At 56.5% G+C, this 57671-nt stretch carries 46 protein-coding genes, 1 tRNA gene and 2 pseudogenes (1 of these 49 running past the window's edge); 13 read left to right on the top strand and 36 right to left on the bottom strand.

Annotated features, from left to right (window positions below; all coding sequences use genetic code 11):
- Nucleotides 1-745: 745 nt before the first annotated feature.
- Complete coding sequence (locus N4Q37_RS27870; RefSeq protein WP_390897926.1) at nt 746-931, bottom strand: DUF6388 family protein; 186 nt, start codon at nt 929-931, stop codon at nt 746-748.
- Nucleotides 932-1165: 234 nt separating this feature from the next.
- Here N4Q37_RS27870 and N4Q37_RS13340 point away from each other — a divergent pair, with 234 nt between their 5' ends.
- Complete coding sequence (locus N4Q37_RS13340) at nt 1166-1462, top strand: hypothetical protein (RefSeq protein ID WP_260958471.1); 297 nt, start codon at nt 1166-1168, stop codon at nt 1460-1462.
- A gap of 138 nt (nt 1463-1600) precedes the next feature.
- On the opposite strand, the pseudogene N4Q37_RS13345 reads toward N4Q37_RS13340, so the two are convergent.
- Together N4Q37_RS13345 and N4Q37_RS13350 are read right to left on the bottom strand one after the other, a co-directional pair.
- Nucleotides 1601-1803, bottom strand: a pseudogene (locus tag N4Q37_RS13345) (hypothetical protein).
- A 43-nt stretch (nt 1804-1846) separates the two neighbouring features.
- Complete coding sequence (locus N4Q37_RS13350; protein ID WP_260958473.1) at nt 1847-2164, bottom strand: DUF7693 family protein; 318 nt, start codon at nt 2162-2164, stop codon at nt 1847-1849.
- 209 nt (nt 2165-2373) lie between these two features.
- Between N4Q37_RS13350 and N4Q37_RS13355 the strand changes: the two genes are divergently transcribed.
- A complete protein-coding gene (locus N4Q37_RS13355; protein WP_260958474.1) occupies nt 2374-2859 on the top strand; it encodes an antitoxin Xre/MbcA/ParS toxin-binding domain-containing protein in 486 nt (161 codons plus the stop codon).
- 111 nt (nt 2860-2970) lie between these two features.
- On the opposite strand, the gene N4Q37_RS13360 is transcribed toward N4Q37_RS13355, so the two are convergent.
- The 3 genes from N4Q37_RS13360 to N4Q37_RS13370 form a co-directional block, all read right to left on the bottom strand.
- The gene (locus N4Q37_RS13360; RefSeq protein WP_260958475.1) at nt 2971-3447 is read right to left on the bottom strand and encodes a hypothetical protein; all 477 of its coding nucleotides are present in this window, start codon (nt 3445-3447) and stop codon (nt 2971-2973) included.
- A gap of 153 nt (nt 3448-3600) precedes the next feature.
- Nucleotides 3601-3792 carry an MbcA/ParS/Xre antitoxin family protein gene (locus tag N4Q37_RS13365; protein ID WP_260958476.1) on the bottom strand — a complete coding sequence of 64 codons (192 nt, stop codon included), beginning with the start codon at nt 3790-3792 and terminating at the stop codon, nt 3601-3603.
- A 39-nt stretch (nt 3793-3831) separates the two neighbouring features.
- On the bottom strand, nt 3832-4350 hold the full coding sequence (locus N4Q37_RS13370) for a hypothetical protein (RefSeq protein WP_260958477.1): 519 nt from the start codon (nt 4348-4350) through the stop codon (nt 3832-3834).
- 122 nt (nt 4351-4472) lie between these two features.
- On the opposite strand from N4Q37_RS13370, the gene N4Q37_RS13375 reads away from it, so the two are divergent.
- A complete protein-coding gene (locus tag N4Q37_RS13375; protein ID WP_260958478.1) occupies nt 4473-4781 on the top strand; it encodes a helix-turn-helix domain-containing protein in 309 nt (102 codons plus the stop codon).
- 208 nt (nt 4782-4989) lie between these two features.
- Here the strand turns inward: N4Q37_RS13375 and N4Q37_RS13380 are convergent, their stop codons facing one another.
- From N4Q37_RS13380 to N4Q37_RS13405, 6 genes are all read right to left on the bottom strand, one after another.
- A complete protein-coding gene (locus N4Q37_RS13380) occupies nt 4990-5772 on the bottom strand; it encodes a PP2C family serine/threonine-protein phosphatase (protein WP_260958479.1) in 783 nt (260 codons plus the stop codon).
- Nucleotides 5773-5775: 3 nt separating this feature from the next.
- Nucleotides 5776-6450, bottom strand: a complete 675-nt coding sequence (locus tag N4Q37_RS13385) for a vWA domain-containing protein (protein ID WP_260958480.1) — start codon at nt 6448-6450, stop codon at nt 5776-5778.
- 20 nt (nt 6451-6470) lie between these two features.
- Nucleotides 6471-8519 (bottom strand): hypothetical protein, encoded by a 2049-nt coding sequence (locus tag N4Q37_RS13390; RefSeq protein WP_260958481.1) that lies wholly within the window; start codon nt 8517-8519, stop codon nt 6471-6473.
- A gap of 487 nt (nt 8520-9006) precedes the next feature.
- A complete protein-coding gene (locus tag N4Q37_RS13395) occupies nt 9007-9183 on the bottom strand; it encodes a DUF3606 domain-containing protein (protein WP_260958482.1) in 177 nt (58 codons plus the stop codon).
- 435 nt (nt 9184-9618) lie between these two features.
- Nucleotides 9619-11490 (bottom strand): UvrD-helicase domain-containing protein, encoded by a 1872-nt coding sequence (locus N4Q37_RS13400; protein ID WP_260958483.1) that lies wholly within the window; start codon nt 11488-11490, stop codon nt 9619-9621.
- On the bottom strand, nt 11487-13787 hold the full coding sequence (locus N4Q37_RS13405) for an AAA family ATPase (protein WP_260958484.1): 2301 nt from the start codon (nt 13785-13787) through the stop codon (nt 11487-11489). Before N4Q37_RS13405 ends, N4Q37_RS13400 begins: the two co-directional genes overlap by 4 nt.
- 257 nt (nt 13788-14044) lie before the next feature.
- Here N4Q37_RS13405 and N4Q37_RS13410 point away from each other — a divergent pair, with 257 nt between their 5' ends.
- Genes N4Q37_RS13410 through N4Q37_RS13420 form a run of 3 tightly spaced genes read left to right on the top strand, consistent with a single transcriptional unit; the run spans nt 14045 to nt 20623 of the window.
- Nucleotides 14045-14650, top strand: coding sequence for a hypothetical protein (locus N4Q37_RS13410; protein ID WP_260958485.1), 606 nt, complete (start codon nt 14045-14047; stop codon nt 14648-14650).
- Nucleotides 14631-18548, top strand: coding sequence for a hypothetical protein (locus N4Q37_RS13415; protein ID WP_260958486.1), 3918 nt, complete (start codon nt 14631-14633; stop codon nt 18546-18548). The genes N4Q37_RS13410 and N4Q37_RS13415 overlap by 20 nt, the downstream gene beginning before the upstream one ends.
- Nucleotides 18545-20623, top strand: a complete 2079-nt coding sequence (locus N4Q37_RS13420; RefSeq protein ID WP_260958487.1) for a hypothetical protein — start codon at nt 18545-18547, stop codon at nt 20621-20623. Before N4Q37_RS13415 ends, N4Q37_RS13420 begins: the two co-directional genes overlap by 4 nt.
- Nucleotides 20624-20881: 258 nt before the next feature.
- Here N4Q37_RS13420 and N4Q37_RS13425 read toward each other — a convergent pair whose 3' ends face one another.
- The 3 genes from N4Q37_RS13425 to N4Q37_RS13440 all read right to left on the bottom strand — a co-directional run bounded on the left by N4Q37_RS13425 (nt 20882) and on the right by N4Q37_RS13440 (nt 24590).
- Nucleotides 20882-21406: a hypothetical protein gene (locus N4Q37_RS13425; RefSeq protein WP_260958488.1), complete on the bottom strand. Its 525-nt coding sequence runs from the start codon at nt 21404-21406 to the stop codon at nt 20882-20884.
- 699 nt (nt 21407-22105) lie between these two features.
- The gene (locus N4Q37_RS13435) at nt 22106-23629 is read right to left on the bottom strand and encodes a phosphorylase family protein (RefSeq protein WP_260958489.1); all 1524 of its coding nucleotides are present in this window, start codon (nt 23627-23629) and stop codon (nt 22106-22108) included.
- Between the two features lie 52 nt (nt 23630-23681).
- Nucleotides 23682-24590, bottom strand: coding sequence for a helix-turn-helix transcriptional regulator (locus tag N4Q37_RS13440; protein WP_260958490.1), 909 nt, complete (start codon nt 24588-24590; stop codon nt 23682-23684).
- 239 nt (nt 24591-24829) lie between these two features.
- On the opposite strand from N4Q37_RS13440, the gene N4Q37_RS13445 reads away from it, so the two are divergent.
- The 4 genes from N4Q37_RS13445 (at nt 24830) to N4Q37_RS13460 (ending at nt 27814) form a co-directional block, all read left to right on the top strand.
- Nucleotides 24830-25777 (top strand): CBASS oligonucleotide cyclase, encoded by a 948-nt coding sequence (locus N4Q37_RS13445; RefSeq protein WP_260958491.1) that lies wholly within the window; start codon nt 24830-24832, stop codon nt 25775-25777.
- On the top strand, nt 25774-26268 hold the full coding sequence (locus N4Q37_RS13450; RefSeq protein ID WP_204123437.1) for an HORMA-1 domain-containing protein: 495 nt from the start codon (nt 25774-25776) through the stop codon (nt 26266-26268). The genes N4Q37_RS13445 and N4Q37_RS13450 overlap by 4 nt, the downstream gene beginning before the upstream one ends.
- Nucleotides 26265-27161 (top strand): AAA family ATPase, encoded by an 897-nt coding sequence (locus N4Q37_RS13455; protein WP_260958492.1) that lies wholly within the window; start codon nt 26265-26267, stop codon nt 27159-27161. Before N4Q37_RS13450 ends, N4Q37_RS13455 begins: the two co-directional genes overlap by 4 nt.
- Before the next feature lie 101 nt (nt 27162-27262).
- A complete protein-coding gene (locus tag N4Q37_RS13460; protein WP_260958493.1) occupies nt 27263-27814 on the top strand; it encodes a 3'-5' exonuclease in 552 nt (183 codons plus the stop codon).
- On the opposite strand, the gene N4Q37_RS13465 is transcribed toward N4Q37_RS13460, so the two are convergent.
- From N4Q37_RS13465 to N4Q37_RS13485, 5 genes are all read right to left on the bottom strand, one after another.
- Entirely contained in the window at nt 27811-28608 is a 798-nt protein-coding gene (locus N4Q37_RS13465; protein WP_260958494.1) for an aldo/keto reductase, read from the bottom strand. The genes N4Q37_RS13460 and N4Q37_RS13465 overlap by 4 nt on opposite strands.
- Nucleotides 28605-29186: an ATP-binding protein gene (locus N4Q37_RS13470; protein WP_260958495.1), complete on the bottom strand. Its 582-nt coding sequence runs from the start codon at nt 29184-29186 to the stop codon at nt 28605-28607. The genes N4Q37_RS13465 and N4Q37_RS13470 overlap by 4 nt, the downstream gene beginning before the upstream one ends.
- Nucleotides 29183-29797, bottom strand: coding sequence for a 3'-5' exonuclease (locus N4Q37_RS13475; protein ID WP_260958496.1), 615 nt, complete (start codon nt 29795-29797; stop codon nt 29183-29185). The genes N4Q37_RS13470 and N4Q37_RS13475 overlap by 4 nt, the downstream gene beginning before the upstream one ends.
- Nucleotides 29794-30933 carry a radical SAM protein gene (locus tag N4Q37_RS13480; RefSeq protein WP_260958497.1) on the bottom strand — a complete coding sequence of 380 codons (1140 nt, stop codon included), beginning with the start codon at nt 30931-30933 and terminating at the stop codon, nt 29794-29796. The genes N4Q37_RS13475 and N4Q37_RS13480 overlap by 4 nt, the downstream gene beginning before the upstream one ends.
- Nucleotides 30934-31134: 201 nt before the next feature.
- Nucleotides 31135-31827 carry a hypothetical protein gene (locus tag N4Q37_RS13485; RefSeq protein WP_260958498.1) on the bottom strand — a complete coding sequence of 231 codons (693 nt, stop codon included), beginning with the start codon at nt 31825-31827 and terminating at the stop codon, nt 31135-31137.
- An 83-nt stretch (nt 31828-31910) separates the two neighbouring features.
- Here N4Q37_RS13485 and N4Q37_RS13490 point away from each other — a divergent pair.
- A pseudogene (locus N4Q37_RS13490) lies at nt 31911-32087 on the top strand (transposase domain-containing protein); the annotation flags it as partial.
- Between the two features lie 98 nt (nt 32088-32185).
- Here N4Q37_RS13490 and N4Q37_RS13495 read toward each other — a convergent pair.
- The 5 genes from N4Q37_RS13495 to N4Q37_RS13520 all read right to left on the bottom strand — a co-directional run bounded on the left by N4Q37_RS13495 (nt 32186) and on the right by N4Q37_RS13520 (nt 38295).
- Nucleotides 32186-32593, bottom strand: coding sequence for a hypothetical protein (locus N4Q37_RS13495; protein WP_260958499.1), 408 nt, complete (start codon nt 32591-32593; stop codon nt 32186-32188).
- Nucleotides 32594-33514: 921 nt separating this feature from the next.
- Complete coding sequence (locus tag N4Q37_RS13500; RefSeq protein ID WP_260958500.1) at nt 33515-33994, bottom strand: hypothetical protein; 480 nt, start codon at nt 33992-33994, stop codon at nt 33515-33517.
- Nucleotides 33995-34928: 934 nt separating this feature from the next.
- Nucleotides 34929-35858, bottom strand: a complete 930-nt coding sequence (locus tag N4Q37_RS13510) for an HNH endonuclease (protein WP_260958501.1) — start codon at nt 35856-35858, stop codon at nt 34929-34931.
- Between the two features lies 1 nt (nt 35859).
- Entirely contained in the window at nt 35860-37347 is a 1488-nt protein-coding gene (locus N4Q37_RS13515) for an ATP-binding protein (protein WP_260958502.1), read from the bottom strand.
- Between the two features lie 857 nt (nt 37348-38204).
- Nucleotides 38205-38295, bottom strand: a tRNA-Ser gene (locus N4Q37_RS13520).
- Between the two features lie 255 nt (nt 38296-38550).
- On the opposite strand from N4Q37_RS13520, the gene N4Q37_RS13525 reads away from it, so the two are divergent.
- Nucleotides 38551-39222, top strand: coding sequence for a Bax inhibitor-1/YccA family protein (locus tag N4Q37_RS13525; protein ID WP_260958503.1), 672 nt, complete (start codon nt 38551-38553; stop codon nt 39220-39222).
- 107 nt (nt 39223-39329) lie between these two features.
- Here N4Q37_RS13525 and N4Q37_RS13530 read toward each other — a convergent pair whose 3' ends face one another.
- Nucleotides 39330-39767, bottom strand: a complete 438-nt coding sequence (locus tag N4Q37_RS13530) for an Lrp/AsnC family transcriptional regulator (RefSeq protein WP_260958504.1) — start codon at nt 39765-39767, stop codon at nt 39330-39332.
- A 133-nt stretch (nt 39768-39900) separates the two neighbouring features.
- On the opposite strand from N4Q37_RS13530, the gene N4Q37_RS13535 reads away from it, so the two are divergent.
- Complete coding sequence (locus N4Q37_RS13535) at nt 39901-40812, top strand: DMT family transporter (protein ID WP_260958505.1); 912 nt, start codon at nt 39901-39903, stop codon at nt 40810-40812.
- On the opposite strand, the gene N4Q37_RS13540 is transcribed toward N4Q37_RS13535, so the two are convergent.
- The 10 genes from N4Q37_RS13540 to treZ all read right to left on the bottom strand — a co-directional run.
- A complete protein-coding gene (locus N4Q37_RS13540) occupies nt 40800-42425 on the bottom strand; it encodes an NADP-dependent glyceraldehyde-3-phosphate dehydrogenase (RefSeq protein ID WP_260958506.1) in 1626 nt (541 codons plus the stop codon). The genes N4Q37_RS13535 and N4Q37_RS13540 overlap by 13 nt on opposite strands.
- A 133-nt stretch (nt 42426-42558) precedes the next feature.
- On the bottom strand, nt 42559-43473 hold the full coding sequence (locus N4Q37_RS13545; RefSeq protein WP_260958507.1) for an autotransporter domain-containing protein: 915 nt from the start codon (nt 43471-43473) through the stop codon (nt 42559-42561).
- A gap of 276 nt (nt 43474-43749) precedes the next feature.
- Nucleotides 43750-46173, bottom strand: coding sequence for an autotransporter family protein (locus tag N4Q37_RS13550; RefSeq protein ID WP_260958508.1), 2424 nt, complete (start codon nt 46171-46173; stop codon nt 43750-43752).
- 180 nt (nt 46174-46353) lie between these two features.
- The gene (locus N4Q37_RS13555; protein ID WP_390897924.1) at nt 46354-47175 is read right to left on the bottom strand and encodes an endonuclease/exonuclease/phosphatase family protein; all 822 of its coding nucleotides are present in this window, start codon (nt 47173-47175) and stop codon (nt 46354-46356) included.
- 121 nt (nt 47176-47296) lie between these two features.
- Nucleotides 47297-48061, bottom strand: a complete 765-nt coding sequence (locus N4Q37_RS13560; protein WP_260958509.1) for a PIG-L deacetylase family protein — start codon at nt 48059-48061, stop codon at nt 47297-47299.
- A gap of 254 nt (nt 48062-48315) precedes the next feature.
- Complete coding sequence (gene glgX / locus N4Q37_RS13565; RefSeq protein ID WP_260958510.1) at nt 48316-50475, bottom strand: glycogen debranching protein GlgX; 2160 nt, start codon at nt 50473-50475, stop codon at nt 48316-48318.
- Between the two features lie 183 nt (nt 50476-50658).
- On the bottom strand, nt 50659-50994 hold the full coding sequence (locus N4Q37_RS13570; RefSeq protein ID WP_260958511.1) for a DUF2934 domain-containing protein: 336 nt from the start codon (nt 50992-50994) through the stop codon (nt 50659-50661).
- A gap of 19 nt (nt 50995-51013) precedes the next feature.
- Nucleotides 51014-53800 carry a malto-oligosyltrehalose synthase gene (locus N4Q37_RS13575; protein WP_260958512.1) on the bottom strand — a complete coding sequence of 929 codons (2787 nt, stop codon included), beginning with the start codon at nt 53798-53800 and terminating at the stop codon, nt 51014-51016.
- Entirely contained in the window at nt 53797-55875 is a 2079-nt protein-coding gene (gene malQ, locus N4Q37_RS13580; RefSeq protein ID WP_260958513.1) for a 4-alpha-glucanotransferase, read from the bottom strand. Before malQ ends, N4Q37_RS13575 begins: the two co-directional genes overlap by 4 nt.
- A protein-coding gene (gene treZ / locus N4Q37_RS13585; protein WP_260958514.1) for a malto-oligosyltrehalose trehalohydrolase crosses the window boundary here: on the bottom strand, nt 55872-57671 show its 3' portion. Its footprint extends 3 nt past the window's final position; 1800 of the gene's 1803 nt are visible here — the last part of the coding sequence; its start codon lies off the right edge, out of view; its stop codon occupies nt 55872-55874. Before treZ ends, malQ begins: the two co-directional genes overlap by 4 nt.

Here is a 57671-nt window from a genome sequence, read left to right on the forward strand (position 1 = left end):
ATGATGATGGCCTCCGAAAACAAAACACCCTGCGAAAGCGTAGCCCTCGCAGGGTGTGGGGGTGACCATCTCATTAAGCCGCCTAAAGAGGCAGCAGAAAAAACAGCAGGCGTTGAATAGCCTGAGTATTGCTGTCAGCAGGTTACAAGACGATGATGTTTTTTGGTGCGACGAAGAAAGCACCTTAAGACCGCTCCAGCACCGGTCGATTGATGCTGATAGGCAAGGGGGGCGCGTTTATAGTCTTCCAGTTGGTTCACGAAGGCTTTGGCCTCTACATGGCTACGAAAGCTGACCACCATGCGTCTATCCAGACAAGCCAGCTTTCGGGTGTGCTCGCTTCTTCAATTCTGATCTGCATCACTGGAATCCCTTCGTGAGGTGGTTCAGGTCAACTAGGAGCCTAGACAAAAAAACTCGTGCTCTTCGAGATCTGAAAATCTCGCCAGCGACAACTATCATTGGGTTAGTCGGTTTCATCGGATGTTTTTTCTCTGTGACTCAATTCCCATTCGGACGGATTCGACGTGCGGCTATGGCTCCAAGAGTGCTACTGGAACCATCAGTGGATCCCCCTCTGATCTATCCACATCGTTATCGACTCAACGGCGTCGGCCAGCGCGAGCTGATTTTCGTGGGGTGTTTCAAGAATGTCCGGTAGCTGGGGAGGGGCGACATGGCGATATTTCCTCAGAGCGAACTGAAAGATTAGCAACGTCAGGGCGGGTGCGCCGGATCATCGCAGCTATCCAGGTAGGTTGTGCAACCGGCAGTAATCAGCCCATGATATATTGACCATTTCGGCTATCTCCCTGTGCGCATCAAGGACAAGTTGATGCGCCTGATCTTCGGAGGTTGCAATCGGTCGAAGCGTCAGCTCCCAGGTGCCCACACCTAGTCTTTCGACTTCGTCCTCGTACGCTTGCTCAATTAGCTCCTGCTGTTCATTCGGACTTCATAACCTCGATAATAGACACGCCAGCGTTCCATCAAGTTTTATCCATGGCGTTTCCTCATCCGCTTCGATGATTCTGAAGTCCTCAAAAAACCTCTCATTCTTAGTCTGCAGGGGCAGGGCCGAGGTAAGCTCCAATGGAGCGGGCAGGGTCTCTTTCAACCTATAACTAGGGGCGTCTGGTAGTTTGGACGCGTGGTGAGTTTTCAGATGGAAAACGGCTGGAAAAACGACGGATTAGGTACAAACTGTAAAAAAAACAAGGGGGATCCCATGAGCTGTCTTATTTGTGCAGGTATCGCAGAACGCATTCAGTGTCATGGCCCGTGGGAGGAGAGAGATTGTCCGGTCTGTGGTCGCTATCGGGTTTCAGATGCGCTCGTGTTGACGCTGATGGAACAGGGGCAGATTTTCGATGTGAGCAAAACAAGGATTTGGCTTGCCAGCAAGCGCAAGGAAGAAGTTATTCCATCCATTGAGATTCACGAGGCGCTACTGGTGCCGTGAATTGTTTTTTGTCTGAGCGAGGTGGATGCCCCCGGCGCGTATTCGCTTTTAATTGTCACAGCGAATCAAAGTGCATTTAGCCGCCGTCTACTATGAGAATCCAGCTACTCAACAGGATTCTTCGCCGTATGGGCTGGATCACTCCGGTGCCATCAATACAGAAAGCGTCATGTTGATGAACTCTTCATTTGTTCCGATCATATCCAGCACACCACGCACGTTACCTCCAACCTCACCCGATCCTCGCAGCTCGCCCCAGAGCGTCAGTTCCATGATCGCAGCCTCAAGGCCGACCTGGTTTCGTTGATCTTATAATGCAGGGAAGGGTGCAGTAGGAGAATTTGATGGGATCTTGTCGCTCGGCTATTGAGGGTTCGCACAGAATCAGAGCGCGCTCAGTAGACGCTCAAGATGCTCTCGTTCCCAGCCACTTAATAGCTCGACTGGATCCGTGCCATTGCGTTGCCAGCCTTCAACAGTCTCGACGCGACCACCATGCGCTCTGCAATCCTCGCAGTAATCCAAGGTGCCGCCGTCATTGAAAAGCGTTAGCAGCCAGCCGTCGATCTCAACACTCATGAGGCCGTTGTAAATCTCATTCCAAGTCTGCTGAGAGGCCCGATGCATGGTGCGGGTGCCGAGCGCGACGTCCTTCAGTACTTGGTAGACCTCGCGGGCGGTGAGAGCAGGTTTTGTGTTCAAATTTTTCCATCGCTTTTATTGCCGATACTCGTTTTGAGGTGTCCAAAATCATCAGGCCAGTTCAATGATCCTCGCCGAAGCGCTCAGGGCGCTGGTGGTTTTTAAGCGTAGCAGCGCGAGAAAGTCTGAGAATTTTCAAAGGAGAGGGGATAGTTCCTTTGGTCACGGAGAAAGCGTCACCTTGGCAATGAGGTTTGCTAGCATCCGCCATGGTTGGCTATTGCAAACATCTGAGGTGGTGGTATATCGATTTTTCAATCAAAGAGTACATTCCCATCGAGTCTGTTCAGGTCGATATTTGGGCATTGATGGCATTGCCATCGCGCGGTGCTGTGCTTCACGAGATGGTTCACCGAGGTCTGTCTTTCGTTTTTTATAAGCAGCTGGCAGTCATCTTGGACATCTCAAAGAGCGAGCTTCGCCATTACTTATTCATGTCGTCTGCAACGCTGACGAGGAGGTCGATGGCAGGGCGGTTGAGTGTGGCTGAGGGTGATCGGTTGTGCACGCTTATTAGCGTTTTGAACGCTGCTCATGAGCTGTTCGAAGGTGATCTTCGCGCCGCTAGGGAATGGATGAAATCGCCCGCATTCGGGCTTGATTCAAGAGCACCGCTGGACATGTTGGGTACTCGTGTCGAAGCCCAGGCTGTTATTGATCTGATAGGTCGATTGGAGAATGGAACGCACGCTTGAGGAGCGCTAGGTGACGCCGCTGAGGGTTCATCCTGATCCGCAAATGACGCCACAATCGGATAAACATCGAAGGAGTTTGAGGCTTCAGGCACAAGGCGATACGGGATGAAATCACAACCCAAGATCGAGTTGCATACGCCATTCAAGCAAATCTTCTGGCAGTACCTCCGGCGGCAAAGTTTGGACGATGCCTCGAAGTAAGTGACCGGAATGACAGTGGAGTATCGCGACTTTACTCGGGTCATCCTCAAAAAACGCTAGCTTTGCTCCTGCCCGGCGCTGGCCCTTGCGCAGGGCTTCTAATGCCTCCTGGCCGAGCCATTCGAGGCGTAGAAATCCATACATGTTCACCGTGCGAGCTCTCACATGACTTTTTAGCAGTTCAGCCACCAACTGCTCCAAACCTTGCGCGCCGAGCGTGGCCACAGCCAATTGCCAAAGCTGCCCTTCGAGAGGGGTCGTGATCTTCATACACACGCCAGGATGATGATGTGCTTGAACTCCCGTTTCGACCCAAAACCGTCGTTCTGGTTTAGGAGCGGCTGGAGTGCTGGCATCTTCCAGATGCGACACCAAAGCTTCTTTCAATTCGAGTAACGCTTCTTGCAGTCGAGCGTCCTCGCGCGGGATCGCCCGAGCTCGGCTTGAATTCTTCGACGTGCCGGAGAAGGGCTTCCGCATCCTTTATGTTGAGATCAAAAACAATCATGTTGAGTCCGGGGTTTTGGAGGAGGGGGCGCATTAGCAGGTGAATCCGTGACTGAGTTTTTCAAGCTCAGCCTTTACGAGTTCGTATCCCTCCTCGGAGTGAGCCACTTGAAGCGGTGTGCTTCCACCGAGGGCTGCTTTCGATTGGTTTAGCCACATGTCAGCTTTTGCTTTGTTGCCAAAGATTCGCTCGGCTTCGCGGTGGATCAGCTCAACGTAATTCATTTTCTGGCTCTCGGGAGATTCGTCCACGTCCGCTCGGTATTAGCTGGCGGTCGAGGTCGATGCTGGGGGCTTCGCGCAATATTCACGAAACGCTTTGATGCCCCGTTTGATGATCAATATTGGCTTAATCATGTAGCGATAGCTGACGAACATATTGAGCGCGAGCCAACCCAACTGGTAAGTCGAGCCATGAAATCCCCCATGGTGTGTGCTGTTTTGCCAAAAGCCGTAGGCAACGAAAATAGTAAAAATGGCGACCGCCAGAGGCAGGATGCTGAGCCTTCCCAAGGACACTGCGATGAAGGGGATGGTGACAACTGAGCGGACGGGTTCATTGTCGAGCTGAATGGCCCAGATCCGATTGACATTGTCTTTGCCTGGCTGGTAAGTCGCTCGGATTCGGTTGCCCGCTTTTACATGAGCATCGAGAACGTCTGGGATTTCGAGTTTTTCGTGCTTCTTGCCATCAATCTTCCAGTAGTGATAGCTGACCATGTCGCCGCCAAAGCCTCGCGATTTCTCGTCGAGCCGGCCGTCTACGATTTGCATTTCCTTCATACAGATTCCCCAGTCCTCGTGTTTTGAGTGATGGCAAAAAGATATTTTTTCAAAATCCTAAGTAAGTCTTAGCACTTCGTCAAAGAGAATTTAAGAATCTCTTAGTCTTTCGGCTAAGAAAAATGACCACGATCAGCAAGCGCCTGAAAGAAGCGCGAAAGGCAGCAGGCTATTCACAAGAGCGCCTGGGGATAGAAGCAGGCATCGAACCTGCCTCGGCATCAGCGCGGATGAATCAGTATGAGAAGGGCGTGCACGAGCCTGGAGTTAGCACCATGCAGCAAATTGCAGCTGTCCTGAATTTGCCGGCGGCGTATTTTTATTGTGAGGACGATGAGACCGCCCATCTGCTCCAACACTTTCATTGCCTGACAAAAGCTGATCGAAAACAAGTGGTCAATTTGGCCAAGCTTCTTGCTTTCTGTGGTTGATGCCTAAGCGAAAGCATCGTCAAGGGGGGGAGTCCTACACCAAACAAAACTCTGTCGCTGGCAGTGCTGACCGCTGAGGGAGCAACCGAGCCAGTTTGAGAAGATACTTTGTCATGTGATGCGCAGCCCCCCAAAGAGCTGCGTTAGATGAGTCTTCATCCTACAGGCTGGCGAAATTTCAACGTTCCTATTCGCTCCCCAAATGGGGTTAGTTAATGCTTTCGGACGTCAAGGCCAAAACGCCCATCGAGCAGTCATCTGTCGTTTTGGTAGCAAACGATTGCTTCAAATTCCAAGCCAGGATATCCCTCATCGCTTTCGGCGTTGCAGTGCCGCACCAGCCGATAATTTTCCGCAGCGCCGAGGTCGCAGGGGATTTTTGAGCTCGTTGGTACAGGCTCTCTGCGGTGCCGTCACTCATGATCACGAAGCCTGAACCTTGGCCACATTCACCCCGGTATAACCGAAAACGGCTATGGACTGTGGAGTCCGTCATGAAAAACGTTGTATTGGCATACTCACCATTGTCTGGGTGAGATAGCACCAACACTTGGCCATCATCTTGTTGATGAATGATGCACCCATCACCCACATGGCCGGCAAGGTACCGACCTTTTGAGTGGGCAACGAAAAGCATGGTACTGGCCAATTCAGAAGCCTCACAACGCAGTTTGATTGCCTCGCGTTCCAGTGCCGTCCGGCAGTGCTCCAGTAACACCTCGGACGCCTTAGTCGAGTTCAACTCAGACAGCGCCCAAATCTCTTCGAAGCGCTCGAGCAAAGCGCGCGTTACTGCCCTGACCACTGCACGTGCGCCATGAGCGGAGTGGGTTCGTGAGCCAGCACCATCTGCAAGGGCGATACAAGCAAATTCATGCTGAGTGCGGGCCGCAGCGTAGTCTTGGCACGGCGTATTGCTTTGCAGGTGCGAGCGTCCAGTGATCTGTCCGCAAGATGCCCGATAGAAATAGCTGCGATCCGCGTCACTCATGTCCTACACCTGGCCCCAGGCGTCGATACCTGCTTTGTCCAAGACGACGGTATCACCAGGTATGGATTGCGATACGCGTGAAACGCTGCGGCTGAGCCAGAGGAAAAACTCTTTGAAGTTGAGGCCTTTCAGTCGCAAAGGAGGGCGGCCAGGTGACAGCCTGCCCAAGGTTTCCAGATTGGCAGCGGCACCGATCGCAATCGGGAACACTGTCAGCTTTTTGCTTTCGCACAGGGCACGGATTCGCTCGCTGGCGCGGCTAATGTCATCGGTAGGCTCGCCATCTGTCATGACGACCATCCAAGGCTGGTAGTAATCGACACCAGCCCGCTGATAGTCACCTTTTCGTACTTCGAGCAGATCCAGGGCAAGGTTCACGCCCTGGCCCATGGCGGTCGTTCCTTCGGCGATCAGTACGGGCACGTCCTGCCGCTCGATGGCCATGAAGTCGACCGTTCTTTTGGCTTCGCTGCTGAAGGTGACGATGCTGATCTCAGCAGCATACTGGGCTACCTCATCGTCACGAATCGCGTCGTAAAACATTTGCACGCCAGCTTGAAGCTCTCGAATCGGATCTCCCGCCATCGAGCCGCTGACATCGAGAACCAGGCAAATTGGCACCCTGGCAGTTGGGTTATCCACCAAATCTTCCTGGCTGAGAATGTATTCATTGTTCATGAGCGATCTCCTGTCGAAAACTAGCTAGAAAAGATTGCGCGCCACAGCCTGCTGAAGAACTCAGCAACCTTGGACGTTCGCTTACGGGTGTACGGTTGCGACCGAGGGGCAGAGCCTGTCTCGCTACGGGATTGAACCGTGGCATGCGGTCGAGGTGCCGGGGGAGGGCTACCTTGTTGAGTCGGTGATCGTGGCCGCGGCGGCGGTGTTTGGACGCTGCGGGTCTGTATGGGCTGAACTTGAGGCGTTGGCTGCGGCCTAACTATCGGTTGCACAGGGACTGGGCGCGGCATCATTGATGGGCGGGCGATTGGAAGTATGGGAGCCGGGCGTCCTTGGTTTTTTCGTTCGGCTTGCTGCCCCTCTTTGTAACTCTCCTGGGCCATGCGAGTAAGTCTGTGTTTTCTGTGGCAGTCCTGGCACCAGGGCTTGTGACCAATCTTGGCCTTCTTCTCGACGTGTTTTTTTGAAGCAGTAATCGTCTTATTGCACTTGCCGCAAGGGACGACTACGGGGTCTCTGATGAAAAAAAAGGTAGTAGGGAAGACTTCGTTCCCATAGTAGTTCTTCGCCACGGAGTAGCGGTAGCGCCTGAGCAGATCGATCCAGTCCTCCACTGAAATTCGATCACCGTCGCGAAATGTGCGCTGGAAAGCGATGCGAACATCCTTTTTCAGGTGGTTCCAAATGGTCTCCCATGCGCCCTCGGGAGCATTCTCTCCAGAGAAATTCTCCTGGTCATCGAAGTCCCGGTAAGGAAAATTCTTAGCCTTGATATTGGCTGACGGCGACCCACCATTTTGCTGCGAATAGGGAGGTTTTCCAGGAAACAAGATCATGAACAGCATCGTCGCGATGGCGAACAGCTCATGCTCTTTGCTGCGCATAAACGTTCTGTAGTCGATGCCTTGAATCTCCGGAGCCGTGAAATTTTCGGTACCCACGGGACACGGAAAGCCTTCGATCTGGAAGCTGTCGGTGTCGACCATCCATAATTTGGTGCTGTCTTGGGTGACCAAGAGATTTTGGGCGTTGATATCACCTAGTAGGATGTTCAAACCATGAAGAAACCGAACCTGCTCAAGGAATGCCAGGCACACATTGAGCAGGTCGATGCGCCCCCATGTTGGGAAGACCTTGAGAAAGGCGGGCTTGATAAATATTGCCGAGAACATTGTCTTGCCTTGCGCGCAAGGCATGAGATAGCCGACGAATTCCGAGTACTGATTGAACAAGACCTCAGTGGGCCAACAGATGCCGGCATGGTCGATCTTTCGAGTCACCATCAGCTTGATTTTTTTACGCCTCAGCGTAGTCAGCTGTTCGGCGTGATAGATCTTGCAGACGAAGGAGGGCATATCCGTTTCATAGATAACGCCTTCACCCCCTTGGCTGATCTTTTTAGTCAGCCTCACTGGTTTTCCTGCAGATGTCATGACCACGTCGCCTGTTGCAGGTAGTGCTTTGACGGCGAGTCGCTCATTCGCAGCGCTTGTGGGCGCTCGGTGCATCGCAAACGGCGTCAGAGGCGCAGGATCTGGCGTCGGCGCTTTCTTCTCAGAAGAGCCTTGGGGCTGGTTTTGAGGTGGCCACTTATGGCAGGAAATGCTGTTGGCTTTAGCCTGGCTCATCAACTGATCATCACAGGTAACGATAGTCATCCCGTACTGACTAGCAACCTCAAGCAGGCGTGTGTGGGCGGTCTGGGCTCTGAACTGGAGCCGCTTGAGGAGAAACGCCGGAGCCCCGTCGAACTTGAACGCAGCGAGCAGGTCGCCTGGCAGAATGGAGTCGCCGGTAGGGAAGTCCTTTTCCGTTATGGCGTGCCCATCCTCGATCTGCTGGAGCACTCGTTCTGCGTTATATCCCTGCGCAGTTGGCTGACCGCGGCAATCAATCAAAACCGCTATCGCTTCGACGAGCAGCACTGGCACATTTTGCTTGTCGCGGATTCTCGAAATGATGTCTGGATGGGCTAGCAGCACCCCAGCATCAATCAACACCTTTTGGATTTTTCGTTCCGTCATAACGCTGAAAGTGTGGCGCAGCCGTCCTGAGTTTTCTGGCATGAAGCTTACAACGAAACTGGCGAGCGGAAGAACTCGGTGATAGCCAAGTGGCATCGCGCAACGAATGCGTCTGGAGTTTTGTGATGCAGCTCACACTCTTTCCATCCAAACGCTCCCAACCGGCCCAGCGGTCGTTTCCAGCCGATCAGCTCTGAACCTACCGATCCCTGCAAAACAGAGCACCAATACTCAAGGCTTCAAATATATTTGGCGCAGCTTTACGCGAAGTGGAGTATTCGACACCAGTCGAAAAGTAAATTTTCATGCGGAAGGGGACGTCATATGCATCGACCATCTCATCAATCAGGACGTTTTGGAGTCGCATGTTTCGGTAGTGCCAAATCCTGTTCTGAAGTTGGTCGTTGAAAGTAAAGTGGAAAACGCATGTAAAAGGTACTTCAGCTGAGCGCTCAGTCGTGTCTCCGAAGCGCGTTGCGGGTGGTTGGGCTAGTGGTGGCGAGCCTGTAGCAGGCTCGCCGATTATCTGTCACTTGTTCAGATAATCACGCACGTGATGCGCCCAGGTACCGACCGCCGCAACAGCGTTCTTGAGCTGCGTTTCGGTGCAGTTAAGCGAGGCGCACCAGTTTCTGACCTCGTTAGGGTCGTTGACGTCGATACGCTTGGCGTCGGCAGGGTGGGTGATGTGTTTGTTGTCTGGCATGGTGACTTTCCTTAATCGTTGGTGGCGAAGCGCCACTCCTTTGATATGGGCACTGCACTCGATTTCAAGTAGGATTTCGTGCGAGTTTGGTGACATTTTTGTTGCAAATCGCTAGGCCGAGTTGCGATTAGGCTGTCAAGCGAGATGATTGATTGCAGAGCCCGCGCGTTGCACCTCTCCGCCCACGCAGGGCATCTTGGAGCTGAGCTTCCGATAAGCTGACGCCCGTGGATCGAGGTGCCAAAGCCATCGCTTCCTCACAGGTGAGCTTGTGCTACCCGATTGAGCGAAGTCATCCTGCGCTAGGAGATGGGGGGTTGTTCAGAGCAGTGTTTTAATTTAAGCAGCGGATTCTAGGGCGTGGCTCTGACACGCTTCACTGAAAGCGCTGCTCCTTCAGGCGTCAAATTACACCTGAAGGGCGCGGCCATGTCGTCAGAGAATCACGATCTCGTCGGGCGCTAGCCATCCGGCTTCAACCACTTGGGTTTTGGCAATCTGAGGCTGAGCGGTGTAGACCACAATCGCGAGACTTTCTTCGGCACGGCTGCACGTGACATAAAGGAGCCGACGGGTTCGCGACAGCGAGTTATCTTTGCCCTCGCGCTCATTCCTGACGTCGTTTTCAGAGGCTGGTTTAACACCCAGCAGTTTGTCGTAACTGAAAAGGAATCCACCTGCTTCCTCGTCATTGAGTATGACCATGACCCGCGGAAACTCTAGCCCTTTCACACCCTGGTGAGTGTCGAACGGTGAGAGTCCATCGGCATAGCCAGCAAACGCAGCCATTTCCGAGAAGGGGCGTCCTAGCAATAATCGGTAAGCATGCGTTTCCAGTGCTTCGCGATCAGTCGTGTCGGGAGGTGCGTCAGCAGTAGCTCCCTCGAGCAGGGCTTCTATCAAAAGATTGGGTAAATCGAGCAGGCTGGTGCGGAAAAGAACTTGAGCCACATCCTCGATGGATGGGTCGTTATCCTTGAACAAATCGCACAGTGACTGAGTAGCGCTTCCAACGCTCTCCAGCAGCGCCAGCTGGTCAGGCACATCTTTCATGTACTTAGGATCAAGGAGCGGGGATCTCAGCCTTACCGTTTCCATTAGCGCGAAATCACTCGCCTTCGCTGCTTCGAGTATCGGGGTGACCTGTTCAAAAAACAGCTTCAGGATCGGTAGCGTCCCATCCAACAGGCCTGTACGGAGATGTTCGACGGCATACAACGGCGCAAATACACCCTCAAAGCCCATGCGGCGCCCGGCCATCTTGTGCTCCAGAATCAGGGTCTTTCTCCCATCGTTTCCAGCTGCCCACTGGTTGTCGCCGGTGACTTCGGCCATGCGCTTAGCGATCTCGACCTCCAAGCTGAAATCTTGACCAGGTGCTTGCTGAGTGCAGAACATCCGTACAGTGCCCTCGATGGCGTGCGGCTTCGGCTTTTGTTGGTGGGTGTCAGCACTCGCGCGGATCACGTTGATCAGGTCGATGACGCGAGTCGGACAGCGGCGGTTTATATGCTTCTCTGGCTTGGCCCAGTCATCAGGAATCGCTTCGCCCAGGCGCTCCTTTCCGTCGGCGTAAATGCGCTGCATCGTATCGCCGAGCAACCCCAGGCAGAAGCGATCCGGAATAAGTGCTTGAGCTCGAAGAAAAGCATCCATGAGTGGCCCGTTGGTGTCCTGGCTTTCATCGATCAGAAGCACAGGATGGAGATCCGCCATGACATCCAGCAATGGTGCTTTAGGAATGAACTCAGCGGCCATCTGGATGACCTCGCTGTGGTTTAACGCCTGCCTACCGCGATTGTCTCCCGTGGGGCTGTACGTGAAGGTCAAGACGTCATTCAGCTCACTCAGGCGACGGGCTTTGCTATCCCGGCTGGCCTGGTTTGCCAAAAAAGTCTTGTTAACACCCCTGGCCCTACCGAGCTTGTCATCTAAATCCTTAATGTCCTCAGTGAGCTTGAAGCGTAACCATTCCCGAATGTCCTCGTTAAAGCCCTTGATCATCCTCCAGGAGAAGGCATGGATCGTCGAAACAACCACCAGGGGATCATGTTCGAGCCGACGAGCAATTTCCTCGCAAGCAGCGTTGGTGTAGGTGATGATCGCGATCTGGCGCCCTTCAAACGTGAGTCGTTGCCTCTCCCTGTTTTTCAGGGCTTTCACAGCCTCCACTAAGGAGTGAGTCTTACCCGACCCTGCGCCGGCATACAGGAAAAAACTGCGCGGACGATCAAGGTTCAGACACTCCTGGATGACTTGATCGGCATCAGGCAGTTCTTCTGTGGTGACTTGCGCCAAGGTACTCATTTGGGGGTTACCTCGACGATGGCGGATGGGATGATCAGGAGCTCTTTGCTTTTTCTCTCCAGCTTCGTCTCAAGCCATTCGAGGCCTTCACGAATGTAGGCAGGAACCGTCAACTGAGTAAAGCCGGGATCTCCCAGAACCTGCAGGGCGAACTCTGCTTTGTCCCCACCTCTGAGCTTGTCGAACAGCTCGGTACCAAGTTCCAGTGACGTTTCGGCTTGGCGGAGCGCCTCACCAAAAGCGCGTGTCAAACCTCGCCCCAGCTTCTTTGAAAAATGATCAGCGTTGCTCAGAACCAAACTGTCTTCAAACGTGTTAGGCAGCGCCTCCACCTCAGCGTCCGTTTTGGGGAGACGTATGGTGATGGGGGTTTGGTAGGCGATTCTGATCGAGAACAAGTCATCGATCTGCTGAGCTTTCTGATCAAAGTGCAAATCAAGCAATGTGTCCACGTCGTGACCAAGCTTCATTGCCATCATCCAATGGCGAACAGTGGGGTTGTTGGTGAACTGTTCGGCGTTCCGCTCAACAGGCTTGGCGGCCTTCCGAACCCCAGCATCCAGGTCGGTAATCACTAACGTGACGATCCCTAGAGCATCAACAAGCGGGCGAAGACGATGTGCGTGGCTGCCCCCGATGTCCAAGATCGTGATGTAGCACCGATCAAGGAAGGGGAAGTGCTTTCTCAGGAAATGGGGCAACATCATGCGTTCCGCGGCGCCTTCGACCAGTATCACCGCATCTGCAAAGAAAAGGTCAGCATGCTGGGCCCGGAGGTAACGGGTCACGAATTCCTTCGTTTGATTGGCTTTGCCGAACACCGTGCTCAGATTCGAGACGGTTGATACGGGGATTGGCACACCAGCCATGCCCGATGGGAGCCTGCGGAAATACCTCAGGTTCTCGTATTCCATCTCATGGGCGACATGGCTGGAGTGAGAACTAACCACCAGCTGTGTTTTGAGTCTGGGGTAGTTCTCCAGCAGAGGGTCGTTACCCAGTATGTGGTACGCGTGCTTTATGAACGCCTGCTGAACCTGCACATGCAAGTGAGCTTCCGGCTCCTCGATGAGAACGAGGTGAATAGGCTCGACGCCGGTAACACTCTGCTCCTCTGTGCTTCTGTACTTCTTCAGCCATTCGTCACGGAATGCCATCAGTTGGAAAATCATGGAGATCAGATTTTGATAGCCCAAGCCATTGGACGTCTCAGGTAGGCGCATAGGAGGTGCTCCTGGCACCCCAGCGACGGAGTCGAGCTCGAACAGCACAGCTGCCTCGTGATTCATGCCATCCGTTGGAGCGAGGCGAGTTTCTACCTTTATGGCCGGGTCGGAGTTGTTGGGGTACCCGAGACCTGCCACCTCACGAAGTGCCGGTGCAAAGCTCGAACTCAGGCGTGTATCAAACGCTGACTGAGCCGCTTGAATCGCCCTGATAGCCTCCAGATCAGTGAGATCAGGACTGTCCCCTGGGTCTAGGTGTCGGTTGTAATAGTGACGCAGCTGCTCCGTGAGCTTCATCCCAGAGCCATGCGTGCCCTCCGATCCACTTTCGTCGGCACTGTCACCGAACCCACGCTGCGCGTTGATTTCATGAACACGTATAAGGTTGGTCAGGGGGTTGTGCTCTAGCGGTGTTGCAGTTGCCGCAAGTGGCTGCCGATTGGCGTGTCGAGAGGAGGGATCCGGAGCTTGCAACTGGGTTGGATCGAGGCGATACCACCTAACCTTGAACGTCGTCCCCAGGCGCCGATTGAGGTAATCATGCAGGCTCTGTGGCCAAAGGGGGAGTGAGGGCGGTGTTTTTCCCGCTTCAGTCTGCTTCTCAATTTCTTCTTGCAGCAGCTTAACTCGATCACGCTCTTTACGGTAATCGCTGAACAGCTTGGTCATATCCAACGGTTCAAGGCGAAAGCGCATCCCAACATGGCCACCTTTCCAGGCAAAATTTGGAATGAGGTCTCGAACGTAATGAAGCTCACCCTGAAAGGCTTCTATCCAAATGTCCAGAGTGGGCAACCAGTCTGCCCAGTCATTGGCGACAGGGATCGAAAAGTTATCATCAGCAGCCTCCCAAGCCACACCAATAGCATCGATGGTGGCGAGGTGAGACAGGGTTAGATCCTGTAACCGGAACGCCGATGCTTTTGAGAGCAGAAACTTCCGCAGGGCCAGCATTGCGGAAGATTTTCCGCTGTTGTTCGCTCCGACGAGCAAAGTAGTGTTGGAGGCTAGATCGATTCGAACAGACAGGAGTTTGCGAAAGTTCGCGATCTCCAGATGTTGGATATGCATAGGCTCTTCCCTGAAGGCTGCCCAGCGGCGGGATGCCGAGCTGATTGGTGTTGGAACTCTAGCTGAGGGTGATCTGGTCTCCAACCCACATACTCGAAATAGTCATCATTGCGCTTTTGAGTGCCGATAAAGGCACGCATAGCAGTGCTGAGACACACGAATCCAGCAAGATTCTGGCCCTTTAAACTCCTTTTCTGGCGAGCTCGCGCCAGCCCATCGACCCTTCGCGGGGATGTCTGCGAGTAAAACGAAGTGGCATGTCCTACGCTGAGCAATCTGTGGAGCTGGTGGGAGGCTGGCTGATGTACAAAACGGTGTCTTCCCCGGCCCTTGAGCTGTTCGAAAAGGTTTGGTCTACGCCAGTCCTGAAGCTCGCTCGTGAGATTGGCGTTTCTGATGTCGCGCTTGGCAAGGCTTGCAGAAAGGCTGGTATTGCCGTACCTCGGCGCGGTCACTGGACAAAACCAGAGGAAAAAAGTCCCAAGAAGCCAGCACCACCGACTTCCGACCAGGTAGTGTCATTTCACGTCCTCGACCGCTCGTTGTTTCCTCCGACGCCCGCCAAAACCACGAATGAAGCGCCGCCACCTCCCAAAGTGCCGGTACCTGAAAGCCAGGTTGATCCACATCCACTGGTGGCTCGCTGGCGCAAGGTCGAAGAGATGCTAGCAGGCACCTTTGCTGGCGCTGACAGCCCAGAAAACTCGCGATCCTTGCCTCTTAGAAACCTTTCACTTGTCCCCATCGATAGGCGACCCATGATCCCGCTTGCAATCCAGTTAGTTTGGAAGCACCCTCGGCAAACTCGACAAGCATTAAATTGCCAGCATGCTGAGGACGCCAATGAACACCAAGAACGGTAGTATCAGTGCTGCGCTCAGCGACGAGATCAACTCACACCGGGCGCGGCTGGCGCCGTTCTTCAACGGAAATGCCAAACCTAACCCCTCAGTAAGCTTTGCCAATGATGGTACGGGCTTTGGTAAGTCGTACAACGTGTTCGATCAATTCATCGAGCACGCAGCAGAACGTGACGAACGCGGCGGCCATCGCAACCTCTTCTTCATTACCCCGCACAAGGCGCAGATAGATGTCTCCAAGGCAACTCAGGATAAGGCAGCAGCGCGAGGCGTCAGCATTCTGAGTTTCCTTGCGGAGCGGGATTTGTCTGACCTCAGCTTCGTCGGCTGGGTATCAAAGGTGCGCAATGAAGACCTGTACGCCAGCTGGGCGAAGGCCCTCTATTCCGACTATTACCACGAGACTGTTAACGAACTGAGCAACGCGACCAGTGGACTCAAAGCAACGGAGACTGAACAGGCGCGGTACCTGAAGTCGGAGGTTGCCGACTATCTGCGGGAAGCCGAGCTGGAGCGTCGAATTGATGCTGCAAAACAACGCCTGCTCCATGCGTTACAGGATTTGGCCAAGGCGGTGATCCGGGAGAAGGTCGGCTTCGAATTCGTGACCACTCAAGAGCGCTTCCTGCGCGCCAGTAATGATCGAGAGCGAGCGAAGATCCAGGTTGTCGATCACGTTTTGCCTTTTGAACGGGCCAAGGTGGGGCCAACGATCTTCATTGCCACCACCGCCCGATTTCTGAAGCGCGCGTTCATCGTGTATCTCGACAAAAAGCGAGAGCCGAACATCAAGAAGCTTAGCTTCGAAGAAATTCTAGGAGCCAAGCGCCCACCCACCAATGCTGAAGAGGAGAGTATTGCCCCGATCGGAGCCGCCTGCAGCTTGTCCCATGACGAGCAAATCACCTACTTGATTGAAGATTTCTTCGTCCCTGACGAATCCAACTATTTCAAGACGCATGGCATCACCTTCAACCTCGTCATCGATGAAGAGCACGACAGCTACGACCGAATTTTTGAAGAGAGTAAGAAGAAGCTGGTCAGCGAGAAGGTCAAGCCGCCTCACGTCATTGCCGGCCTGCACCGCTTGATGGAGATGATCTCGGCAAAGTATGGCCCTGATGACGAGGAGCCCATTGCGTTCAACGAAACAGTTGAGCTGATGAAAGATCTGCGCCGGCATTACGAAGAGGATTGCGAAACCAGCGTAAGCTTGGACTCTATCCTGCAGATGTGCTCCGGGAATGTCGGCCATATCACGATCAACAATCGCGACGTAGAGCAAATCCTTGCGTTGTCACAGAATATCTTCAGCCTGACGCCTAGGCGTTTCTATAACGAGGCCGCCCTGAAGCGAATCCGGATGCGATCTGTATGCGGGAAAAGCGAGATCCGCCTGTCTTTCGATGATGGCGCCCCATGCTCCGATCCAACCCTACATGACTTCCTACAGGTCATGCTGTGCGCTCTGTACGCATGCTCCAAGATTCCTCAGGACAGCCCGCTGCGGCATCTGCTTGAGCTGGGTGAGGATGCTAGTCAGAACGCCCCCCTGTCTGAGTTCATCAAGAAGTCCCGTCAACATCGTTCCTACGTGGCTTCTGTTTTTGACCGCGCCAAGGACGCGGAAATCTTCGTTGACGCCTTCTTCACGTTCTTCGCCCCGAAAATTGTGTTTTCGCTGGTTAAGGTGGACGAGATTCCCTTCGGTGGCGACGCGGTGAAGAACCGGGTATTCGTCGACTTCCATCTCGATCTGATCCTGGAACTCCCCGAGGTCAAACTGTTTCGTGTCCTGCACGGAACGCAAAATAGCGCTATGTGCCTCAGCGCCACGACAGGCTTCAAGCATTCCTACTCCGGCAATTTCTCCAGGAAAATGCTCGCCCGCTATGGGGAAGCACCATCCAGTAACCTTGATGTACGGGTCGTTCAGCGCTCCCAGGCTGACGTAGGCGCGATGTCAGATCTCCGGACTGCTCGTGCGAAAGCCAGAACCATGGAAGTCAGGCCCTTCCATAAGACGTCCGCCGACGACATCAGCGGCCTGCGCATTGATCCCGTCTTCAAAAGCACCTACCGCTTCTGGTCAGACTCCCTGCTACCGCCTGGATATCGTGAAAACAAGTACCGGATGTCTGCATACCGCCGGCAGATCGAAGCGATGCTCATGGCAGCCTGGGACGAGAAAAATACCTTCGTTCTATCGCTCAACAATCGCTTCGCGGAGCTCTTCAAGAGCCTGTTCGCGCAGGGTATTGAGGGGCGCTTGAAGGGCCTGCGGTGCCTCTACCAGGATAAGATTTTTGAGTTGAAGCCCTTTGAGGGCAAAACCAAGATAAGGGTCATTCTCTTCAGCTCCCAGCTGGCGAGGGAGGTCGACATTGATCAGTATCTCAAGGTGGATGCTGACACCCGTATCTGTTTGATCTCTGCCTACGGCAGCGCTGGTACCGGCCTCAACCTGTTCGTTGAGCGGGCCGAGGACAATTTCCACCAGGACTTTGACCGCCTCGTGTTGGTCAACACGCCTTTCTACAGCGCGATTCGCGAGAAGGACACCGGCCTCAACACCGTCAAGAACCACATTCTTCTGCTCAAGCACATCTCGTCCGGGGAGAGCGAGGCGGTACGCTTAGCTGAGTTCGACTCGAACCTTATGCAGCCCAAGAACCGCCGCATTTTGAACCAGGAACATGACCTGGCCGTTCTCAAAGCGATCATCCAGGCCGTAGGGCGAGTAGAGCGGCGGGATACTCTGCTCCATACCGAAATATTCCTGCCCAGTGACGTCATCGATGACCTGATCGTGCGGTATAGCCGGCTTCGCCGAGAAGGTAATGACCTTCTCATCAACAGCCTTTCTCTGCTGAATCACAATCTCATGCAGTTCTGCCTGCAACAAGCAGAAAGCCGATGCTTCGCGACTCAGGAAGAACGTGAGCAGTTCACCACCACCGTCGCTGCGGCTGCTGGTGACATCGAGGACTTCTTCAGCGGAGCATTCCGAAACAAGATTCTCAGAAGCGCGCGTGAAGGTGACCGGGATGCCATGGAGCTCAATGAGATGCTCAGATCGCAGGAGAGCATCACCGCTCCAGAAAAGTACGTACGCAAGCTGCTGACATCCCCGCTGTTGAAGGCCTCAGGTTACTACCAAGGGGTCATCAGCACCTTCTACCTGCCTAGGGACGTGACCGATAGGGTCACCGTCTGCACGACCTTGGAAAGCTTCCATCACCTGAGCGACCTGTTGCATGGGCATGCCGTCTACCAGCCCGGCAAGTGGCTTGTGCCGGACTACGTGCGCACCGATGGTGAAGACCATGACTCAGGGCCCGGCATTATCAATCTGGCGTGCAATATGGCCAGCGATGGGATTGATGTGCACCTACCGAATCCCGCCCTGATTCCACTCCTGAAAGGGAATGTAGGGGAATTCATCTTTTCGAAGGTGCTCTCCACGCTCGGGGTCAAGCCACTGAATCTGGATCAGTTAATCTCTCTTTTGGGCCCTGCGGTGTACGAGCGCTACGACACCTACGTTCACGATGGAGACACCCTCATCTGCATTGACGTGAAGCGGTGGTCGGGCACCCTGGACAACCAGGAGCTGTCCCTCAAAACCCTTCACCGGGCGGAAACCAAAAGGCAGGAAATGTACGAGTTGTGCAGTCGCCTGAACCTGCGACCTCGCTTCCTTTACGTCAACACGCAACCGGACGACAACGACCTGAATGCCGAGCGTGAGTTTAATTTCGGGGAGTCGATCCACTTCCTCAACGCCTTCAAGATGATCACCAAGTATGTCCCCGTCACAGGCACAACTCGAACCCACCGTGTCGATGACCGCTTGATGATCAACCCCACTTTGGTACATCTGCTAAGGAACGCGCAATGACCCTTTTCAATGTCTTGGAATCTGGAACCGCCGCCAAGGCTCGCACAAACATGCTTAAATTGTCCGGTGATCTTGAAGGCATCATTGAGCGCTTGTCGGTTCCGGAGGAGGGGCAAGGTTTCGTTCAAGCAGCAGTTGTCGAGGTCGCCAGGAAATATGGCGAGGAGGCCGCAGAGTACTATCAGCGGGTCGACTCCACCATCAAGGATTTCATCCGCAAAACGCTTGGTGTTCCTGCTTCGACGGGGGTGCACTACAGCAGATTCAGTGGCAGAAAAGGGGTGTTCGGTTTCCTCTTTCTGAGCATTCAGGCACCAGAACCTGGTCAGGTTCGCCGGGTAATTGCTGAGCACTCGCTATACCCCAATTACGCAATTCAGGCGCTCATGGACTTAAAGCTCAAGCTTTCGTTCCTCGGCGACGTTCACAAGCACTACGAGATAGCGCCAGTCGAGTTCAACGCGGATCTGTACATTGGGCTAGTGCACAGCCGCACGATGAAAAACGGCAGTTACGTCTTCGATGCGCTGCAGTACGACCTGTATTTTTCCACCGAGCAGGAACTCGCGCTCACGCTCAGCAGGGTGACGATGCAATGCTCTCTCTCGCAGGACTCCATTAGCCTGCCGGTGGGCGAAACGGGTAATCTCATGTTCGATTGGTCTGGGAAGCGCTTCCAGCGTACCCGGAAACTCAATGCGACTACGGACAGTGATCGCAATTACATGGCATTCGCCACAAACAACGTGAACGCGACGGCCTTCGATCAGTACCACAACAGCATCAACTACCATCAAACAGACTGCCTGAATCGAATAGAGCGTCTGTTGAAGCGTTATGGCATCGAGTTCAAGCCTGTTGTTTACGAGGCAACCCACCAGGTTAAGACTTTCCTGGAAGGGCTCCCTAAGATGTCAAACCCACTTTGGCTACTCGATACGTCGTCCAAGCCGTCGACCGATGAGGCCTGGCTCGGCAGCACCTCTAAGCTTGCAGATAAATTCGGTGCCTCCAAGGTGTTGACCGCAGAGAGCCTTCCCGCACCTACAGACCTTGAGGTGGGCACCACGAATTATTTGGTGGTCAACGAGAAGGTCAAGACACCAGGGGGTAGCAAGAACGGCTCCAGCATCTTCGACACCAGTGCCAACGAGGCCCACAACAGCTTCTGGCAGGCGCTTGCGCGCAAGCAGCGCAGCCCGGAAGCCGTCTTTGATTACTACACCTCCGTGAAGCTGCACCGCTTCACAGGAGGAATAGACAGCATCTGTCAGGGTTTCAACGTGTTGCCGGGCAAATCTCTGTCGGCAGCGTCGATTGAAAAGAGCTTGCAGGAGCTGGCGCTCAAGGAATGCATCTTCCGGGACAAACTGGTGAGAATCGAAGGCGCGTCCTTGCCCGCGCGGTCTATACAGTTGATGAGCTGTCGGAAGGATCGTGGTGAAAACATCTACATTCAGGTTCTTGATGTGTTTGTTGAAGGTGAAAGTATCAAAATCGAGTCTTCCCGCCGCTACGACGAATCCTCGAGAGGAGAGTTCAACTACGAGTTCAAGAAGCTAGCTGCAGTCTTCGGGAAAGAGGACAAAAAACCATTCGATGCTATCTGGGATGGGGCTTTCCTGATCCATGACAAAAGCACTGGTGCCTGGCTAACGGCATACAACACGGGCCGCGTTCCCTCCATAATCGGAAACACACTTTTCGATAACCAAGTGCGCCAGGACAGCGGCGTTTCTCCCTCGCGGGAGGTCGGTATCCAAGCGGCTGCACTACCGTATTACCTGACTCCCACCAAGCAGAAACAGCGCCACAGCGTCTTCATCCAAGACAATGGCGTTGAAGGCGCATGGTTCTTTGTAGCTTCCAACAAGTCTGCTAACAACACGATCCAGAAGCAGAGTCTGGTCTACAACACCTTGCTCACACGAGATTGCGGTACCCGGCTTCCCGTGTTGGATCACCCGCTGGGTGAACTGTTCTTCTCCACCTTCACCTACGACATCGTGAAGCTTCGAGAGTCGGCCAAAACCTCAATTCTTCAGAAAATCGTCGAAGTCTGTCTGCATAATTAGAACTGCACGTAGCCTTCAGGTCTTGGGCGCAATGCTGATGCGTACAGTCGGATCGTTGAAAGCGCAGGGTGATTAGGGGCTGAGCTCCGACAGGGGGGCGCCTTCCGGGAAAATGGGGGGCAAACCAGCAGTTGTCTCTCCATTTGCTGACGCGCCAATTCAATGTACTGGAACTCAACAAAATTCGGGTCACGGCCTCATCTACATTTACAGGTATGAAGAAGATCTAGATGCGAATGGGAGCCTTCCATTGCTTGGTCACAAACCCAAATCCATCTCCAGTTTCGCAACCACCAGGTGTTCAGGTAGCCACTGAGCAGGACACCATTCAAGTACTGCCAGGGTGAGCGTGTTCCATATCGTTAACTGAATGCGAAGCGCATTGTATTCCTTGTGAACAAACATCCCACGGTAAGGCTTCAGGATTTGTTTCAGAAGCAGCATGACTCCCCGAGGGTAGCGGCCACGACCTTTATTATCCGCTACGGGGATATATCGAAAGCAATTGTGGCGCTGAAAGTACTTCTCCTCGACCACCTTTGCCAACCTCACCCGAAGCTCCTTTTTGCTCATCCGAGACGCTAATGTCCACCAAACAATTTCGACGTCCTCGAGCTTCCAGCCTTCAGGCGGGCTATCCTCGTAATCGTCGTAATCGTCGTAATCGTCGTAATCGTCGTAATCGTCGTAATCGTCGTAGTCGGCAAATGGCAGTGGGCGGTTCGGGTGTGGCCAAGAGCGGGCAGGTTGGCCAGGAGTGAGGGTGATCGGGGGCGTGGTCATGTGCGGCTTAGGGGGCAAAAGGTAGGGGGCGTACTAAAACCGAAATGACCGAGGAGGGCAAGAATATGATCCAGCCTTCCAGCGTCCCTTCAGTTTTCAAAGTGTTTGGGAGGGCTGAATTCTTTGACGGGCAACACTGTAGCGACGGTAGAGGCGGGTACCAGGCCAACGTAAAGGTGACAATGCCCTCGGTAAGCAGGGAATTACATTTTCGCCTGGCTTTTAACTGACCGGATAAAGCCCGGCAGCTACCGACCACGACGGTTGCGCGGCTAGCGGGTATCAAGATTCCCGCCAATCAAGGGGGCCACCTACGAGGCGTACCCTTGACTGATTCTTTCAAGCTCATCCTTGACCGACAGATGCCCAGCCTCACTGTTGGCGAACGCCAACGGAGTAGCATTACCGAACGCTTTTTCGGCTGACTCAACCAGATATCTGCCTTCTCTTGTTGCCAAATACCTGCTCGGCTTGGCGTCGGATCAGCTCAACATAATTCATTTGCGGCTCTCGTTAGTCGCGCGGGCTAGCCGCTTGATCAAGTGGTAGCCCAGTTCTTGGGCTACCACTTCATTGAACGCGGCTGTAGCTGCGAATCAGCGTGGAGTCTGCGCTGGGGCATGTCTATTGGCGTTGCGGCAGGGAGGTGGCAGGGCTTGCTTTCCTGGTATCTCAAGCCCGCCGTCAGTACTTCCCCACCTACTTCCGATGCAAGACAAGTCCGTGAGCAATGTAATCGGCAGTCACTACAGCTGCAGCCATCGATGCCACTTCATGAAACACATCATCCTTCAGGTGGTCACCGTGGTCACTGATCCCTCGGATGACCAGCGCAGGGACTTCATGTCTGGAACAGGCTTCAAATACCCCATGAGCTTCCATTTCAGCGACGCACACCTTGCCATGCAGCTCTTGCATTTTCTTGAAGAGATTCTCGTCGCGTACCAACTTTTCCCCTGCCGCAATCGTAACGGGTGTCGGGTTTAGAGCCGCAGACACTTCGCCTGCAGCTGATGAGTCCGGGAAAACCAGTCCTACGGTCTCGGCGTGGCGCGCGAGGCGCGCCAATCGGGAACCTTGCACAAGATAGGCGCCCATATCCTGTTGAGTACGAAATTCGGGCTTGGTGATGTCGGGCCTAGCGACCATGACCCCGCCTGACAGTGCAGCGGCGCCCTCGTAGGCAACGACGCGTTCCGACATGATCACGTCGCCTAGCTTCAGTTTCGATCTCATGCCAGCGGCAATGCCCATCATGAAGACTGCATGAGGGCGGTACTCAGAGATGAGCATCGAGGTCACGGCCGATGCCTGGGCATTGCCGGCACCGTTGAACGATGCCACGAGACAGGTGAGTGGGCCGTTGCGGCCTTCCACCTTGACCTTCCAGGCATGGATACCATGCTGACTTTGTATTCCGAAATCGTCGTCATCAACGCCTAGCGCATGTTTGGCCGCCGCCAGCTCGACGGGTAATGCAGTCAACACCAACACATCGGGAGTTGCCGCTGCGTCAGCAGCGATGCGCTCTTGGACGAAAAGCTGCACTGTCTTGTCGGCGAGGCCTTGCAGGTCTGCCGGAGCATGTTGCGCTGACAAGCCGAGCAGTTTGCGTCGAACGCTTTCACCGGTGTGTGGGAGATAGGCGGTCGGGTTTTGAGTGAATTGGCGGTGGAGCTGGATAGCACCCGGGCCGTCTTCGCTGAACGCGCCGACGTCGATGTCAAACGGAAAAACCGGAAGCTTCAGTTTGAGCGCTCGCTGGGCACGGTCGATGACGCCCTTGCCCCCACCGATGGCGATCATGGCCGTGGCCAGATCCAGTTGGGCATCGCGAATGTTGCCGCCGGTGACAACATCGTCATCGACGTACTCAATCTGAGCGATATCTTGTTCCACAAGGCGACTGATCAACTGGCGGCCTTCGTCATCCATTTTGCTATACAAAGCGCGTTGGGATGTGACGATGTGCAACCGATTTTTGGTGTCCTGTAGCGCCGCCAGCTGCTCAAATTCGCGGGCTATCGTCCAATCGAATACCATGGGGTCGCCATGATCGTTCTTTGGCTCACTGGTCAGATAGACGACCAGTGACGCCTGCGCATCCAATGCTGCTTTTGTCAGTCCGCGAACCAGATGATGTGCCCGGTCGACCAGGGCGCGGTCTGTTGATTTTGAAATGCTCCCTGCGATCAGGACGCACTGTTTTTCTAAGCTGGCCATCCAGAGGCTCCTACTGCTGATAAGGGGTGGCGCTGGCATCTTGCTCGATGGGTCAACTCATCGGCGGCAGCAGATGCTCTATTTTCTTGCGGTTTTTCAGAGTCAGCTGTTGTCGCAGAGGAGAGTTTTCAGGCCTCTCTTCCTGCAGGTTCAGATGGTAGAGCAGGTAAAAGGTCAAGGCTTGCCGGCACTGAAGCGTGATTTCTCCGTCCTGCATTGCATAGTCCCATTCGATTACCTTCTTCTGATACGGCTTTAATCGCGGATTGGCGCCGATTACAAGGTTAACGATCGTGTGCCATTGACTATCTTCGGACGCCCGATCCTCATCGGGGCCCGCGTCACGGGCAGTGACTACGCGGGACAAAGAAAAGTCGCGAAACTCGTGCTTGGTGTGGCAGAACGCTCGGAAGTGCCAGCGAGCGCCATCCTGGACAAGCGCGTGAGGCGTCAACTTCCGATCAGTCGGCTCGGGAGTCGACAAGGAGCGGTAGGTTACGAACAGCGCATGCTTTTGACGAATCGCCCGCAGCACCAGACCTACAGTGTCCGCATCCAGGCGGCGTCCAGGACGGGGTACGGTGGCGACGGGTGCATGCCATCCGAGGAAACTTCCATAGGGAATGTCCGGTTGTATGGCGATCCTCAAGAGGTCATCTAGGTAGCGCTCCAGTGCGCTAGATGCGAAAACTGGTGTAAACGCTGGCGTCGATTTGTAAACCCGAGTCCGATTGTCGTACTCAAGGTTGTGTGAAGCCAGGCGTGCGTACTCGGAGAGGTCGATGGATGCCTGGGGTACGGAAATTCCAAAAAAATCAGTCAGATCGCTGCGGTTGATCTGTCCATCCCACCTGAGTCGGTAATCGATAAATTCTAAACGACGCTCTTGACCCCAGCGCGCGCCTGGGCGTGCGGGTGCTGCGGGGTTCTTGCCCTGCACATTGGGTTCATCAGTCATCATGGTTACCTCGGTGCGTATAAAAACTAGACTACATCTAAAAAGTAGTCGTATAGTAAGGCTACGCGAGCAACCTGCAGATGGCAATCGGTCGGCCCCGGGCACCCTCCGTCCGGCTTCAATTCCACGCATGCGCCGCCGTGAAATGGGTGCACTAGTGCACCTGCCACCATCTCGCTGGCCGGCTCATCGGGGGTCGTGCGGTAGGGGTGATGGTTAGCTCAATCATCGAGGCTAGTGTCATGCCATTGAACAATGCACAGATTCGACGCTACGACAGTAACGTGCTGCGCCTGCCCAAGGACAAGCGGGAGATCTACAACGGCCAGGTCGACCGGCTCATCAAAGCGTTGCGAAGCAAGATCCGCGAGCAACACAAGATCACCATCGAGCGTGTGGTCAAGGCGGGTTCGTTCGCCAAGCACACCATCCTGCGCAAGAGCAGCGACAACCCGGTCGACGTGGATGTGGTGTTTTACATCTCCGGTAAAAGCGTGAGCGAGGAGTCTTATCAGAGCCTGAGTGATCTGATCCACGCCGCGCTGATTGAGTTGTATCCGAACAAGGCGGTTGAGGATTTCGTGATTCAGCGTAAGGCGGCCACTGTGACCTTCAAAGGTACAGGGCTCGATGTCGACATCGTCCCCGTGATCGCTAACGCGAACAAGGAGGGCTACGGTTGGCAGTTCGATCGCGTGGATGGTTCCAAGGTCGAGACCTGTGCCCCCTGTCAGATCAAATTCGTGGCTGATCGCAAGAACGAGGATGCTGACTTTCGTACCCTGGTGCGCCTGGCCAAGCGGTGGCGCAATTATTCTGAATGCACCCTCAAATCGTTCGCCATCGAACTCATCATGGCCCATGTCCTGGAGGTCAACGGAAAGGAAGGCTCATTGGAAAAACGGTTCCGGGACTTCCTGCTTTACATCGCTCAGTCCCAACTCAAGGAAGTGATCAAGTTTCCGGAAAATGGGGCGGTTGACCCGGACTTCAACGACCCTGTGGTGATTCTGGATCCTGTGTGCAACACCAACAATGTCGCCAGCCGCATCACCGAGGCTGAGCGCAAAGAAATCGTCGCACTCGCCAAATCATCCTGGGAGAGCGCTTACCTTGCATCCGAGGACGATGATTTCGACGTATGGAAAGAGCTGTTCGGCAAGCAATTCAACGTGGAGGATGCCGCATGAGTCAGACGGCTACTCAGACAGAAACGTTCTCGGTTGCGGACATCGAGATCGTCATGCGGCGGGTGAGGATGGACTTGATGATGATCGCTTCCAGCACGGGCGCCGTCACCGAGGAGCGCGCCCGGGAGTGGGCCCATGACATTGAGCTGCTGGCGAAAGACGGGTACCTAAAGTCGGTAGACGTAACCATTCTCTCCAACGATGAAGAGCTGAAGGCTGCACGCTTCACCATTGACGCCGAGTCAGGGGCGCTCAGCAACGAGCGGCCTGGTGATAGCTTGTGGCCCAAATGCCCTGATGGGCATCTGCGCATCGTATTGTCTTATACCAATCGCTACGATGCCGCAGCCCAGCAAAAGTTGACGCCCAAATTCAAACGTCCGTGGTCGCCCTCCAGCGCGGACATCAGTCACAGCAAACTGGCCTCGAAGGTCGGTCGTGAATACTCCAGTAATGGTTACGGCGTGCAGCGCAAGGATTACGGGCAATGAGTAAAGTCAGTGTTTTCGATACCGAAACGGTGCTGCCGGATCGTCAGTTGTCCGCCCGGGAGACCGGACTTCTTGGGTTCTCCAAGCGGTACGACCGTGTCTACAAGCAGCTTCGGCTGTTGTTAGATCTTGGGCACCTTGATGCCTGGAGCAAGGACTACCATCACGGCGTCCTTCCTATCTGCAGCCTGGTCGCTGATCAGTACCCGATGGTCATCTTCCATGGTGACGTGGGCACAGGAAAAACGGCGATGGCCGAATGCATCGCTAACCGCATTGTGCGCGAATCGAGCACGGAAGACTCGGTGCTGCTCAAGCTGAGTAACCGTGTACGGGGTAGTGGTAAAGTTGGCGAAATGGGCACGCTCTTGACGCAAGTTTGGGCGGAGGTAGCCGAGGCAGCTGGCAAAAACCGGCGAGCTATTTTGCTCATCGATGAGGGCGATTCCATTGCTGCGTCCCGCTCTCAAAGCCAGAGCCATCATGAAGACAAGGTTGCCGTGAACACGCTCATTCAAGGCGTGGATGAGATGCGTAAGTACAACGGGCGCGTGGTCGTCTTCCTGTGCACCAATCGCCTATCGGTGCTTGATGCGGCTCTGCAGCGACGAGCAGCCATCGTCGAGGAATTCCGGAGGCCCGATTCAGAGGAGAGGAAGGCCCTTTTCGAGATGGATCTCCAAGGTATGCGATTGACGGACAACCAGTTCCAGGAGCTCGCGGTGTTGACCGGGGCACAGGCCGACCGGCCTGGTTGGACGTACTCCGACATCCGTACCCGTCTCTATCCTGCAGCGTTGTCGCTGGCCTACCCCGATCGCGCGCTGACCTTCAAGGACTTGAAAGACACTATAAGCTCACTTCGCCCCTCTCCTGTCATGGAAGATAAGTAGCGATTCATCCATCGTCGCGGCTGGGGCATGTTCTCAGCCGCGCTCAGCAATCGAGTCGCCAGCACGCGGTGCTCGATGCATGTTTACTGAGGAGTGACTTCATGACTGCAACACCCGAAATTTTTATTTCCGTGGATGTAGAGGCCTCAGGGCCAATCCCGGGCGAGTACAGCATGTTGTCGATCGGTGCGTGCCTGATGTTCGATGAAGCGCAAACTTTCTCCTGCTACTTGAAACCGATCTCGGACCGTTATGTGCCAGAGGCACTGGAGGTTACTGGATTATCACTCGAAGGGCTTCGCTCTGAAGGTTTGGATCCCCGCGAAGCGATGCAGCGTTTTCAGAATTGGATTGAGCAGGTCGCGCCGGAGGGCACCAGGGCAGTCTTTGTAGGCTTCAACGCTTCGTTCGACTGGTCGTTTGTGAATTACTACTTCCACTACTTCCTGGGACAGAACCCATTCGGCATCGCAGCCTTGGACATCAAGTCGATGTATTTCGGCGCCACGCGAAGCACTTGGGAGCAGACTCGCTCAAGTGCGATTGCCAAGACCGTTAATCCCCGTAAAAAAGGGGATCACGACGCCCTCCACGATGCGGTATATCAAGCCGAGCTGTTTAGGCTGATTCAGGCTCAGTTGATGAACGACTAAACCACCCGCTCATCATCAGCCTTCATGTTCTCTGCCAGATGCTCGACGCTTGATGTGCCTGGTATGGGGAACATGGCGGGCGAGTGCTCAAGCAGCCAGCGCAGCGCTCCTTGGGGTGTCACCGAACAAGCATTATCAGTGTGCTCTCCGTGCTCAAGGCATCGGCCAGCACCCAGCGGGGCATAGGGTACGAAAGCAATCTCGTACTTCTCACACCATCGCACAACGTCATCAGATTCAGCGTTCAACAGGCTGAAAGAATTCTGGACGGCAGCAATCGGGGCAATCTTCGTTGCCTCGACAATCTGAGCAATAGTGATCTTGGACAATCCCAGTGCTTTGATCTTGCCCTCGGTGCGCAGCTGCTCCAGCTCCCCGACCTGGTCGGCGAGCGGTACGTTGGGATCAACCCGGTGCAGGTAGTAAAGATCGATTGCGTCGACGCCGAGCCGGCGCAAGCTCAGTTCCACGCACTGGCGCAGATAGGCAGGAACTCCGCATGGTGTCCATCGACCTGGTCCCTGTCGGGTAAATCCACCTTTGGTTGCAATGATCAAATCATCCGCATAGGGATGCAGTGCTTTGCGGATCAGCGTTTCGACATCGTGTGGGCCGTAGGCGTCAGCAGTATCTATGTGCTGAACGCCTGACTCCACTGCTGTCCGCAAGACTTGGATCGCGTTCTTTTCGTCGCCAGGTGGCCCCCAAATGCCAGGACCTGTCAGCCGCATGGTTCCAAAACCCAGGCGACGAACCCTCTTGCCGGCCAGCATCCCGTGCGTCGTTAAAGTCATGCTAACCCCATGCGGTGGAATACGTCGGCGGTGAGCTCTTCGAGGAGCGCTTCGCGCACCGCTGGAGAGAGCACTCGGTGGTTTATCGAAAGACGGCCAAGAAGTTCATGCAAGTGGGTGTCAACCGATGCCCTGAAACGGGTGTCAGTGTCTCGTCCGGGGCCAAGGGCTACCGAGGTGTCGAGTTTCGTCGCAAGAACGGTTGTGTAGTTGGGGCAGTAGTTGAGCAGCAGGCTGCCTATCGCTTCCACCTCATGCGCAGCGGCGTAGGTGCCTCGATACTCAACTGCCGCATTCCAATACGCCACCGCATCGATGATGGGTCGATCAACAAGCACAACCTCAGCATTGGTACGGGCGGCATGCTCCGCTTCAAGCGTCCGGTCGATGAACCACATCGTGGAGTCGTAGGTATGCTGGGTCAGCAGTGGGATGCCTTGCTGAACGGCGAGAGCCCCGAAGGAGGAAATGGTTTCGACGCGAACGCCCTTCAACTCAAGGGAGGCCTTCAGGTCGCTACAGAACGTGGATTTTCCGGTTGAGTGGGTGCCGGCAACCCCGATAACGATTGAACTCACCACAGGCTTCCTTGCTCTGGCGCTGGTGTTTCTTTCTCGGTCTGAGTCTTGAGCTGGGCGATTTTGCACACTTCAATCCAGCTCTCGATGAGCGAGTCTTTGATCAAGCGGCTGAGGAGCAGGGCGGTTACCCGTGCATCTTCTCCGGCGCGGTGCAGCTCACTTGAGATTTCGCTGTCCAGGCCAGTCAGCGTCAGCAGTGCCGAAAGGCTATGGCTTTGAGCATTCGGATACACATGGCGTGCAAGCTTCAAGGTGTCAATCACGCCAATGGGGGCCCAGTCGGGTAGATGGCGTTTGATCACCCCATAGTCCACGGAGGCGTTGTGCGCGACAAACCATTTGCCCTGCAGATGTTGTTCGACATCGCCCCGTAATTCTTCCCAGGTAGGTGAGTTCTTCACCTTCGAGTTGCCGATGCCATGCACTCGTTTTGCCTGCCAGGTGATTGGGTTTGGCGGCTTGATGAGCCAGCTCGAAGGATCATTCCCCTCGACGACTGGAAACGAGGCAATGGCGAGCTCCACAAGATCAGGCGGAGTGTGGCCATTTCCTTCAACGTCGACGATTACGATGGGCTCGGAGGGCCATTGGAACTCCGTGTCTGTCATAAGATATTCCTCTGCGCTTCCGCGCGCCCATGGCGATCATAGTGATGCGGTTTGTCGGCATCGTGCACTTGATATCCAAGCGTGTGCTGCATGAAGTATCGCCGCTGTTCATCCAGGCCGCGAACAATGATGGATCTGTCTGTGATCACCGGCTCGCCCTCGGCACCCAGGCTCCGACATAGGTTGCTGAGAAGCGTCTCATCAGGTTTCTTCCAAGCGGTTTTGCACGTTGAGTACTGGGCGGACGGACAAGTCGAACAGAGTTCCGTGATGCCGAAATGACCGTTGTAGTCGGGCTGCTGATGAGCATAGGCAACACCACAAGAAGTCTTGCGAAAAATGGGCGTATCCGGGGCCTGCGACTGGTAAATCCTGAGCAATCGTTGTTCTTCCTCCAGCGGCAGAAGCTTGCGCCTTGCGGTCGAGGTATAGGGTTCGGGAATGCCCTGGCTTTGGTAATGCTGGGCAATCTCCTTACGATAGAACAAGCCGCTGAAGACCGTTGCGTGAGCGTGTTTCGCCAACTGCGCAGCCCGAGCAATGTGCTGGTCTGAGTCATTGAGTCCTGGAACGATCGGGCGCCAGTAAAGCACCGTCCGGTACCGCTGCGCATGCTTGAACAGAAGGCGCAGGCTGTTGACTGCGATCGACGATTTGATCGGCTCGACCTTGGGGTCGTCGATACCCGAGTAGGTGACCAATATCGTCAGCTTGATATTTTTCAGAGCGTTAAAGCGCTTGCAATCTTCAGATGTCACTCGCCAGCGTGTGATGACCAGGACGTTGTTGGTCAGGCCAGCCAGATCGAGCAACCGCAAAAGGTTATGAGTGTGGGGCTTGACCTCCGGAAGCATCGGATCAGTTGCCCGGTTAAACAACTGAATCGGTGTGATGTGAGGCTGGAAGTAGCGATGCGAGATGAACTGCTCAAATGCCTGCTCATCGGTCATCAATGCTTGAGGCTTACGTTGGTCGAAATTCCCGAACAGGTGCCGCACGCAGTAGCTGCAATCCAAAGGGCAGCCGACGATATGGTTGAGGCTGAGGCCGCTTTTTCGGTACTCGACGGGGTCTCTTAGGCTTGGGTTAACCTGTGACAGCTGCGTGGCGTCGATGATGGTGACGTTTTTATCCATTGACGCGATCCTCGTGGCTCGATTGAGTCGCGGACATCCCTTCGATTTATACCAATCCATCCTGTAGCGTAAGCCGTCAATAGGCAGCTACTACAAGGTTGGCAAGTTGCTAGGCTATCAATTTGCCATCAATGCGCGCAATGACCTGCGAGCAGATCTCTTTTCAAACTGAAGGGTTTTCTGCTGCATCAATCGTTCACCTCAATGAGTCAGTGATGCCCCTCGCCCATCGAACGAGAGAAGAGCTTCCTGTTGTCTGGCGGCCACAGTTACTCGCTGAAGGCCGATGTCATAGCCGATCATGAATAGCGAAGCTTCCAGGGCGCGCAGTGGATCGTGGGGGGAGTCGACCGAGTGGAAGGGACTTCCTTTCGCGGCTGGGTGCGCCAACACGGTGCTCAACACCCAGTTCGCACGCAGATTCCAGAGCGCATGATGAGTGCCCGAGCGAAGCCCTTTGAATTGGAGATTGCCGTCACCGGGGTTTCGCCGTTTCGGGGCGGCTGCGTTGGGCGCCTCTTTGGCTGCAGCCCAGGGGAAGCACAGTGCGTGCGGGACGTTATAGAGACCTTGGGATTGACAGTACTTCACAATCAGCCAGCCGAGTGCTGCGGCAACGCAGCTGTCATAGATGACGAAATTCTTGCAGAGCAGCGAGTAGACCTTGGTCATTCCAGAGTTGAAGCGCAGATGCTTCGAACGCAAAACTGGCGAAAGCTCATCGCCGGCGTCCATCGCGGTCTGTACGGCTTCCAGCAGACCTGCCAGTCCTTGCTTATTCGCCTTCAGCCAGCTTGCGTTGCCGGCACACACACCGCCCCAGCTCATCACGTCAAGCGTTGCGTCCAGAGCGCGGTTGTCATCGCCATGGATATGTTCCAGGTCATTGCGCAACGCAGCTCGTCAGTTGAAATAGCCCTTGAGTGACTACAATCAGTCCATGGGCACTTGGACGCTAGAACTAGTTGTCTCCAAGATCACTATGCGGTGGCAAACGTGCTGGTGTGATCATGAGCTTGATCCAGTTGGCAAGACTCAACGGCCACGACTCATATGCTTATATTAAAGACACGCTGAATAGTCTACCGACCCGGAAGATAGGCAGCGATCTGCGGCGTCTAGGAACACCGCCGACCTTTTGCTGCCGACAATAATGAAACAGCTCGTTCGGCCGTGGACTCCGCATGCTTTCCATTTTTTAAGAGGTAAGTGGACTGGATGTAGTTTCCGGCAACGGTAGCTCCTGACCAGGTTAGAGAGAGGGGTTGGGATTCCAGATGAGGCTGTAGGCATCGAAACCTGGCCAGAAATTGTCGAAGTAACGAAAATCCATGTCTCTCGCCATTTCACGTTCTCTTTCACCGATGATATCCCATACGTATTCAAAGCGGTCGTTGAGAGTGGTCAGTGTGAGCAATCGGGTGGCTTCATCAGGTGAGAGCTTAGCTACACGCTCCAGCGCCTCTTGGTCATATCCGGGGTTTAGAAGCCCATCAGATCGGGCAATTAGACGTTGAGCTTCGTCAAAGATACCCAAGAGCCAGCCGATACATTGGAATTGGGAGATCCGGACAGACTTGAATTCCTCACTGGTACCAAAAATTTTCACAGTAACTACAATTTCTTTTTCAAGATGGCTTACATTGATGCAATAGGACATGGCTTTTCCCTCTACTTATTTTTAAATTCGGCTAGGATAATGATCCACTATAAATTTTCTATTTTCAAGTGAAATATCATTGCCAATTTGGCAACTAAAAATTTTGCGCTGTAGCGCTATGTCGTTATTTTTTTAACTAAGCGTGAATCTACCAAATGTTGTCCGACACTATCCTTAATATTGGGAGGGCTTGAGCGAGTTGATATTTTCTTGTAAGTTAAAATTTTTACAGTGCAAGTATTGATAATCACGTTTTGTGTTTACAATTGGATATCTGATTCTTAAAAGTGTTTGCGCTCATCGCCTGGTGGTTCGGATGACGTATTTGGAATCGTTGATCGGCTTCAGTAAGCCATTCAAGGATTCTTTTATGGATTATTCACCGCCTTTGCTAGAGGGCGTTTGCTGGACGTCGAAGCTATCAAGGCGAACATTCAATAGCAGAGGCCGTTGATGGATTCGAGTCGTGTGGAGTCGGGTTGACATAAGCAGCAAAAATTTTACTGCTTTAGTAGGGTAATTGGCCCTATGTTCCTATTCCCATGGGCTCGTCTGCAATGCATTCGCTTCAATCCTTGGCGGGGGACTCAGATAGAGTTGATCAGCCTGAACGGGAACCTGTAGGGGGCTGCAGGACCTGTATCACGGGTATGAAAGTTTTTTCGGTCACGGCTTGATGACTCAAGGCGGATGAATCCAAAAGTCCTACAAAAGGCCTAGGTAGAGTTACGTTGGCGCTGAGGGTTACGCGCTCAACAGGGTGGGCGACGACGCCCAAATGGGGCAAGCCGACGGCTGAATCTCATTTGCCAAAACACACGCCCAATGCAGTGGAGCGTAACAATATTTCGGGGGCAAGCATCATCTAGGTTGACAGGCATCAAGAGGATTTAGCTGCGAATGGGGCTTTGAATCGCCCGGTCACAAACCCAAATCCATTTCGAGTTTCCCAGCCACCAAATGCTCCGGTAGCCACTCTGCAGGACACCAATCCAATACTGCTAGGGTGAGCGTGTGCCATATCGTTAACTGAATGCGAAGTGCATTGTATTCCTTGTGCACGAACATCCCACGGTAAGGCGTCAGGATCTGTTTCAGAATCAGCATGACTCCACGAGGGTAGCGCCCACGACCTTTGCTGTCCGCTATGGGGATATACCTAAAACAATCGTGGGGCTGAAAGTACTTCTCCTTGACCACCTTTGCCAACCTCACCCGAAGCTCCTTCTTGCTTATCCGAGACGCTAATGTCCACCAAACGAATTCGACGTCCGTGAGCTCCCAGCCGTCAGGCGGATAGTCCTCGTAGTCGTAGTATTCAGCAAAAGGCAGAGGGCGGTTGGGGCGCGGCCATGGGCGGGCAGGTTGGCCGGGAGTGAGGGTGATCGGGGAATGGGTCATGTGCGGCTTTGGGGTCAAAAGGTAGGGGGTGTACTAGAGCCGATGTGATCGAGGAGGGCAACCAGGTTCCGTAAAATTTATGGCTAATCAGATTCTAGCCGGCGCCAATCCAGCCAAGGCAAACACGTGCGTCGAGTGTGCAGAAGTTGAGCTGGCCATCAAAAGTTTGGCTGAGCGTAGGCTGGGAATGTCTGTCGTGCCGGGGGTAGTTCAGTCGTTACCGTGATCGTGTCGGCTGAGCGATATCTGCCTTCATGTATCCACAGGTGTTCGCACTGTTTTTGCGATAGTGTGAACAGCCCCAATTTTTTAACGGCCGTTCGGTACACCATGTAGCCACCACTCATAGGACACATGGCTCGCCACCCCGAACAATCTTTTTTGGTGCAAATCCAGTACTGACCGCTAGCCTGCAGTGGGCCTTGCGCCGGGACCATCTAAGGATGTCACACAGAATGCATAAAGCGGCTACGCGACCTGGGCGATCAGCCTCACTTGGGTTGCTGGGGGCGATGGGTATCTCAGGCTGGAAGCAAGGAGGAACCACGCATATGAACAAGCATGTCTTCATCATCATCCTGGAGTCCGGCAAATCGCTCATGACCCAAGCATTGGTCACGATGAAGCGTTAACACGACGCCCGGGCCGCAAAAGTTTCCGAGGCTGAGATTGAGCGTCTTCGGCTAGATGCTGAGAGCCTCTTTCAGGTCGTGTCGGAGTTCCAGCGGCGGGTCATCGGATCGCGCGACACTCTTCACTGACTGCTTAACAAGCAATCGGATCCGCCATGGACGAGGCCGGTCAGATCTGGCATGTGGTAGTGCCTGTATTTGTGTCCAAGTCGCGTGATTTTCATGCCCAAGCAGAATTTTGACGGGCTTTCAGTAATACTGATGCAAATCAGATAAGGTGAGCCACCGGAGAATCATGGTTCTCATGTGTTCTGCCAACTTATGTCGTAAAGGTCTCGTTTGATTGCGCCTAGCCATTCGTTTTTATAGTCGGCTCGAGAGAAATTTAGTGCTGTTTCTGGAGTGAGCGACCAGTTTGAGCTTGAAAAAACTGCCCGATTCACTTCGTCCAGTCGGCCCTGGCTGTAGCTCAACAATGCTTCGATGAATCGAATTATTTCTTGTTCTGAAATGGCTAGCCGCTCCTCCGCCAAAAAAGTCTCAATTGATCTTTTTGCTTTGGCGTAAAGTGGGTGGGAACTCGACGGCTTGTTAATAGTGATTTGAGGTGCTGGGGAGGTTAGTGCTAGCTCACGATGATCAATGTAAGATTGAATGTCGAAATCGTAGGAGATTGTTTCATTGTCTTCATAGGGATGAAGATGCTCGTTAGTGTAAAAATTTTCCGTGCCTTTGAGTGAGCTATTACAGGTATGGCAGCTTGGGATCAAGTTGTAAAGCGACAGGGCGAGGTATGGATATTCACTCTTGGGATAAAAATGATCCAGAGTAGGGCGCAATGAGCTGCTTTTGTGATCTTTGTAAATTGTTACGGCTAAGCTCTGCTGGCAATAAGGGCACATCCGATAGGATGAAGACATACACAGCTTGTAAGCGCTCCAATCTCTATTGCTTTTTGTCGCAAATCTACCGTAGTCAAATAACTTCTCGCAAGCGTCATTGAATTCCTTTTGCAGTGCCTCACTGGTCTTGTTTTTGTGGAATTCCATGTCCTCAATAATTATCCTGAGCTTTGCCGGGCGTGAGATTGCTAAACTATCCCCATGGCAGATAAGTAGCCTGGCCATTAAGGGGTTTCGGTATATCAGCTCTTTATCCATGATGCTTTTTAAAAAAGCCTTATGTGTATCCTCTACGGATTTTGACCAGATGTCTGCGATGTTGATCTGCATGTTATATCTTGCGCTCCAACAAGCCTCGTTCGATAAGTTTTTTATTGATCTGCCTGCGAATTATCGGGTCGCCGATCATCTCTATTCTCTCAGGTGAAATTGGAGTTCCGCTCGAAATATCGTCCACTACTGATTTGATAATCCTTGCTGCAAATGTTCCCATCGTACCGGTTTGCCCGACCTCCCGTACCACTGCATCCAATGGTGCGCCGAAAGACTCGTTCGGCCTACGGGGGGTATTCTCTTCGATGAGATCTTCGAACCAGCTACGGCCATCCAGTATAAAAGTGGACTCTTGTGGGAAGTCGGACATTAGCACCGGTGAATGAGTGGCAACTATGATTTGGACGGTTTTAAATTTCTGTCTTAATAGTGCTGCTGTTTTGTCAAGGTAATCTACGTAGCGTTGCTGCCATGCCAGATGTAGGAACGCATCTCCTTCATCTATCATTAACACTAGGTTAGTGTACGGCCCTTCATCAAGAAGGCTGGTGCAGGCCATTTCAATGCTCGAAAATTGATGTATCAACGCTGCTGCGCCTGAGCTCAACTCAGTCAGGCTCAATTGACCAAGTTTGCCTAAGTCTAGGGTTTTTAACTGCTCATGCTGCTGCTCATCGATGTGGTAAACATTCCTCTTCAACTGCTCATCATTGAGAATCGCAGCAGTTCTCCGGAGCTTGTTAAGGGCTTCATCATACTTCTTTCTAGGGACGGTGGGTGTTTTAGTAACCTTGCGGGACAATGAGAATCCGAGAGCTTCAAGTATTTGCATTTGGGCAGTGGAGCGTGGGGAGCGTCCCGAACGGGCATGTGCGTAAGCTCTAATCTTTAATGCGAACTCCGAACCGATCCTGGATCTTAACTCTTTAGCGAAATCGCTGTGGATTTCCGACCGCCGCCGGGAGACGGTTTTGAAACTCTCCCAGTCAAAAGAACCGTCAGGGTGTGTAATTCGCGTGTTAAGTTCGTTGTCCCTTTGAATGAATGGTGCTGGCCATGTGTCGGTTATCGCATTATGTGACCTGCCGAGCTGTGAAAGTAGATGGCTGATCTCGAGCTCGTGTATTTGGGATAGCGTGAGGTTTTTTCTGGCTTCAAGTCCGAAGGTTGACTTTAGTTGGTCAATGATATCCTTGTGTTCAGGCGTCAGGGGTTTATCCGTGTTTGAGAGGCTCGTTTTGATAAGCCTGTATTGGTTTCCTTTTTTGGGGCCAGGCAAGTGGTATGGCGCGGAGGTATAATAAACTGCGCAAGTAGAGTCAAAGCCTTCTTCGTTATTCCAAGTGATAGATGCGGGGGTGTCGGGTGATCCCCTACGGGCTAGCGCGGAAATCAAACCCATCATCGCACGCGTTTTGCCGCTGCCATTTGGGCCGACTAAGAGAGTCATCGTGTCAGCGGCAAATAGAGATCGATTATCCGGCCCAATGGAGGGGGATTTCGATAAAGGTATATTAATCCCGTCATTTTGGAAGGACGTAATCAACTGGGTTTCCTTAATGGTTTGACTTCAATTTGATAAAAGCTTTTCAAGTTGTACTACTGCAGGTTGTCGAGCATATCTCAGCTAAAGCATTTTGCCTACAGTGCGCGGGTTGAAAATAGTGCATTCTGGTTCGTTTCGAGATGTTGGAGTAATGTATGAGCTAGTTGATAGTTAGTTTGCCATATTTTGGCTGTTTGGGTCGAGCTAGTACTTATTAAAGTAGTTTGTCAATGTTAACTAAGGCGGCAGTTGTGAGAGCCCGTATCAGTGCGAATGTGTAAACGCCGTCGGCGCGTCCTTCACGCACTACCAGTTAGAGTTCGTTAGCGCCCTTGTTCAAGCGCTCGCGCGCCCAGCCGTGTGTAGGGCGCTGCACGTTACGACTCTCGACGCACACGCCGGCGCCAGTGAAAGTTATGAATCGCTTGGTTTCTCGCAAGTGCTGCGCGACAACACTGATCGACATGAATGGCTAGTCCGAAAGAATATCTGCTCAGCCTACCAAAGCGGGCGGCTTCGAGCTCCAGCGGTCTAGTGATGTTGCCGCGCAAGGGCGGACAAGACGATGTTGTTTAGTGCTCGATCTCGGCAACCGTCGCAGCTTGGCGTCCGGCACCGAGCTCGATCTTCCAGCTGCTTTTTGGGGGGGGCAGTAACGTGCTTCAAGTGTGCAGTTGGCTTCTTTCGATTCACAAAGCATGCACTAGAGTGCAGTAGTGTGCATTCAGCTCAGATGCATTCTATTCAGGTGGATGCTTGTTACTGATGAAAGCGCCTGAAGGATTCGGCTTTAAAAGGAATTACAGGCATAAAAAAAGGACTAAAATTTCTCTAAGTCCTTGATTTATAAGGGTTTGTGGCGGAAGGCCAGGGATTCGAACCCTGGGTGCGGTATTAGCGCACGCTGGTTTTCAAGACCAGTGCTTTAAACCACTCAGCCAACCTTCCGAAAGGGGTGTTGCAAGGAGAGGACAACGCTACTAAGTATGCAGCTGGGGAGTACCTAAGATAAGAACTCATGGACCTGTTACAGTCGACGGTTTTCAAGACCGTTGCCTTAAACCACTCGGCCACACCTCCGTATTGCGTTGCGGGCGCCATAATACCCGAATGAAACACACTGTCAAACTCTCAACGTAGCTTGTTACAGAGCGTCTGATATTATCCTTGCCACTGAATGTTTCAAAAACGATGGAGGTCGCCATGCGCGAACAGGATTACGCAGTGAACAACCGCGTGCAGGCCGAGCAGCTAGAGGTTAGCCGCGTCCTGCGCAACACTTATGGCTTGCTGGCACTCACCCTCGCTTTCAGCGGTGTGATGGCCTACGTTGCACAACAGATGCGTGTGGGGTATCCCAACGTCTTCGTGGTGCTGATCGGTTTCTACGGTCTGTTCTTCCTGACCAACAAACTCCGCGATTCCGGCTGGGGTCTGATTTCCGCTTTCGCCCTGACAGGCTTCATGGGGTTCCTGCTCGGCCCGATTCTCAACCGCTACCTGCAAATGCAAAGCGGTGCGGAAATCGTCAGCTCGGCCTTCGCCATGACGGCATTGGTATTTGGCGGCCTGTCGGCCTACGTGCTGATCTCCCGTAAGGACATGAGCTTCCTGAGCGGTTTCATCACCGCCGGTTTCTTCGTGTTGCTGGGGGCCGTGGTGGCGAGCTTCTTCTTCCAGATCACGGGCCTGCAACTGGCGATCAGCGCTGGCTTCGTACTGTTTTCGTCGGTCTGCATCCTTTACCAGACCAGCGCCATCATCCATGGCGGCGAACGCAACTACATCATGGCGACTATCAGCCTGTATGTGTCGATCTACAACCTGTTCGTCAGCTTGCTTCAACTGTTCGGCCTGATGGGGCGTGACGACTGATTGCATGCTTGGCGAGTGAACAGTGCGCTTCGGCGTAACGCTGTTTACTTGAGAAAAAGCGGCGCCTTTCCAGAAATGGAAGGCGCCGCTTTTTTTGGGCTTCGTTTCTACGCCATCGGCGGCAGGCGTCGCTTGACCGGGGTCTTCTTGACGATGGCGGTGTTGGTTTCCGCAAGGACATTGAGCTTGTCCAGCAAGATGTCCAGCTGTTCCATCGAACGCACATGCAGCCGTGCGATGAAGCAATCTTCGCCGGTCACCTTGTCGCACTCGGTAAACTCGGCAATGGCCTGGATCTGTCGCTCCACTTCCTGCAACTGCCCTGGCAACGGGCGAATGCGCACAATGGCCTGGAGCTGGTAACCGAAGCTTTTGGGGTCGACTTCAACGGTGTAGCCCCTGAGCACGCCGCGCTCCTCCAGTCGGCGAAGGCGTTCGGCGACGCTGGGGGACGACAAGCCGCTCAAATTCGCCAAGGCCTTGAGCGAACGCCGGGAGTCTTCCATCAGGGCGCTGATGAGGATCTGGTCGATGTCGTCGGTCATTTTCACTCCGTTAGGCGAATACTGAAAGTTGCCTTGATAAAAAAGGTAGAAAGGCAGTTTAGCCTTTTTCGAGCCATGGAGAAGCGGCTCCGCGATTGCCCATACTGTGCTCACTTGCTAAAGGAGCCTGACGATGGACAAGACTTTACGCCGCGGTTCGCTGGAAATGACGGCCGCCATGCTGATCTCCGGCACCATAGGTTGGTTCGTGCTGGTGTCCGGCCAACCGGTGTTGGATGTGGTGTTCTGGCGTTGCGTGTTTGGCGCCGCGACTTTGCTGCTGATCTGCGCAGGCTTCGGATTCTTGCGTCCGGGCATCCTCACGCGCACCACGTTTATGCTGGCGGTGCTCAGCGGTGTGGCGATCGTCGGCAACTGGGTGTTGCTGTTCGCCTCTTATTCCCGTGCTTCGATTGCCATCGGTACGGCGGTGTACAACGTCCAGCCGTTCATGCTGGTGGGGTTGGCGGCGTTGTTCCTGGGCGAACGGATCACCGGGCAAAAGCTGTTCTGGTTGGCGATTTCATTCCTCGGGATGCTGGCGATCGTCAGCGCCCACGGCGAGCAAGGGCAGGGTGGCGAAGACTATCTGGCGGGCATCGCCTTGGCGCTTGGCGCCGCGCTGCTGTACGCCATCGCGGCATTGATCATCAAGCGCCTGACGGGGACACCACCGCACCTGATCGCCTTGATCCAGGTGAGCACCGGCGTGTTGCTGCTGGCCCCTTGGGCGAACTTCTCGGCGTTGCCGCAGCAGGCAGCCGCCTGGGCCAGCCTGGTAACCCTCGGCATGGTGCACACGGGTGTGATGTACGTGTTGCTGTACAGCGCCATTCAACGACTGCCGACGGCGTTGACTGGCGCGCTGTCATTCATTTATCCCATCGCGGCGATCTTCGTCGACTGGTTCGCCTTCGGTCATCGCCTCGAAGCCTTGCAATGGCTGGGCGTGGCGGCGATCTTGCTGGCGGCCGCCGGCATGCAGCAAGGCTGGACCCTGAAGTGGCGACGGTCCAGCCCGGCGGTGACGGATCAGAAGATGTAGTCGGTCGTGAGGAAGTTCGAGTCCCGGTCGCGAATGATGTCGCTGATCAGCGCCTTGTTGTTTTCCTGGAATTTGGTCGTCACCAGGGTGCGGATTGAAAAGGTGCGCAAGGCATCGTGTACCGACAGCGTGCCCTCGGCGGAGTTTTTCCGGCCATTGAACGGGAAGGTGTCCGGACCGCGCTGGCATTGAGCATTGAGGTTGATGCGCCCGACCTGGTTGGCGAAGGTATCCACCAACCGGCCCACTTGTGCCGGATTGGTGCCGAAAATGCTCAGTTGCTGGCCGAAATCGGATTCGAGTACGTAATCGATCACGCTCTCGAGGTCGTGGTACGGCACGATGGGCACGACCGGGCCGAACTGTTCTTCGTGATAAATCCGCATCGACGGGTTCACTGGATAGAGCACGGCCGGATAGAAGAACGAACTCCGGGATTCGCCGCCGTGAGGATTGGTGATCCGGGCGCCCTTGGCCACCGCGTCGGCCACCAGGGAATGCAGGTAGTCGACCTTGCCCGTCTCGGGCAGCGGCGTCAGCGCCACGCCTTCTTCCCAGGGCATGCCGGGTTTGAGGGCGGCGAGCTTGGCGTTGAATTTCTCGATGAACATCGGCGCGACGTCCTCGTGGACGAACAGGATCTTCAGCGCCGTGCAGCGTTGGCCGTTGAACGACAGCGAGCCGGTCAGCGCTTCACTGACGGCGTTGTCCAGGTCCACTTCGGGCAGCACCAGCCCCGGATTCTTCGCATCCAACCCCAGGGCTGCCCGCAAGCGATGGGGGCGTGGGTGCAGTTTTTTCAGATCGCTGGCGGCCTTGTTGGTGCCAATGAAGGCGAAGATGTCAATTTTCCCGCTGGCCATCAACGCACTGACGGTTTCCCGTCCGCTGCCGTAGATCACGTTGATCACGCCCGCCGGGAAACTGTCACGGAAGGCTTCCAGCAATGGCCGAACCAGCAGTACGCCAAGCTTTGCCGGCTTGAACACCACGGTATTGCCCATGATCAAGGCGGGGATCAAGGTGGTGAAGGTTTCGTTCAGCGGATAGTTGTAGGGGCCCATGCACAAAGCCACGCCCAGGGGCACGCGACGGATCTGTCCGAGAGTGTCTTGCTCCAACTCAAAGCGGCTGGAGCGCCGGTCCAGTTCCTTGAGGGCGTTGACGGTGTCGACGATGTAGTCGCAGGTGCGGTCGAACTCCTTCTGGGAATCCTTGAGGTTCTTGCCGATTTCCCACATCAGCAATTTAACCACCGCCTCGCGTTGTTCACGCATGCGCGCCAGGAAGGTTTCCACATGGCCGATGCGTTCGGCCACGCGCATCGTTGGCCACTGGCCCTGGCCACGGTCGTAGGCTCGGACGGCGGCGTCCAAGGCAGTGAGGGCGGTCTTGGCATCCAGCAGCGGTGTGCTGCCGAGGATGACTTGTTCATCGCCATGCTCGCCGGTCACGTAGACCGGGCTGCGTACCACGGCCAACGGTCCTTGCCAGGCGTGCAGGACACCGTCGACGAGGTACTCACGCTGTTCCACCTGCCCATCGAGGCGGTAGGCGTCCGGGATATCGGTGGCGGTGGGAAATAGCTTGGCGAGGAGGGGGGCTGTGGTCATGTCGTTACTCCATCAATGAAATGAGCCATGGGCTGAGGGGGCAAGAATCGATCGTCTCCAGGGTTATACCCCCAAAAGGCGCCTTGCTGTCTACTCAAGATATCCCTGTGCTCAAGTAGACAGCTGGCGATGCTTACCAGCGCATCCGTACCCCCAGGCTGGTAATGAGGCCGTTCAGATCGTTGTCATCGACGTCGCTGCTGTAGTCGGCGCTGACGTACAGGCTGACCACCGGGGTGACGCGCGCCACCAGGCCCAGGCCGAGTTCAACGGTCGAGGATTTACGGCTGCTGCTGATCTTGTCGACCTTGTCCAGGGCCAGGGTCTCGCCACTCTGCACTGTGTGCCACAGGTTAGTGCGCACATACGGCTCGACGCCCAGGCCGTTGACATTGTAGGCCCCTTTGAGTCGTGCGCCGACGCGTCCGCTCCAGGTGCTCAGCTCATTGGCGGAGCGATTTTCGGTATTGGTCGTGTCGAGGGTGATGCGCTGATTGATCAGTTGCGCCTGGGGTTCGATCACCCAGTTGTCACTGACGCCTATGGGAAAACCTCCTTCGACCGACAGGGTCACGGCGTTGCCTTCCAAGGGCTGGCGCTCTCCTTGCGGGTTGCGGCTGTAGCCGTTGACCCGGCCACCGCTGGCATTGAGGTCGACATGCCAGCCGGCCGGTCCGGTCAGGCTCCAATAGGCGCCCAGGTTGCTACCTTGCAAATTGAGGACGTCTCTGTCCGACCGGCCCATGACAGGCGTTACCAGCATCCCCCCGGTGGTGCCGATGATCTGGTTCTGTCCGCTGATCAGGCCCATGCGCTGGGTGTGGCCGTTGGCGTTTTGCTGGACGAACAGCGCCGGGCTTTTGTCTGAAGTGGTGAGCGGGTCGGTGACCAAGGCGTTCTGGCCGCCAGGTTGTACCCGGCCAAACCAGGGCTGCAAAGGGTCCTCGGTAGGCCAGGCCTGAGCCTGGATCGAGGCGCACAACAATACGGTGGTCGACGCTGTATGAAGGGTGGTAGTGAAGACGTGTGGACGAACGGGAGCTTTCATGGGGGTCTGCCTTGCAATCGCATCTATTTCTCGCTTAGGGCGTCCTCTCCTACCCCGAATGAGGGGCGACCGAATGGATTGAGGCAAGCCTCGGGCGGCCCGCCGTGGCGGGTTCCAGAGGCCTGCCCCTGACTGTATTTCCGGGGGTAGTACGGTGTAGTCAAGAAGACTGATGGCGTTGCGTCAAGAAAATGTCCGATGAATGGAGGCTCGTTATCTGACGATATAAATGACTGATTTACGGCGTTTTTGCTGGCGTCAGTTGTTTGTCGAGGACTACCAGCTGATCCTCACACCAAGATTTCCTGCCACGCTGCGTTGTTGGGTGCTGTCGAGGTTGTTGCTGTAGTCGGCGCTGGCGTACACGCTGACGGTGGGCGCCAGGCTGACGATGACACCGACCCCCAGGTCGGCGGTGGAGGCGCGCTGCTGCGTTTCGACCCGTTCGGTGTCGTCGAAGGTCACGGTGTCGGTGCCGGAAAAGGTGTGCCAGAGGTTGGCGCGCAGATACGGTTCCACCGGCGTACCGCTGACCTGATAGCGCCCCTTCAGGCGAGCGCCGAGACGTCCGGTCCAGGCACCGTCGGAATCGAACTCGACCTTGGAGATGCCATCATCCTGGGTGTCCAGGGAAATCTTCTGGTGGATGATCTGGACCTGAGGTTCGAGAACCCAGTCAGTGGCGACGGCGAACGGATAGCCAGCCTCTGCCGAGAGTGTCAGGGCGTGGCCGCGATTGTCGATCTTGAGCCCGCGCTCGGAGCGGTTGTCGCCATCCAGGCGCGTGCCCATCACCACCGCATCGACGTAGCCTCCGGTAGGGTCGACGAGCGTCCAGTACAGGCCATAGCTGTCGCCGTCGAGCCCAACCTTGCCGGCGCGGCGCCCTTCGAAACCCAGGTTGAAACCATCGACATGACCGTTCAGCTCGGTATGGCCGACAAAAAAGCCGACGCGCTGGGTCTGGCCGCCGGACAGCAGCGAGCCGTACAGATCGTTACCGACCTGGAAACCCTTGATGGACCCGTCGAATCGGGGGCTGACCGTGCCGGCCCAGGACTGATCCAGATCCTTGCCATAGGCCCGACCCCAACCCGCGCCGAATGCACCGGTTTCGCTGAGCAGGCGCTGGTCGCCCTGGCGGTCATGGAACGTCCCCAGGGCCATCAGGGTCAGTTGCGCTGCTACCGGTGGCAGGACCGACCAGGTAGGCACTTCCGGACGATACAGCGGGATAGGCGCAGCGCCCGGTATCGGCGTCGGCAGCGGAGGCAATGTCGGGCTGGGGGCCGCGACGGGGCCGGCGACGACCGTCGAGCGTAGATACCAATTGTTTTCGTTGCCGCTGACGCCACCCTTGAACAGACGGTAGTCAAAGGCACCGGCCGAAACCGATTGCGCCAGGGAAAAGGCACTGCTGTCACTGACGGCTCCGCCCTGGGCCTGGACCAACTCGATGCCGTCGCGGGTGGTCAACGCGCCCGCGCCGCCTTGGTTGGTGACTACGATGGCGGTGGTGCCGGTAAGTGTCCCGCCATTGACCACCAGCTTGTCGCTGGGCGCGTCGTCCGCACCGAGCGCGCTCTGCAGGCGCAGTTGACCGTTGTTGCCGACGTAGTTGCCTTGGATCGTGAGGGTGTCGCTGGTGCGGCTGTTACCCGTGGTCAGGTCAATGGCCCCGGCGTTGTTGAGGGTGACCCGTTGACCAGCAGCAAACGCTGCAACGCTGCCCTGGCTCGATGTCAACACGCTGCTGGCGTCAATGTTGAGCACGCCCGTGGCGGACGCGCTGTCACCCAACACCAGTGCATCCGCGAGATCCAGGCGCGAACCTTGGGTGAGGTTGACCGTTTCCCAATTGATGTAGCGGGCGCCGGTGTCGGAGGTGCTGCCGGCGAATGTCAGGACGTCCTGGCCCAGGCCACCGTCGAGACTGGGGTTAGGACTGAGTTGCGTTGGCGTGAGGTTGCTCAACAGGGCGGTATCACTGCCGTCGCCCATCAGGATCGCCGAATGGATCAGGCCGCCGCTCCACTCGAACCGATCATCGCCCAGGCTGGCCCGGACCTCGCCGATGATTTCACCGCCGCTGACGCTGATGCTATCGTTGCCATCGCTAACACTGACGTTGCCACCGATGCGCCCTCCCGAGAGGATGATGGTGTCCTGGCCGAACCCGGTCACCAGGTTGCCGATGATGTTCCCGCCCGACATGTCGAAGACGTTGTCATCGAGTTTCATGTTGACCCGGCCAATGGTGCCACCGGTCATTTTCGCGATGTCGCCATCTTCGAATGCGTCGACGATGGTGCCGCCGGTCATCAGGAATGAATCGATGCCGTCACCTTGGGACAAGGAAAGGATCCTGCCGCCATTCATGACGAACGCATCTGCCTCCGAACCTTGCTCGACGTCACCGTCGATCACGCCGTTGGCGTTGATCTCGATGCGATCGATCCCGGCACCGAAGCTGACATTGCCGGTGATGATGCCACTGCCGTTGGCGGGCAGCGTCAGGCTGTTGTTGCCCGAAAGATCGGTGAGCCCGGGGCTGGTGCCGCTGTCGCAGACATAGACATCGTCGCCTGCCGTTGGTGTCAGCGTACAGGCAGCCATGGCGTCCGGCGCCGGTAGCAGCAGCGGTGCCGATAGCCATAGAAGGTTGAACAGCCGAATGTACCCACGATCGCGCAAGCTCATGTGCTATCCCTCTGCCACGGCATCCCTGGAATGCCTGCTCCAGCATCGGTTGCACTACAAAAGGCACACAGGACCTGGCAACACTCGCTGTATGGAATGGCACCCTAACAATGAATAATGGGCCTCGCTACTGTCAGAACTTACAGGTCGTTGTGCAGTAGCGAGGACGCTGGCGGGGAGTTACAGACGCACTTCCACCGATAGAGGTAGGTGATCGCTCAGGTGGGTCCAGGGTTTGTTACCCAGGATATGCGGGGCATGGCTGGTGGCGTTGCGCAGGTAAATGCGGTCCAGGCGCAGCAGGGGAAAGCGGGCCGGGTAGGTCCTCGCTGGCCGGCCGTGGTGATGCTCGAAGGCTTCGTGCAGGTATTGGCGACGGGCGAGGGTGGCATTGCCGCGTAGCTGCCAGTCATTGAAGTCGCCGGCGATGATTACCGGGGCGTCTTCGGGAAGTGAGTCGAGCAGTTGGCAGAGCAGCTTGAGCTGCAATTGGCGATGGCTCTCCAACAGGCTCAGGTGTACGCAGATGCCATGGACTTCGGCATGGCCAGGCACATCGAGAACGCAATGCAGCAGGCCACGTCGCTCGGGGCCGGTGATGGATACGTCGAGATTGCGGAACTGGCGGATCGGGTATTTGGACAAGAGCGCGTTGCCATGATGGCCATCGGGGTAGACGGCGTTGCGACCATAGGCGAAGTCACTCCACATGCTGTCGGCCAGGAATTCGTATTGGGAGGTCTGGGGCCAGTTGTCGTAGCGCGAGGCGTGACGGTCATGCTCACCCAGCACCTCCTGCAGGAACACCAGGTCAGCACCGGTGGTGCGCACCGCTTCGCGCAATTCCGGGAGGATGAAGCGGCGGTTGAGGGCGGTGAAACCCTTGTGGGTGTTGACCGTCAGGACCTGCAACCGATGGACCGTCGCGTGTGGGTCCAATGGCACTGATTCGACAGCTCGCCAGTCGGGATCGCGAGTCACGTTCACTCCTGAATCAGACATACCTGTTCATGCGACTGACCTGAGGTGGCGGCAGTTCCGGATTTTTTTTCGTTCCCTGCCGGTACTGAATGCCTGTGGGAGCAACGCTTTGCTCCCACAGGCATTGGCTGGTTTCAGGTGTTCAGATAAAGACAATCTCATACGGCATGCCCATGCGATCCAGGATGACCCGCGGCACCAGCGGCGCGATACCGTTGGCGGGTTCGCCGTTGAGCTGGCTGGCGTAGGCATGCATCGCGTGGCGTTTGCGGGCGGTGGTCCAGACATCCAGGCGCAATTTGCGGGCACGGTGCCAGGGAATTTTATTCTGTTCGCGAACCGGCCAGTGCCAGGCCCACACCGGTAACTCGTGGAACAGCGCCCCGACGTGCTCCGCCGCTTGGGCCCCGACATGACCGACGGTTTCGTGATCACTGTCGCCGTCCTTGCGCCAGGTGCTGAAGACGATATCACCGGGGCGCAGGTAACGAGCAATGAAGGCGGCCAGCTCGGTTTCATGGTCGGCCAGGGTCTTCTCCGGGAAGCCGCCACGCACCCATTGCAGGCCGTTAGTCGGCAGGCCCAGGCGATGCAGGGCATCCACGCTTTCCTGGGGATGAGGACGAAAGTTTCGCTGGCGTTCATCGGTCCATAACGGCGAGCCGGGAGGGTTGATGCTGCCGTCTGTGACTGAAATCAGCAGCACCGGTTGGTCCAGGTTGGCCAGCAGTTGGAGCAGGCCGCCACAAGCACCGATCTCATCGCCAGGATGGGGGGAAAGGATGACGGCACGGGCGCCAGGCGGCACGAGCGTTTGGGTACTGATGATGGGAATGTCGGCCAGTTGTGGCGAGCTGTTCCAGATTTGAGGGTGCAGGCGACCTTGCAAGCGAGAGGCGGGTTTCATCAGGGACGTCCTTGTTATATTGAGTCTTGCAGCCATGGCAGCCATGCATCCTACAAACTGTCCGGTGGTATCCGAACGGCACGACTGCGATCTGCGGTGCTCCTGATCCTGGAGTCGCCCGCCTCCGAAGTATTGACCATGGCGGGGGATTCGTCGCGTTACATGTGTATCTGAACTGCATTTTTTTAGCGTATCTGCTCTGGAATATCACGTCCTTGTGGTTCTTCATGGGGTGACCGTTTATCGCCGGAGTGTTATTCATCATCCTCACGTTGCAGCTCGAACAACAACAGTGAGCGGCCGGTCACGGAATATTCGGAATCGAAATCGAAGCGCTCCTGGCCGCGCACCTCCGGCTGGTTGGTGTCGATCATGCAGGTCCAGAAACTGCCTTCCGGTACCTGCGGCAGGAGGAAATTGACGATGTCATGGTGCGCATTGACCACCAGCAACAGCGTGGCGTCGCCGCCCTTGCGGCGGATACCGGTTTCCTGGGCGCGACCGTCCATCAGCATTCCCAGGCAGCGGCCGTGGCGGTCGTGCCATTGCTCGGTGGTCATTTCGTTACCATCCGGGGCCAGCCAGGTCACGTCCTTGACGCCGATGTCTTCGTTGTAATTGCCCACCAAAAATCGCCCACGCCGCAGGATCGGATAAGACAGGCGCAGCCTGATCAGGCGCTTGACGAACTTGAGAAGGGCCTCGCCATCCTCGCTCAGGTCCCAGTTGACCCAGCCGATTTCGCTGTCCTGGCAATAGGCGTTGTTGTTGCCGTGCTGGGTACGGGCGAATTCGTCGCCGGCGACGATCATCGGGGTGCCTTGGGCCAGCAGCAGGGTGGCGAAGAAGTTACGCATCTGCCGGTGCCGCAGGGCGTTGATCTGCGGATCGTCCGTGGGGCCTTCGACGCCGTGGTTCCAGGACAGGTTGTTGTTGCTGCCGTCCTGGTTGTTTTCGTCGTTGGCTTCGTTGTGCTTGTCGTTGTATGACACCAGGTCGTGCAGGGTGAAACCGTCGTGGGCCGTCACGAAATTCGCCGAGGCGTATGGGCGACGGCCGCGCTGGTTGAACATCTCGCCCGACGCGGTCATGCGGCTGGCGAAGTCGGCCAACTGGCCATCGTCGCCTTTCCAGAAAGCACGCACGGTGTCACGAAATTTATCGTTCCATTCGACCCAGCCCGGCGGAAAGCGCCCCACCTGATAACCGCCAGGGCCACAGTCCCAAGGCTCGGCGATCATTTTCACCTGGCGCAAGACCGGGTCCTGGCGGCAGGCGACGAGGAAGCTGTGGCGTTCGTCGAAGCCGTCGTGGTAACGGCCCAGGATGGTCGCCAGGTCGAAGCGAAAACCATCGACGTGCATCTCCGTGGCCCAGTAGCGCAGGGAGTCGGTGACCATCTGCAAGACGCAGGGGTGACTCAGGTCCAGGGTGTTGCCGGTGCCGGAATCGTTGATGTAGTAGCGTTTGTCGTCGGGCCACAGCCGATAATACGAGGCGTTGTCGATGCCCCGCATGGACAGGGTCGGACCTTGTTCATTGCCTTCGGCGGTGTGGTTGTAGACCACGTCGAGGATGACTTCGAGATTGGCGTCGTGCAGGTGCGCGACCATTTCCTTGAACTCGGCGATCTTGCCACTGGCCAGGTAGCGTGGGTCCGGGGCAAAGAAGGCAATGCTGTTATAGCCCCAGTAGTTGGTCATGCCCTTGTGCAACAGGTGCTGGTCGTTGACGAAGGCGTGGATGGGCAAGAGTTCCACCGATGACACGCCCAGCTTGCGGATGTGTTCGAGCACGTCGTCGACCATCAGCCCGGCGAACGTGCCGCGCAGGTTCTGCGGCACGGCGGGATGACGCATGCTGAAGCCGCGCACATGGGTTTCATAAAGGATGGTCTTGTCCCATGGCACGCTGACGCGATGGTCGTGGCCCCAGGTATGGGCCGGGTCGATCACCTTGCACTTGGGCACGAACGGCGCGCTGTCGCGTTCATCGAAACTGAGGTCGCCGTCGGGGTGGCCGATGGTGTAGCCGAACAGCGCTTCGGACCACTTCAGCTCACCGACCAATTGCTTGGCGTAAGGGTCGATCAGCAGCTTGTTGGGGTTGAAGCGATGGCCGTTTTCCGGGTCATAGGGGCCATGGACCCGATAGCCATAGATCAGGCCCGGATGGGCGTCAGGCAGGTAGCCGTGGTAAATCTCGTCGGTGTATTCCGGCAGTTCGATGCGTTCGATCTCGACTTCGCCGGCATCGTCGAAAATGCACAGTTCGACCTTGGTTGCATTGGCTGAGAACAGCGCGAAATTGACCCCAAGGCCATCCCAGGTAGCACCGAGAGGAAAAGGCAGCCCTTCACGAATCCGCGAAGCCTCGATTACGGGCGGCGGCGTGTTTTTTTTGGGACGGGTCATGGTTGCTCCTGCAAAACAGACTAAAGACAGCGGCGTCATTCATGGGGGCTGTGCCCTGAACGAGTGGCGAGGGGGATAACCCCGTCGCCACTAAGAGGCGTTAGGCTTTGTACGAAAAGTGCCTGCGCGACGATCAGCGACTTTTCGTACAAAGCCTAGCTCGAGACCGAGGATGCTGGTGATTCAGACCGCTGGCGGCTTGCGTGTGGCGCGGGGCTTCTTGTCGGCGGTTTTATTGGCCGAAGGCACCTGTGCGGCGCTCGCTGAAGGCTTGGCGGCAGGTTTGACCTTGGGCGCGGTGTTTTTCGCCGCGCTCCTCGCCGCCGCTGGCTTGGCACCGTCCAATTTGCTGGCCGCCGCTTTACTCGCCGCCTTGGGGGGCTTGCTGGGGGCCAGCGCTTCGGCCTCGGCCAGCTTGCGTGCCATTTCCCAGTGGCGCTTTTCCTGCCCACTGGGCTTACCCTCGGACTCCCAGATCTGATAGGCGAATTCGCGAATGCGTTTATCGTCGGTACTCATTGCTGTGCTCCTGACTGACTCAAGGTTGGATAAAGACGTTGACCGGGAACTCCCTCAGTGCGGTGCAGACCATCAACTCCCCTTGAGGTGTGACTGCTTCGCTTGAAAAAAGTCCCTTCAGTTTTGCATCCTCGGCGGCGAGCGGTAGCGACACGCGGGTATCGCCCCAATCCGATGCCAGAACCCGTGGCACGGCACTGTTTTCCAGCAGCGCGGCGCTATGGACCGGCACCATGACCACCGCCCGTTGTTGCCCCTGCTCACGCATGAAGGCCAAGACCCTGTGAGCCTGCTCGCCGACCACTGGCAGCGGCTGGTAGCTGCCCTGGCGGAACAGCTGTGGGTACTCGGCGCGCAAGGCCAATGTCCTGGCGATCAAGGCCTGCTTGATCCGTCCGTCCCGCCAGGCAGTGACCAGGGCGGGCGCGCAGGCGTCGGCCTGCATCGCTTCGCGGCGGGTCTTGAAATCCACCGGTCGGCGGTTGTCCGGATCCACCAGGCTGAAATCCCAGAACTCGTTGCCCTGATACAGGTCCGGCACGCCGGGTACGGTCATGCGCAGCAAAGTTTGCGCCAGGCTATTGAGGGCACCGGCCGGGGCGATCGCCTGGACGGCCTCGGCAATAGCGCTGCGCAGCGGCAGGCCTTCCTCGCACAGCAGCAGCCGTTCAAGGAACATCCGCGTCGCTTGTTCGTAGGCGTCGTTGACCGCCGCCCAACTGCTTTGCAGCTTGGCTTCGCGCAGGGCCTTGCACTGCCATTGCCACAGGCGCTCGTTGTACTCGGCGAGGGCTTCGGGGTCCTGGAGATCGAGGTCCAATGGCCAACTGCCGAGCAGGGCCTGGTACAGGATCAGTTCATCGCCGGCCGAGGGCGCCGCCGGATCGCTGTGCAGCGAAGGGGACAGGATGCGCCATTGTTCCACGCAGGCGATGTACCAATCGGCGCGCTCGCTGAGCACCGCCAGGCGGGCACGGGTGTCTTCACCACGCTTGTGGTCGTGGGTGGCCGTGGTTACCAGGTTATCGGGGAAATGAGCCAGCCGTTGCCCACAGGCATCGTGAAATGCCTGCTGCGCGGCGCTGAAGCATTCGGTGTTGAACCCCACATCGTTGCGCGACAGCAGTACCGCCGAGCGATAGAGCGCCGTGTCTTCCACGGCCTTGGCGGCGGTCGGCGAGGTCAATTGCTGGAAGCGCACGCAGGCATGGCGCAAACGCTTGCGCTGGCTGCCCCGAGGGCGTCGGCGCCAGGGTAACCCGCCCAGCCAGCCGGCCAGGCAGTCGAGCACCGGCCAGTCGGCTTCGCTGAGGGTTTGCCGGGCACCTTCGAGCGCTTGCTGGAAAACCACCTCATCTTCGGCGCTGCGCCCCAGGGGCGTGATGTAGGTGCGATACACCGGGAAGTGCTCGATCAACGCCTGCAAGGCCCGGCGAATGGCGCCCAGGGTCAGGTCGCGGGTCATGACATCGTCCCGGGCCACTTGCAGCAAGGCCTGGGCGACGCTTTCGAAATCGCCGGCCAGGGAGCCGGCGAGGATCTGCTGGCGGGCCAGGCGAGCTTCTTCGAGGAAATGCGCGGGGCGCTCGCTGTGGCGCGCCCAGAACTCTGCAAGGGCCGCGCCGCCGTCGGGCTCATGTTGCAACAGCGAGATCTGGTTCATGAATTCATAGCCAGTGCTGCCATCGATGTTCCAGTCCCGGCGCAAGGTCTCGCCCTCGCCGAGAATTTTCTCGACGAAGATCGGCAAGTGTCGCGACGGCGACAGCGAATCGACACGTCTGCGCAATTTGCGACAGTAACCGCGCGGGTCGGCCAGGCCGTCGATGTGGTCGATCCGCAGTCCGTCCACCCACCCTTGGTCGATCAGTTGGAAGATCTTGGCGTGGGTGGCTTCGAACACCGTCGGTCGCTCGACCCGCAGGGCACCCAGTTCGTTGACATCGAAAAAACGTCGCCAGTTGATGTCGTCCGCCGCCGTACGCCAGCTGGCGAGTCGGTAGCTCTGGCGTTCCAGCAACTGATGCAGGCGCTCGAACCCTTGGGGTTGGGTGGCGTCGTAGCCACGCAGGTTGTCCTCGATGGCGGCGAGGATGTCGCCGTCGGCCGCCAGCTCGCTCAGTTCCGTTTGCAGCGGGCGGGCGAGGGTGTGGGCGTCGGTCTGGTAATTGAGCGTGGTGAAGCGCTCGGCCAGCGTCTTGAGGGTTTCGGCCTGTTCGGCGGGCAGGGTCTCGACCGGCCGCAGCAGTTCGCCGTAATGCATCGGGCAGATGGGGAAGTGGTGTTCGTAGTGCTCGACATGGAAGCGGCCCTGGCTGGCGTCGAAGCGCAGTTGCAAGGTGCCTTCCTGCAACGCCACGCCATAGTCGCTGCCGAGGAATGGCAGCAGCAGTTGGCCTTCCATCAGCGGGTCGGGGGAGTGCCACTGGATGTCGAAGAATTCGCCATAAGGGCTCAAGCGCCCCCATTCCAGCAAGTCCAGCCACCAAGGGTTGTCATTGCCGCCCACCGCCATGTGGTTGGAGACGATGTCGAGGATCAGGCCCATCCGGTGTTCGCGCAGAGTGGCAACCAGGCGCCCGAGCGCCGGTTCACCGCCCAGCTCCGGGTTGACCTGGGTCGGGTCGACCACGTCGTAGCCGTGCAGGGAGCCGGCCCGCGCCTTGAGCAGCGGTGAGGCATAGACATGGCTGATACCCAGCGAGGCGAAGTACGGCACCAGGGCGATGGCATCGTCCAGGGTGAAGCCTTTGTGGAACTGCAAGCGCAGTGTCGCCCGAAGGGGTGGGTTAAACGTCGGTGTCATCGGTCACGCTCGTTCGCCTGAAGCCTCGCACAGGCGAGTATTTCCAGGCGCCGGGCGGCGTCCGGGTCATCCAGCAGCACCTGGCTTTCATGCGCGAGGCGGCGGCGCCAGTTGGGGTGGGTGTCGATGGTGCCGGGCAAGTTCGCCTGCTCCTCGATGCCCAGGGCATCTTCGAGCGGCAACAACACCAGCGGTGCCCGGGTGTGGCCGAGGAAGCGCACGCTGGCGTCGAGCACCTGGTCGGTTTCGCGGTGCTCCTCGCGAAAGTTCTGCGGATCCTGGTTCAACACCGCGCGCAGGCCTTCGCGTTCACGTTCACGGTGTTTGCGCCAGTCCATTTCCGTATGGGAGTCGATCAGGTCGAGTCGGGCGTTCCAGTCGATATCGTGACCATGCCACCAGCCATTGAGCGTCGGCAGGTCGTGGGTACTGGTGGTGGCCAGGGCGCTGTCCGGCCAGTCGAGGATCGGCTTGAAATGGGTATTGTCCTGTTCGAACAACAACACGCGCATGCCCAGGATCGAGCGGGCGCAGAGTTTTTCCCGCAGGCCGTCGGGCACCGTGCCGAGGTCCTCGCCGAGCACGATCGCCTGGTGGCGGTGGGACTCCAGGGCCAGCAGGCGCAGCAGGTCGTCCAGCGGATAATACAAATAGGCGCCATCGCTGGGCGAGGCGTCGTTGGGGATGACCCAGAGCCGTTGCAGTCCCATGACATGATCGATGCGCAAGCCGCCGGCATGGGCGAAGTTGGCCCGCAGCATTTCAATGAAGGCGCGAAAACCGTTGCGTACCAGGCCTTCCGGGGAAAACGCCGAGATCCCCCAGCCCTGGCCGGAACGGTTGAGAATGTCTGGCGGGGCGCCCACGGTCAGCGACGCGAGCAGTTCATCCTGCCGACTCCAGGCCTGGCTGCCGGCGCCGTCGGCACCCACCGCGAGGTCAGCAATCAGGCCGATGCCCATGCCGCTGGACTTGGCCGCGCTCTGGGCGCGCTCCAGGCAACGGGCGATGAGCCATTGGCAGAACGCGAAATACCCGATTTCGTCGGCATTTTCCTCGGCGAAATGCGCCAGCACCGCGCTGCGCGGGTCGCGCCAGGCTTCGGGCCATTGGCGCCAGTCAAGGCTTTCACCGCAGGCGGCGCGTTCGGCTTGCAGGGCTTCGAAGCGGCAATGGTTTTCCAGGGCCTCGCCGCCGGCATGGCGGAAGCTGGCGAAGTCTTCGTGCAAGGGATGGGCGCCCTGGCTGAAACCGTCGTACAACGCTCGCAGGATCTTCTGCTTGGCCTGGGCCGCCACTGGCCAATCCACCAGCGGCTGGTCTTCCAGGTGGCGCAGTTGCGGGGACAGGCCGGTAGCGTCGATGGCGGCGCGCAGGGCACGCTCGCCGAGGATGGCGCCGGGCGCGGCGTACAGGCTATTGAGAAACAGTCGGCTGGACGGTGAGTACGGGCTGTATCGGCCGGTATCGCTGCTGAACATGGCGTGCATCGGGCTGATGGCGATAGCGTCGGCGCCGCGTTCGCCGGCCACCCGGGCCAGGTCTTCCAGGGCCAGGGTGTCACCGAAACCGCCGTCGCCGGGGCGGCGAAGCGCGTACAACTGCGCGCTGAAGCCCCAGGCACGGGGTGTCGGATCGTCCACGGCATCGGCCACGCTGTAGCAACGGGCCGGTGCGACGGCCAGGGTGAAATGCTGGTCCTGGATACGCACGTGCTGGTACCCCACCGGGATCATCCCCGGCAGCCTGGCGCTGTCATCGAGGTTGAGGTGCAGCGTCGCACCGTCTTCGAGCTTGATTTCGCACGCTGTCGTGGCGTCGAAATAGCGGCTCAGGTCCAGGCTCGCCCCGGCATCGACGGTGAGCAGGGGCGGCAGCCGATGGTTCTGTCGGGCTTGCTGCAACTGCAACAGGCTGGCGTCGATTTCCTGCGCCGTCCCGGCTGGGTGGCCAAGGGCCATGAGGACTGCGCGCAACACGGCTGGCGAGACCTTCTGGGGCCGACCGTTGGCGTCGATCCAGTCAACCGCCAGGCCCGCCTGGCTGGCCAGGACTTCCAGTTGCGCGTCGCTCATGGGCGCTCTCCGATGATGTTGGGCAAGATGGTCGCTTGCGTCAGGCTGACCAGCACGCTGTAGGGCGTCAGGATCCCCTTTTGCAACAGACCCGTGACCTGTTCCGGATGTTCGAAAAGAATGCGTGCGTCTTCCGCGGAGGTGTGCTCGACGGTCTGGTCGCTGAGGTTCAGGTCGATGCGCAACACGCTGCCATCGCCCAGTTGCCAGCGTGCACTGACCGCGCCGTGGCCCAGCACCTCGGCGCCCAAGGCGTGAGCGCCGGGCAGGCGCGGGACGATGTCTTCCCGGCGGATTTTCAGCAGGTGGCGATACAACGCCTCAGTGTCCAACTGCTCCGGTTGCTGCACTTGCAGGCTCGGACGCGAGGCCTCGAAGGTACTGGCGGCGTTGGGGTCGGGAATTGCCCGGCGTTTTTCAGGGTCGGCGAATGCACGGAATGCCTTGAACTCGTTACGCCGGCCTTCGCGCACCCGTTCGGCCAGCTCGCCGTGGTGGCTGGTAAAGAACAGGAAGGGTTGCCTGGCGCTGAACTCATCGCCCATGAACAGCAGCGGAATCATCGGCGACAACAGCAACAACACCGTCGCTGCCTGCAGCGCCTGGGTCGGAGCGAGTTGGTGCAGGCGCTCGCCCAGGGCCCGGTTGCCAATCTGGTCATGGTTCTGCAAGAACAGCACGAAGGCGCTGGGCGGCAGATGGCCGCTGGGTTCGCCCCGGGGCTGGCCGTGGCGATTGATGTGCCCCTGGAACACGAAGCCCTGGCTGAGACAGCGCGCCAGTTGTTCGGTGGGCTGTTCGGCATAGTCGGCGTAATAGGCGTCCGTCTCGCCGGTCAGCAGCACGTGCAACGCGTTGTGGCCGTCGTCGTTCCACTGGGCGTCGTAACCGTGCTCCAGCAGGCTGGCCTGGTTGTGCTCGTTTTCCACAGTCAGCCAGACATGTCGGGTGGGATCGACCTGTTCACGGATCCTGGCCGCCAGTTCCTGGAGAAAATCCGGGTCTTCGATGGCGTGCACGGCGTCCAGGCGCAGGCCGTCGAAGCGGTATTCCAGCAGCCACATGAGCGCATTGTCGATGAAGAAGTCCCGCACTTCGCGGCGCCGGAAGTCGATCGCCGCGCCCCAGGGCGTGTGCTTGTCTTCGCGGAAGAAGCCTTTGGCATAGCGGTGCAGGTAATTGCCGTCGGGGCCGAAGTGGTTGTAGACCACGTCGAGGATCACCGACAGTCCGTGGCCATGGGCACTGTCGATCAGGTGCTTGAGCTGTTCCGGCGTACCGTAGGAAGCCTGGGGCGCGTAGGGTAGGACGCCGTCGTAACCCCAGTTGCGATCGCCGGGAAACTGCGCCAATGGCATCAGCTCGATAGCGGTGACACCCAGCCCGGCCAGGCGCGCCAGTTGTTGCTCGACCCCCTCGAAGCCGCCAAGGGTGCCGACGTGCAGCTCGTAGATCACCGCTTCGTACCACGGGCGTCCGGACCAGCGGGTGTGGCGCCATGGGTACGCGTGAGGATCGACCACCACGCTCTGGCGATCGATGTCGCCGGCCTGGGCGCGGGAGGCCGGGTCGGGCACCTCCACTTCGCCATCGATGTTATAGCGGTAGCGGGTGCCGGCGGGGCAGCGGGTCTGGATCACGAACCAGCCATCGGCTTGGGGCAGTAGCGGGATTGAATCCCCTGTGTCGAGTTCGACACTGACAAAAAAGGCATCCGGGGCCCAGAGAGCGAAGCGCGTATGCTCGGCATCGAGCATGACCGCGCCATGGGTCCATGTATCTGGTGTCCTTGATGA

This window comes from Pseudomonas citri, from assembly GCF_025336485.1.
GTDB classification, from domain to species: domain Bacteria; phylum Pseudomonadota; class Gammaproteobacteria; order Pseudomonadales; family Pseudomonadaceae; genus Aquipseudomonas; species Aquipseudomonas citri.

Coding starts and splice junctions, on each gene's coding strand:
- N4Q37_RS13390 (WP_260958481.1), bottom strand. CDS start 8,519: ATGCCAGAAAACTCAGGACGGCTGCGCCACACTTTCAGCGTTATGACG.
- N4Q37_RS13450 (WP_204123437.1), top strand. CDS start 25,774: ATGAGTCAGACGGCTACTCAGACAGAAACGTTCTCGGTTGCGGACATC.
- N4Q37_RS13465 (WP_260958494.1), bottom strand. CDS start 28,608: ATGACTTTAACGACGCACGGGATGCTGGCCGGCAAGAGGGTTCGTCGC.
- N4Q37_RS13535 (WP_260958505.1), top strand. CDS start 39,901: ATGGACAAGACTTTACGCCGCGGTTCGCTGGAAATGACGGCCGCCATG.
- N4Q37_RS13410 (WP_260958485.1), top strand. CDS start 14,045: ATGTCCTACGCTGAGCAATCTGTGGAGCTGGTGGGAGGCTGGCTGATG.
- N4Q37_RS13510 (WP_260958501.1), bottom strand. CDS start 35,858: ATGCAGATCAACATCGCAGACATCTGGTCAAAATCCGTAGAGGATACA.
- N4Q37_RS13405 (WP_260958484.1), bottom strand. CDS start 13,787: ATGCATATCCAACATCTGGAGATCGCGAACTTTCGCAAACTCCTGTCT.
- N4Q37_RS13415 (WP_260958486.1), top strand. CDS start 14,631: ATGAACACCAAGAACGGTAGTATCAGTGCTGCGCTCAGCGACGAGATC.
- N4Q37_RS13475 (WP_260958496.1), bottom strand. CDS start 29,797: ATGACAGACACGGAGTTCCAATGGCCCTCCGAGCCCATCGTAATCGTC.
- N4Q37_RS13400 (WP_260958483.1), bottom strand. CDS start 11,490: ATGAGTACCTTGGCGCAAGTCACCACAGAAGAACTGCCTGATGCCGAT.
- N4Q37_RS13340 (WP_260958471.1), top strand. CDS start 1,166: ATGGAAAACGGCTGGAAAAACGACGGATTAGGTACAAACTGTAAAAAA.
- N4Q37_RS13530 (WP_260958504.1), bottom strand. CDS start 39,767: ATGACCGACGACATCGACCAGATCCTCATCAGCGCCCTGATGGAAGAC.
- N4Q37_RS13480 (WP_260958497.1), bottom strand. CDS start 30,933: ATGGATAAAAACGTCACCATCATCGACGCCACGCAGCTGTCACAGGTT.
- N4Q37_RS13370 (WP_260958477.1), bottom strand. CDS start 4,350: ATGAAGGAAATGCAAATCGTAGACGGCCGGCTCGACGAGAAATCGCGA.
- N4Q37_RS13495 (WP_260958499.1), bottom strand. CDS start 32,593: ATGTCCTATTGCATCAATGTAAGCCATCTTGAAAAAGAAATTGTAGTT.
- N4Q37_RS13545 (WP_260958507.1), bottom strand. CDS start 43,473: ATGAAAGCTCCCGTTCGTCCACACGTCTTCACTACCACCCTTCATACA.
- N4Q37_RS13550 (WP_260958508.1), bottom strand. CDS start 46,173: ATGAGCTTGCGCGATCGTGGGTACATTCGGCTGTTCAACCTTCTATGG.
- N4Q37_RS13420 (WP_260958487.1), top strand. CDS start 18,545: ATGACCCTTTTCAATGTCTTGGAATCTGGAACCGCCGCCAAGGCTCGC.
- N4Q37_RS13395 (WP_260958482.1), bottom strand. CDS start 9,183: ATGCCAGACAACAAACACATCACCCACCCTGCCGACGCCAAGCGTATC.
- N4Q37_RS13365 (WP_260958476.1), bottom strand. CDS start 3,792: ATGAATTACGTTGAGCTGATCCACCGCGAAGCCGAGCGAATCTTTGGC.
- N4Q37_RS13380 (WP_260958479.1), bottom strand. CDS start 5,772: ATGAGTGACGCGGATCGCAGCTATTTCTATCGGGCATCTTGCGGACAG.
- N4Q37_RS13455 (WP_260958492.1), top strand. CDS start 26,265: ATGAGTAAAGTCAGTGTTTTCGATACCGAAACGGTGCTGCCGGATCGT.
- N4Q37_RS13385 (WP_260958480.1), bottom strand. CDS start 6,450: ATGAACAATGAATACATTCTCAGCCAGGAAGATTTGGTGGATAACCCA.
- N4Q37_RS13445 (WP_260958491.1), top strand. CDS start 24,830: ATGCCATTGAACAATGCACAGATTCGACGCTACGACAGTAACGTGCTG.
- N4Q37_RS13575 (WP_260958512.1), bottom strand. CDS start 53,800: ATGACACCGACGTTTAACCCACCCCTTCGGGCGACACTGCGCTTGCAG.
- N4Q37_RS13500 (WP_260958500.1), bottom strand. CDS start 33,994: ATGACCCATTCCCCGATCACCCTCACTCCCGGCCAACCTGCCCGCCCA.
- malQ (WP_260958513.1), bottom strand. CDS start 55,875: ATGAGCGACGCGCAACTGGAAGTCCTGGCCAGCCAGGCGGGCCTGGCG.
- N4Q37_RS13375 (WP_260958478.1), top strand. CDS start 4,473: ATGACCACGATCAGCAAGCGCCTGAAAGAAGCGCGAAAGGCAGCAGGC.
- N4Q37_RS13555 (WP_390897924.1), bottom strand. CDS start 47,175: ATGTCTGATTCAGGAGTGAACGTGACTCGCGATCCCGACTGGCGAGCT.
- N4Q37_RS13560 (WP_260958509.1), bottom strand. CDS start 48,061: ATGAAACCCGCCTCTCGCTTGCAAGGTCGCCTGCACCCTCAAATCTGG.
- N4Q37_RS13525 (WP_260958503.1), top strand. CDS start 38,551: ATGCGCGAACAGGATTACGCAGTGAACAACCGCGTGCAGGCCGAGCAG.
- N4Q37_RS13570 (WP_260958511.1), bottom strand. CDS start 50,994: ATGAGTACCGACGATAAACGCATTCGCGAATTCGCCTATCAGATCTGG.
- N4Q37_RS13540 (WP_260958506.1), bottom strand. CDS start 42,425: ATGACCACAGCCCCCCTCCTCGCCAAGCTATTTCCCACCGCCACCGAT.
- N4Q37_RS13425 (WP_260958488.1), bottom strand. CDS start 21,406: ATGACCACGCCCCCGATCACCCTCACTCCTGGCCAACCTGCCCGCTCT.
- N4Q37_RS13435 (WP_260958489.1), bottom strand. CDS start 23,629: ATGGCCAGCTTAGAAAAACAGTGCGTCCTGATCGCAGGGAGCATTTCA.
- N4Q37_RS13355 (WP_260958474.1), top strand. CDS start 2,374: ATGGTTGGCTATTGCAAACATCTGAGGTGGTGGTATATCGATTTTTCA.
- N4Q37_RS13440 (WP_260958490.1), bottom strand. CDS start 24,590: ATGATGACTGATGAACCCAATGTGCAGGGCAAGAACCCCGCAGCACCC.
- N4Q37_RS13460 (WP_260958493.1), top strand. CDS start 27,263: ATGACTGCAACACCCGAAATTTTTATTTCCGTGGATGTAGAGGCCTCA.
- glgX (WP_260958510.1), bottom strand. CDS start 50,475: ATGACCCGTCCCAAAAAAAACACGCCGCCGCCCGTAATCGAGGCTTCG.